General features: G+C 59.6%; 48 protein-coding genes (2 of these 48 cut by a window edge). 24 read left to right on the top strand and 24 right to left on the bottom strand.

The window, feature by feature from the left end:
• The 6 genes from ACM6HV_RS25205 to mreB form a co-directional block, all read right to left on the bottom strand.
• Nucleotides 1-3065 carry the 5' portion of a YhdP family protein gene (locus ACM6HV_RS25205; protein WP_414905562.1) on the bottom strand. Its footprint begins 739 nt before the window's first position, so the window shows 3065 of its 3804 coding nt (coding positions 1-3065); the start codon lies at nucleotides 3063-3065; its stop codon lies beyond the left edge, outside the window.
• Between the two features lie 75 nt (nucleotides 3066-3140).
• A complete protein-coding gene (rng, locus tag ACM6HV_RS25200; protein WP_414905561.1) occupies nucleotides 3141-4598 on the bottom strand; it encodes a ribonuclease G in 1458 nt (485 codons plus the stop codon).
• Between the two features lie 58 nt (nucleotides 4599-4656).
• The gene (locus ACM6HV_RS25195) at nucleotides 4657-5253 is read right to left on the bottom strand and encodes a Maf-like protein (protein ID WP_145597358.1); all 597 of its coding nucleotides are present in this window, start codon (nucleotides 5251-5253) and stop codon (nucleotides 4657-4659) included.
• Nucleotides 5254-5297: 44 nt separating this feature from the next.
• Nucleotides 5298-5789 carry a rod shape-determining protein MreD gene (gene mreD / locus ACM6HV_RS25190; RefSeq protein WP_003221660.1) on the bottom strand — a complete coding sequence of 164 codons (492 nt, stop codon included), beginning with the start codon at nucleotides 5787-5789 and terminating at the stop codon, nucleotides 5298-5300.
• On the bottom strand, nucleotides 5789-6916 hold the full coding sequence (mreC, locus tag ACM6HV_RS25185) for a rod shape-determining protein MreC (RefSeq protein WP_414905625.1): 1128 nt from the start codon (nucleotides 6914-6916) through the stop codon (nucleotides 5789-5791). Before mreC ends, mreD begins: the two co-directional genes overlap by 1 nt.
• A 141-nt stretch (nucleotides 6917-7057) precedes the next feature.
• The gene (gene mreB, locus ACM6HV_RS25180; protein WP_002555108.1) at nucleotides 7058-8095 is read right to left on the bottom strand and encodes a rod shape-determining protein MreB; all 1038 of its coding nucleotides are present in this window, start codon (nucleotides 8093-8095) and stop codon (nucleotides 7058-7060) included.
• A 211-nt stretch (nucleotides 8096-8306) separates the two neighbouring features.
• On the opposite strand from mreB, the gene gatC reads away from it, so the two are divergent.
• The 6 genes from gatC (at nucleotide 8307) to ACM6HV_RS25150 (ending at nucleotide 13569) form a co-directional block, all read left to right on the top strand.
• Complete coding sequence (gene gatC / locus ACM6HV_RS25175; protein ID WP_003221657.1) at nucleotides 8307-8594, top strand: Asp-tRNA(Asn)/Glu-tRNA(Gln) amidotransferase subunit GatC; 288 nt, start codon at nucleotides 8307-8309, stop codon at nucleotides 8592-8594.
• A gap of 16 nt (nucleotides 8595-8610) precedes the next feature.
• Nucleotides 8611-10062 carry an Asp-tRNA(Asn)/Glu-tRNA(Gln) amidotransferase subunit GatA gene (gatA, locus tag ACM6HV_RS25170; RefSeq protein WP_414905560.1) on the top strand — a complete coding sequence of 484 codons (1452 nt, stop codon included), beginning with the start codon at nucleotides 8611-8613 and terminating at the stop codon, nucleotides 10060-10062.
• Nucleotides 10063-10072: 10 nt separating this feature from the next.
• A complete protein-coding gene (gene gatB / locus ACM6HV_RS25165; protein ID WP_103521629.1) occupies nucleotides 10073-11518 on the top strand; it encodes an Asp-tRNA(Asn)/Glu-tRNA(Gln) amidotransferase subunit GatB in 1446 nt (481 codons plus the stop codon).
• A gap of 191 nt (nucleotides 11519-11709) precedes the next feature.
• Nucleotides 11710-12084 (top strand): septal ring lytic transglycosylase RlpA family protein, encoded by a 375-nt coding sequence (locus ACM6HV_RS25160; protein ID WP_329696085.1) that lies wholly within the window; start codon nucleotides 11710-11712, stop codon nucleotides 12082-12084.
• 46 nt (nucleotides 12085-12130) lie between these two features.
• A complete protein-coding gene (locus tag ACM6HV_RS25155) occupies nucleotides 12131-13192 on the top strand; it encodes a calcium/sodium antiporter (RefSeq protein ID WP_145597352.1) in 1062 nt (353 codons plus the stop codon).
• Nucleotides 13189-13569: a carboxymuconolactone decarboxylase family protein gene (locus ACM6HV_RS25150; protein ID WP_003221648.1), complete on the top strand. Its 381-nt coding sequence runs from the start codon at nucleotides 13189-13191 to the stop codon at nucleotides 13567-13569. The genes ACM6HV_RS25155 and ACM6HV_RS25150 overlap by 4 nt, the downstream gene beginning before the upstream one ends.
• Before the next feature lie 109 nt (nucleotides 13570-13678).
• Here ACM6HV_RS25150 and ACM6HV_RS25145 read toward each other — a convergent pair whose 3' ends face one another.
• The 5 genes from ACM6HV_RS25145 to kdgD form a co-directional block, all read right to left on the bottom strand.
• A complete protein-coding gene (locus ACM6HV_RS25145) occupies nucleotides 13679-14620 on the bottom strand; it encodes an AEC family transporter (RefSeq protein WP_414905559.1) in 942 nt (313 codons plus the stop codon).
• A 152-nt stretch (nucleotides 14621-14772) separates the two neighbouring features.
• Entirely contained in the window at nucleotides 14773-16326 is a 1554-nt protein-coding gene (gene garD / locus ACM6HV_RS25140) for a galactarate dehydratase (protein WP_041072809.1), read from the bottom strand.
• Between the two features lie 11 nt (nucleotides 16327-16337).
• A complete protein-coding gene (locus tag ACM6HV_RS25135; protein ID WP_414905558.1) occupies nucleotides 16338-17702 on the bottom strand; it encodes an MFS transporter in 1365 nt (454 codons plus the stop codon).
• Nucleotides 17703-17891: 189 nt separating this feature from the next.
• Nucleotides 17892-19337 carry an aldehyde dehydrogenase family protein gene (locus ACM6HV_RS25130; RefSeq protein ID WP_414905557.1) on the bottom strand — a complete coding sequence of 482 codons (1446 nt, stop codon included), beginning with the start codon at nucleotides 19335-19337 and terminating at the stop codon, nucleotides 17892-17894.
• A 74-nt stretch (nucleotides 19338-19411) separates the two neighbouring features.
• On the bottom strand, nucleotides 19412-20323 hold the full coding sequence (gene kdgD / locus ACM6HV_RS25125; protein WP_145597342.1) for a 5-dehydro-4-deoxyglucarate dehydratase: 912 nt from the start codon (nucleotides 20321-20323) through the stop codon (nucleotides 19412-19414).
• Nucleotides 20324-20560: 237 nt separating this feature from the next.
• Here kdgD and ACM6HV_RS25120 point away from each other — a divergent pair, with 237 nt between their 5' ends.
• The 3 genes from ACM6HV_RS25120 (at nucleotide 20561) to ACM6HV_RS25110 (ending at nucleotide 22643) form a co-directional block, all read left to right on the top strand.
• The gene (locus tag ACM6HV_RS25120) at nucleotides 20561-21874 is read left to right on the top strand and encodes a phospholipase (protein ID WP_414905556.1); all 1314 of its coding nucleotides are present in this window, start codon (nucleotides 20561-20563) and stop codon (nucleotides 21872-21874) included.
• A 3-nt stretch (nucleotides 21875-21877) separates the two neighbouring features.
• Nucleotides 21878-22066: a hypothetical protein gene (locus tag ACM6HV_RS25115; protein ID WP_414905555.1), complete on the top strand. Its 189-nt coding sequence runs from the start codon at nucleotides 21878-21880 to the stop codon at nucleotides 22064-22066.
• 214 nt (nucleotides 22067-22280) lie between these two features.
• Nucleotides 22281-22643 (top strand): hypothetical protein, encoded by a 363-nt coding sequence (locus tag ACM6HV_RS25110; protein WP_414905554.1) that lies wholly within the window; start codon nucleotides 22281-22283, stop codon nucleotides 22641-22643.
• A gap of 7 nt (nucleotides 22644-22650) precedes the next feature.
• Here the strand turns inward: ACM6HV_RS25110 and ACM6HV_RS25105 are convergent, their stop codons facing one another.
• The 4 genes from ACM6HV_RS25105 to ACM6HV_RS25090 form a co-directional block, all read right to left on the bottom strand.
• A complete protein-coding gene (locus ACM6HV_RS25105) occupies nucleotides 22651-23397 on the bottom strand; it encodes a FadR/GntR family transcriptional regulator (protein ID WP_186448505.1) in 747 nt (248 codons plus the stop codon).
• A 179-nt stretch (nucleotides 23398-23576) separates the two neighbouring features.
• Nucleotides 23577-25304, bottom strand: coding sequence for an ABC transporter ATP-binding protein/permease (locus ACM6HV_RS25100; protein ID WP_414905553.1), 1728 nt, complete (start codon nucleotides 25302-25304; stop codon nucleotides 23577-23579).
• 96 nt (nucleotides 25305-25400) lie between these two features.
• On the bottom strand, nucleotides 25401-25961 hold the full coding sequence (locus ACM6HV_RS25095; protein ID WP_003221630.1) for a response regulator transcription factor: 561 nt from the start codon (nucleotides 25959-25961) through the stop codon (nucleotides 25401-25403).
• Nucleotides 25954-27216, bottom strand: coding sequence for an ATP-binding protein (locus tag ACM6HV_RS25090; RefSeq protein WP_131671443.1), 1263 nt, complete (start codon nucleotides 27214-27216; stop codon nucleotides 25954-25956). The genes ACM6HV_RS25095 and ACM6HV_RS25090 overlap by 8 nt, the downstream gene beginning before the upstream one ends.
• A 413-nt stretch (nucleotides 27217-27629) precedes the next feature.
• Here ACM6HV_RS25090 and ACM6HV_RS25085 point away from each other — a divergent pair, with 413 nt between their 5' ends.
• Nucleotides 27630-28349 (top strand): SIMPL domain-containing protein, encoded by a 720-nt coding sequence (locus ACM6HV_RS25085; RefSeq protein ID WP_414905552.1) that lies wholly within the window; start codon nucleotides 27630-27632, stop codon nucleotides 28347-28349.
• A gap of 137 nt (nucleotides 28350-28486) precedes the next feature.
• On the opposite strand, the gene ACM6HV_RS25080 is transcribed toward ACM6HV_RS25085, so the two are convergent.
• Together ACM6HV_RS25080 and ACM6HV_RS25075 are read right to left on the bottom strand one after the other, a co-directional pair.
• The gene (locus ACM6HV_RS25080; protein WP_222016566.1) at nucleotides 28487-28669 is read right to left on the bottom strand and encodes a hypothetical protein; all 183 of its coding nucleotides are present in this window, start codon (nucleotides 28667-28669) and stop codon (nucleotides 28487-28489) included.
• A 120-nt stretch (nucleotides 28670-28789) separates the two neighbouring features.
• Nucleotides 28790-29152 carry a DUF6124 family protein gene (locus ACM6HV_RS25075; RefSeq protein WP_414905551.1) on the bottom strand — a complete coding sequence of 121 codons (363 nt, stop codon included), beginning with the start codon at nucleotides 29150-29152 and terminating at the stop codon, nucleotides 28790-28792.
• A 946-nt stretch (nucleotides 29153-30098) separates the two neighbouring features.
• Here ACM6HV_RS25075 and ACM6HV_RS25070 point away from each other — a divergent pair.
• The 9 genes from ACM6HV_RS25070 to ACM6HV_RS25030 all read left to right on the top strand — a co-directional run bounded on the left by ACM6HV_RS25070 (nucleotide 30099) and on the right by ACM6HV_RS25030 (nucleotide 42727).
• Entirely contained in the window at nucleotides 30099-31700 is a 1602-nt protein-coding gene (locus tag ACM6HV_RS25070) for an ABC transporter substrate-binding protein (protein ID WP_414905550.1), read from the top strand.
• A 260-nt stretch (nucleotides 31701-31960) separates the two neighbouring features.
• Nucleotides 31961-33586 (top strand): ABC transporter substrate-binding protein, encoded by a 1626-nt coding sequence (locus ACM6HV_RS25065; RefSeq protein WP_041072781.1) that lies wholly within the window; start codon nucleotides 31961-31963, stop codon nucleotides 33584-33586.
• Nucleotides 33587-33886: 300 nt separating this feature from the next.
• On the top strand, nucleotides 33887-35485 hold the full coding sequence (locus ACM6HV_RS25060; RefSeq protein WP_108181665.1) for an ABC transporter substrate-binding protein: 1599 nt from the start codon (nucleotides 33887-33889) through the stop codon (nucleotides 35483-35485).
• Between the two features lie 176 nt (nucleotides 35486-35661).
• Nucleotides 35662-37074 (top strand): OprD family porin, encoded by a 1413-nt coding sequence (locus ACM6HV_RS25055; RefSeq protein ID WP_041072777.1) that lies wholly within the window; start codon nucleotides 35662-35664, stop codon nucleotides 37072-37074.
• Between the two features lie 77 nt (nucleotides 37075-37151).
• Nucleotides 37152-38747, top strand: a complete 1596-nt coding sequence (locus ACM6HV_RS25050) for an ABC transporter substrate-binding protein (RefSeq protein WP_414905549.1) — start codon at nucleotides 37152-37154, stop codon at nucleotides 38745-38747.
• A gap of 73 nt (nucleotides 38748-38820) precedes the next feature.
• The gene (locus ACM6HV_RS25045) at nucleotides 38821-39831 is read left to right on the top strand and encodes an ABC transporter permease subunit (RefSeq protein WP_047291242.1); all 1011 of its coding nucleotides are present in this window, start codon (nucleotides 38821-38823) and stop codon (nucleotides 39829-39831) included.
• A gap of 10 nt (nucleotides 39832-39841) precedes the next feature.
• Nucleotides 39842-40768, top strand: a complete 927-nt coding sequence (locus ACM6HV_RS25040; protein WP_041072771.1) for an ABC transporter permease subunit — start codon at nucleotides 39842-39844, stop codon at nucleotides 40766-40768.
• 10 nt (nucleotides 40769-40778) lie between these two features.
• The gene (locus ACM6HV_RS25035; RefSeq protein ID WP_041072769.1) at nucleotides 40779-41747 is read left to right on the top strand and encodes an ABC transporter ATP-binding protein; all 969 of its coding nucleotides are present in this window, start codon (nucleotides 40779-40781) and stop codon (nucleotides 41745-41747) included.
• Nucleotides 41747-42727: a peptide ABC transporter ATP-binding protein gene (locus tag ACM6HV_RS25030; RefSeq protein WP_414905548.1), complete on the top strand. Its 981-nt coding sequence runs from the start codon at nucleotides 41747-41749 to the stop codon at nucleotides 42725-42727. Before ACM6HV_RS25035 ends, ACM6HV_RS25030 begins: the two co-directional genes overlap by 1 nt.
• A 210-nt stretch (nucleotides 42728-42937) precedes the next feature.
• On the opposite strand, the gene ACM6HV_RS25025 is transcribed toward ACM6HV_RS25030, so the two are convergent.
• The 3 genes from ACM6HV_RS25025 to ACM6HV_RS25015 all read right to left on the bottom strand — a co-directional run bounded on the left by ACM6HV_RS25025 (nucleotide 42938) and on the right by ACM6HV_RS25015 (nucleotide 47585).
• Entirely contained in the window at nucleotides 42938-43192 is a 255-nt protein-coding gene (locus tag ACM6HV_RS25025) for a hypothetical protein (protein WP_041072765.1), read from the bottom strand.
• Nucleotides 43193-43349: 157 nt separating this feature from the next.
• Nucleotides 43350-44579: an MFS transporter gene (locus ACM6HV_RS25020; RefSeq protein ID WP_414905547.1), complete on the bottom strand. Its 1230-nt coding sequence runs from the start codon at nucleotides 44577-44579 to the stop codon at nucleotides 43350-43352.
• A 1422-nt stretch (nucleotides 44580-46001) separates the two neighbouring features.
• Nucleotides 46002-47585: a peptide chain release factor 3 gene (locus ACM6HV_RS25015; protein WP_041066884.1), complete on the bottom strand. Its 1584-nt coding sequence runs from the start codon at nucleotides 47583-47585 to the stop codon at nucleotides 46002-46004.
• Between the two features lie 449 nt (nucleotides 47586-48034).
• Between ACM6HV_RS25015 and ACM6HV_RS25010 the strand changes: the two genes are divergently transcribed.
• The 5 genes from ACM6HV_RS25010 (at nucleotide 48035) to ACM6HV_RS24990 (ending at nucleotide 53258) form a co-directional block, all read left to right on the top strand.
• Nucleotides 48035-48724, top strand: a complete 690-nt coding sequence (locus ACM6HV_RS25010; RefSeq protein ID WP_177327464.1) for an ABC transporter permease — start codon at nucleotides 48035-48037, stop codon at nucleotides 48722-48724.
• A 21-nt stretch (nucleotides 48725-48745) separates the two neighbouring features.
• Nucleotides 48746-49639, top strand: coding sequence for a glycine betaine ABC transporter substrate-binding protein (locus ACM6HV_RS25005; RefSeq protein ID WP_041066880.1), 894 nt, complete (start codon nucleotides 48746-48748; stop codon nucleotides 49637-49639).
• 12 nt (nucleotides 49640-49651) lie between these two features.
• On the top strand, nucleotides 49652-50305 hold the full coding sequence (locus tag ACM6HV_RS25000; RefSeq protein ID WP_041066877.1) for an ABC transporter permease: 654 nt from the start codon (nucleotides 49652-49654) through the stop codon (nucleotides 50303-50305).
• Complete coding sequence (locus ACM6HV_RS24995; protein WP_414905546.1) at nucleotides 50302-51459, top strand: betaine/proline/choline family ABC transporter ATP-binding protein; 1158 nt, start codon at nucleotides 50302-50304, stop codon at nucleotides 51457-51459. The genes ACM6HV_RS25000 and ACM6HV_RS24995 overlap by 4 nt, the downstream gene beginning before the upstream one ends.
• A gap of 635 nt (nucleotides 51460-52094) precedes the next feature.
• Nucleotides 52095-53258 carry a type III PLP-dependent enzyme gene (locus ACM6HV_RS24990; RefSeq protein ID WP_047291221.1) on the top strand — a complete coding sequence of 388 codons (1164 nt, stop codon included), beginning with the start codon at nucleotides 52095-52097 and terminating at the stop codon, nucleotides 53256-53258.
• A 44-nt stretch (nucleotides 53259-53302) separates the two neighbouring features.
• Here the strand turns inward: ACM6HV_RS24990 and ACM6HV_RS24985 are convergent, their stop codons facing one another.
• From ACM6HV_RS24985 to ACM6HV_RS24970, 4 genes are all read right to left on the bottom strand, one after another.
• Nucleotides 53303-54181, bottom strand: a complete 879-nt coding sequence (locus tag ACM6HV_RS24985; RefSeq protein WP_414905545.1) for a hypothetical protein — start codon at nucleotides 54179-54181, stop codon at nucleotides 53303-53305.
• Between the two features lie 46 nt (nucleotides 54182-54227).
• On the bottom strand, nucleotides 54228-56447 hold the full coding sequence (locus tag ACM6HV_RS24980; RefSeq protein WP_414905544.1) for an alpha-xenorhabdolysin family binary toxin subunit A: 2220 nt from the start codon (nucleotides 56445-56447) through the stop codon (nucleotides 54228-54230).
• A 232-nt stretch (nucleotides 56448-56679) separates the two neighbouring features.
• Entirely contained in the window at nucleotides 56680-57435 is a 756-nt protein-coding gene (locus ACM6HV_RS24975) for a tetratricopeptide repeat protein (RefSeq protein WP_145597308.1), read from the bottom strand.
• Nucleotides 57432-57671: the 3' portion of a Fe2+-dependent dioxygenase gene (locus tag ACM6HV_RS24970; RefSeq protein WP_145597307.1), read on the bottom strand. Its footprint extends 441 nt past the window's final position; the window shows 240 of its 681 coding nt (coding positions 442-681); its start codon lies off the right edge, out of view; its stop codon occupies nucleotides 57432-57434. The genes ACM6HV_RS24975 and ACM6HV_RS24970 overlap by 4 nt, the downstream gene beginning before the upstream one ends.

Below are 57671 nucleotides of genomic sequence, written 5' to 3'. Positions count from 1 at the left end.
ACCTTGAGCGACCAGCCGCCCACCAGATCCGCGCCGAGAAACAATTGATTGATGGTGATGTCCAGCGCGGGAATCTTCGTCGGGTCGACGGAAACCAGCGGATCAGGCGAGTTCTCGTCGGCCTGCACCGTCGGATCCGGTGCCGGCAGCCGCACGTATTGCAGATTGACCGCGATCGGTGCGCCCTTGGCATCGGGAAGACTGGCCGAGCCTTTGGCCTGCTGGCTGTCGAGTGCCAGATTCCACGCCCACGGTTTGCGATTGACCTGAACTGCCGCCTGATCGAGGGTGGTGCCGAAAGCGGTGAGCTTGCCCACCTTGAAGTCGGCACTGTTGAGTAATTGCTTGGCGCTGCCACCCGGGTCGTTACCGGCGTATTTATTGACCAGGTCCTGCCACGGCGCGACGTCCAGCTCCGACAGCACACCGCGAATGCGCAGGCCTTTGGCGTCCGGCAGGACTGCGTCGCCAGTACCGAGAAACAGCTCGCCACGACCATCGGCGAAATTGCTCGGCGGTGCGGCGAAGGTGAAGCTGGCCAGTTGATCGTAACTGACCCAAAAACGCCGCTCCGGACCTTGCAAGCTCATGCGGAACACCGTGTCACGCCCTTGCTGGGCCGACATGCCGAACGGCGCCGGCAGATCCACCGCGACGCCTTTCATGCTGGAACTGACCGTCAGTTGACTGTCAGTGCCGTCGAGGTTGACCTGCAACTGATAGGGAAGGGTCCCAGACACCGGCAACGGTTGAGTCACGCCCAGCCAGTCAGTGAGTTTCTTGACCTCGACCTGCCCGGAAGCCGAGACCCGCGTCTTGAGCTTGCCCGGGCTGCCATCCGCGAAAATCTGCGCGGTCACCGGCTTGTCAAAAGCCTTGGCGGCGATGTTCTGCCCACTCAACCCCTTGGCGCTGTCGAAACGGAAATCGCCTTTGAGCTGGCTCAGCTCAAGTTTCGGCTCTGCCAGTTTCAAGCGCGCATTGGCAGTCTTGAAGTCGACGAGGATCTTCGGCAAATCGCCCTTTTCCAGCGGGATATCGAGTTTGACCTTGCCCTGCAGATCGCCCTCGCCTTCCCAGCCGGCAAACGTTTCGCCAGTGCCGATCGGTGCAGTCTGGAGAATTTTCAGGCCATCACCCAACCCACCGGCAAACCCGCCGTCGAGGAACAGATGCGTATGCTGCCCCGCCGGGACATGGGGAATGTTGACGAAAACATCGCTGACCTGAGTGTCGAGCAACTGCCCCTTGTCGGCCACGATGCGCACGCCGCTGTCCTCGATGAACACGTCGCCACTGACCTTGCTCACGTGCGGCCAGCCTGGCTGGAACGCCAGCTCGGCGTCATGCACCTTGAAGAACAGGCTGATGCTGCGATCGACATCCTTGGCATTTTTGCTCAGCGAACCCTGATACTGGAAAAAACCCTGGTCCACCGCGCCTTTGAGGATCGCCGTGCGCAGCCACTCGTCGAGGGCCGGACTCAAGACTTCGGGCAGGTATTTGGCGGTGTAGCGACCGTCGCCATCGACCAGCCCGACGCGCAGGTCCATGTAGTCTTCCTGGCTATGGTCGAAGTGCAGGCGGATCAGGAAATCGCCGGCAATCTTGCCCTCCTCGCCCAGCACTTTCAGGTAAGGCGCGATCAGGGTGAAACCTTCTTTATCGAGCTTCCAGGTCAGTCGGGCATTGGCCTGAATGTATTGCCATGGCTTGGCGAAGATCGGGTCGAGGTGCAGGACGAAATCCTTGCTGTCCAGGCGCAGCTCGCCGCCGTCGAGGTTGCCGCTGAGGCTGCCACTGACGTTTCGCGCCGCCGGGGCGCCGTGATAGGCGTCGAACCCGACTTTATCCAGATTGGCCGCGAAGCCGAATTTCGAGCCATCGGTAGCGTTGGGGCGAAAATCCAGCAACACGTTGCGCAACCCGCCGGTCACTTTCAGGTGGTCGACAACCGTGGCGAAGCCTTCAGGCAGCGGCCCCAGTGCATTCAGCAACGGTGTGATCGGCTGCAAATCGAGGCGGTCAGCCTGCAGATGCCACAGCTCGTCGACTGTATCAGTGGCTGCCGTCTGCTTGAGCTGCACGTGGGTTTCCCAGCGGGTTTCGCCAAAACTCATCGCCAGCGAATCAAGCGTAACGGTGGCGCCGTCATCGTCGCGCTGGTAATAGCCATTGAGCGCCAGATTGCTGATCTTGATCGGCTTGCGCTCGGCATAAGCGCCGGTCACCTGCGGTGCGTTCAAACGGACAGCGGCGCTTTGCAGGGCGCCGTCGTTCCAGTTCACCCACAACTCGCCGCCCGCCTTGATCTCGGAAAAATTCCATTGCTGGGTCAAACGCTCGGGCAACCACTTCGACCAGTCGCTTTGCGGCAGGCTGACATAGCCTTCCACCGAGCTGTCCGGCAGTCGGGAGGGGCGAATCCGTGTACGCAGGCTCATCGCCATCGGCTGCCCGTCGGGCAAAGTCAGACGAGCGTCGAGGCGCTGCCGGCTGCTGCCGGTTTTCAGATTGAGGCCGACGTAGGTGAAGGTCATCGGCGCATGGTCCAGCGGCTGCACGGTCACCTGACTGTCGAGCACCGACAATTGCTGAACGATCTGCGAGCGCTTGAACAATTGTTCGGGATCAAGCGGCTGGTCGTTCTGCACCGGCAGGCCTTCCAGCGACCATGTGCCGTCCTGCGCTTCCTTGACGCTGATTTTCAGACCGTTCAATTCCAGATGGGCGATACGCACTTCGCGCGCCAGCAGGCTGCCCCAGAGATCCGGCACCACACGTACCCGGTCCAGACGCAAGGCATTCGCGCCGTCACCGACCATCACGTCATGGGCCAGCAGGATCGGTGCAAATCCGCTCCAGTCACCTTCCAGTTCGCCGATCTGCAACGGCATGCCGAGCGCGGCACTGGCCTTGTCTTCGATGTCGGTGCGGTACTCCGCCACCAGCGGCGTCAATTCCCGACCGAGGCTGACGTACAACGCCAACAACACCAGAACCAACGCGCACAGGCCCAGTCCCCAGCGGGTGAGTGCGGCCAAAATGCGTGTCAGACGCTCCATGTCAGTTGGCTCCCATGGCGAAAAAACTGCGAAAAGCTGAGGCCAGCCGTTGTGGATTAAATGTGCTGCAGGGGATCAGAGCAGCACCACATCATATTGTTCCTGGGAATACATGGTTTCGACCTGAAAGCGTATGGTGCGACCGATGAAACCTTCAAGCTCGGCGACGTTACCGGATTCTTCATCGAGCAGGCGATCCACCACTTTCTGGTTCGCCAACACCCGGTACCCCTCGGCCTGATAGGCGCGGGCCTCGCGCAGAATTTCGCGGAAGATCTCGTAACAGATGGTTTCCGCAGTCTTCAGCTTGCCGCGCCCCTGACAGCTGCTGCACGGCTCGCACAGCACTTGCTCGAGACTTTCGCGGGTACGCTTGCGCGTCATCTGCACCAGGCCCAACTCGGTGATGCCGATGATGTTGGTCTTGGCGTGATCGCGCTCCAGCTGTTTTTCCAGGGTACGCAGCACTTGGCGCTGGTGCTCTTCATCTTCCATGTCGATGAAGTCGATGATAATGATCCCGCCCAGATTGCGCAGGCGCATCTGCCGGGCAATCGCGGTGGCGGCTTCGAGGTTGGTCTTGAAGATGGTTTCTTCAAGGTTGCGATGACCGACGAAGGCCCCGGTGTTGACGTCGATGGTGGTCATGGCTTCCGCCGGATCGACCACCAGATAACCACCGGACTTGAGCGGCACTTTGCGTTCAAGGGCTTTCTGGATTTCGTCTTCGACGCCATACAGGTCGAAAATCGGTCGCTCGCCCGGGTAGTGTTCCAGACGATCGGCGATTTCCGGCATCAGTTCGGCGACAAACTGCGTGGTTTTCTGAAAGGTTTCCCGGGAGTCGATGCGGATTTTCTCGATCTTCGGGCTGACCAGATCGCGCAGGGTACGCAGCGCCAGACCGAGGTCCTCGTAGATCACGCTCGGTGCGCCGATGGTCTGGATCTGCGCGTTGATCTGGTCCCACAGGCGCCGCAGGTAGCGGATGTCCATGAGGATTTCATCGGCGCCGGCGCCTTCGGCGGCGGTACGCAGGATGAAGCCACCGGCCTCCTTGATCCCTTCCTTGGCCACGCAATCGCTGACCACCTGCTTGAGGCGCTCGCGCTCGGCTTCATCTTCGATCTTCAGGGAAATGCCGACATGGGCGGTGCGCGGCATGTACACCAGGTAGCGCGACGGGATCGACAGCTGAGTGGTCAAACGCGCGCCTTTCGAACCGATCGGATCCTTGGTGACTTGCACCACCAGGCTCTGGCCTTCATGCACCAGCGCGCTGATGCTTTCCACCGCCGGGCCCTCGCGCAGGGAAATTTCCGAGGCGTGAATGAATGCCGCACGGTCCAGACCGATATCGACAAATGCCGCCTGCATGCCCGGCAGCACCCTGACGATCTTGCCTTTATAGATGTTGCCGACGATCCCGCGTTTTTGCGTGCGCTCGACGTGGACTTCTTGCAGCACACCGTTTTCGACCACCGCCACGCGCGATTCCATCGGCGTGATGTTGATCAGAATCTCTTCACTCATGGCAGGGTCTCGTTCAGGCATGTTCACGATAATGGCCGCATCTTGATCCATACGACGCTCATTGCGCGTTCAGGTTTTGCCAACAGGGTATGCCGAAATGGCCCAACAGTTCTGCGGTTTCGCAAACCGGCAGCCCGACCACCGCCGAATAGCTGCCATTGAGCCCGGCGACAAACACCGCGCCGAGGCCCTGAATGCCATAACCGCCAGCCTTGTCCCGAGGTTCGCCACTGGCCCAGTAGGCCGCAGCCTCTTCGCGGCTGATCGGGCGGAAGCGCACCAGACTGCGCACCACGCGCGACTCGCAACGCTGGCCTTCCAGCACAGCGATGGCGGTCAGCACTTCATGCTCCTTGCCGGACAACATCATCAGCATGGCGCATGCGTCGGCTTCGTCCACCGGTTTGCCAAGAATTTTACCGTCGAGCACCACGGCAGTGTCCGCCCCCAGTACGCAAAACGCCGCGTCGCAGGCGAGCGCGCGTCGACCGGCCTCGGCCTTGCCACGCGCCAGGCGCTCGACATAGGCCGAAGGCGATTCTTCGGCAAGCGGGGTTTCGTCGATTTCCGCGCTGATGGCGGAGAACGGCACGCCGATCTGCGTGAGCAATTCACGCCGGCGCGGCGAACCAGAGGCGAGGTAAAGCGGCTTCATCAAGACATCTCCCTTGTCGAGGTGCGGGCACATGCCTGACCGAATCAGTTGATTTTGTAGCGCCGGCGCAATCCACGCAAAGCGAAGCTGACCCAGGGCCAGAGCAACGCGCTGGTCAATGCCGGCAGCACCAGTGCCAGCGTTGGCTGGCGGTTGCCGGTCAGCGCGCTGAGCCACAGTTGAACCAGCTGAGCGAGGCCGAAGATCACCAGGATCACCAGGCATTGCTGCCACATCGGGAACATCCGCAGACGCTGCTGCAACGACAGCACCAGGAAGGTGATCAGCGTCAGGATCAACGCGTTCTGCCCAAGCAGCGTGCCGTACAGCACGTCTTCGGCCAGTCCCAGGCAAAACGCGGTAACCATGCCGACCGTTTGCGGCAGGGCCAAAGCCCAGAACGCCAGGAGCAGCGCCAGCCACAGCGGGCGCAGGATCTCCATGAATTGCGGCATCGGCGACACACTGAGCAGCAGGCCGATGAGAAACGTCAGCCAGACCATCCAACCGTTACGCGAAGCGGTAGCCCCGACCATTATTCTTGTCTCCCGGTGTTGGCCGGCGTGGTGACAGGCGGTTTGGCCGCTGGTCGAACCGCCGGCTGGGACGCTGCAGGCCGGCTATTCGCGGGCGTGGCTGCTGATGGTTTGGCAGGCGGTTTGCCGGCGGCCGGGTTGGCCGGCGTGGCAGTGACTGCCGGCGTGGCGGTCGCGGCCGGCGCAGGCACCGCTGCAGGCGGTGTCACGGTTTTCGGCACCGTGGCCGGAATCACCGGTCCACCGCCCTGTGCATCAAGATTTTCCTGAGCCTGCGCCGCATCGTTGGCGCGCTCTTCGGCGGTGCGGTTGTCGCTGAATACCAGCAGCAGATAACGGCTACGGTTCAACGCAGCGGTCGGTACCGCACGGACAATCGCGAAAGGCTGACCGGAGTCGTGGATGACTTCCTTCACCGTTGCCACCGGATAGCCGGCCGGGAAGCGCTGACCGAGGCCGGAGCTGACCAGCAGATCGCCTTCCTTGATGTCAGCGGTGTCGGCGACGTGACGCAGTTCCAGACGTTCCGGGTTGCCGGTGCCGCTGGCAATCGCCCGCAGACCGTTACGGTTCACCTGGACGGGAATGCTGTGCGTGGTGTCGGTCAGCAGCAGCACACGGGAGGTGTACGGCATCAACTCGACCACCTGGCCCATCAGCCCGCGTGCGTCGAGCACCGGCTGCCCCAGCACCACACCATCGCGCTCACCCTTATTGATGATAATGCGATGGGTGAAGGGATTGGGGTCCATGCCGATCAACTCGGCCACTTCGACCTTTTCGTTGACCAGTGCGGAGGAGTTCAGCAACTCGCGTAGCCGAACGTTCTGCTCGGTGAGGGCGGCAAGCTTCTGCATGCGGCCCTGCAACAGCAGGTTTTCGGTCTTGAGTTTTTCGTTTTCAGCGACCAGCTCGGTGCGGCTACCGAACTGACTGGCGATGCCTTCCCACAGCCGTCCGGGCAGGTCGGTGATCCAGTAGGCGTCCATCAACACCAGCGACGCTTGTTTGCGCGCGGGTTTGAGCAGGTCGAAGCGGGCATCGACCACCATCAGCGCGACCGACAGCACGGCCAGCACCAACAGGCGCACACCCAACGAAGGGCCCTTGGCGAAAAGCGGTTTAATAAGCCGCTCCTCCCAGGCAAATGTTCTGTTTATTCATACGGCATCAAACCGGCCTGGATGAAGACTGACAGAAGATAAACGCCAACAGGCAGCACTGCAAAGTGCTGCCTGTGCGCTCACCCACGTATTGCAAGCCAGCGCTTATTCGCTGGAGAGCAGGTCCATGGTGTGTTTGTCCATCATTTCCAATGCACGGCCACCGCCGCGAGCAACGCAGGTCAGTGGGTCTTCGGCAACGATCACCGGCAGACCGGTTTCCTGGGCCAGCAACTTGTCGAGGTCACGCAGCAGCGCGCCACCACCGGTCAGCACCAGACCACGCTCGGCGATGTCGGAAGCCAGTTCCGGCGGCGATTGCTCCAGGGCGCTTTTCACGGCCTGAACGATGGTTGCCAGGGACTCTTGCAGAGCTTCCAGCACTTCATTGGAGTTCAGGGTGAATGCGCGTGGAACGCCTTCGGCCAGGTTGCGACCGCGAACGTCGACTTCGCGAACTTCGCCGCCCGGGTAGGCCGTACCGATTTCCTGCTTGATGCGCTCGGCAGTCGATTCACCGATCAGGCTGCCGTAGTTGCGGCGCACGTAGGTAATGATCGCTTCGTCGAAGCGGTCGCCGCCCACGCGGACGGATTCGGCATAGACCACACCGTTCAGGGAGATCAGCGCGATTTCGGTGGTACCACCGCCGATATCGACGACCATCGAGCCACGGGCTTCTTCAACCGGCAGGCCGGCACCGATCGCAGCGGCCATCGGCTCTTCGATCAGGAACACTTCACGGGCACCGGCACCAAGGGCCGATTCACGGATGGCACGACGCTCAACCTGGGTGGATTTGCATGGAACGCAGATCAGCACACGAGGGCTGGGCTGCAGAAAGCTGTTTTCGTGAACCTTGTTGATAAAGTATTGCAGCATCTTTTCGCAGACGCTGAAGTCGGCAATCACGCCGTCCTTCATCGGACGAATGGCAGCAATGTTGCCCGGCGTACGGCCGAGCATGCGCTTGGCTTCGGTGCCGACAGCGACGACACTTTTCTGGTTACCGTGTGTCCGAATGGCCACAACCGATGGCTCATTCAGGACGATACCGCGCTCGCGCACGTAAATAAGGGTGTTGGCAGTGCCCAGGTCAATGGAAAGATCGCTGGAAAACATGCCACGCAGTTTCTTGAACATGGGAAAGGGACCCTAGGCAACGCGTGGGTAAAAAAGTGCGGCAAACTCTAACAACGACAGGGATTTTGGGCAAGGCGCCAATATGTTAAATTGGCCGCTTTTCTGTGCACCAAGCCCCACAATCGCGGCCTTATGACCGTAGAAGTGCGGTAGTGTTCCGACAATCTAACACACGGACGCCGTCCGTTCTGTTTTCCACTGGAGAATCCCGATGGCGCTAGAACGCTCCGACGTGGAAAAAATCGCACATCTGGCCTGCCTTGGCCTGAATGATGCCGATCTTCCGCACATTACTTCCGCCCTCAACAGCATTCTCGGGCTGGTCGACGAAATGCAGGCCGTCGATACCGACGGTATCGAGCCTTTGGCCCACCCGCTGGAAGCCAGTCAGCGCCTGCGCGCCGACGTCGTGACCGAGACCAATCACCGCGAGGCCTATCAGTCCATCGCACCAGCGGTCGAAAACGGCCTGTATCTGGTTCCGAAAGTCATCGACTAAAGGGAAAGAGCCTGCAATGCATCAAATGACTCTGGCCGAGATCGCCCGCGGTCTCGCCGATAAAAAGTTTTCCTCCGAAGAGCTGACCAAAGTCCTGCTGGCGCGTATTACCCAGCTCGATCCGCAGCTCAACAGTTTCATCAGCCTCACCGAAGAGCTGGCACTCGAGCAGGCGAAAGCCGCCGACGCGCGCCGGGCCAACGGTGAGAACGGCGCCCTGCTCGGTGCGCCGATCGCCCACAAGGACCTGTTCTGCACCCAGGGCATCCGCACCAGTTGCGGCTCGAAGATGCTCGACAACTTTAAAGCGCCATACGACGCCACCGTGGTTGCGAAACTGGCGGCTGCCGGCGCCGTGACGCTGGGCAAGACCAACATGGACGAATTCGCCATGGGTTCGGCCAACGAGTCGAGCTGGTACGGCGCGGTGAAAAACCCGTGGAACCTGGAACACGTACCGGGCGGTTCGTCCGGTGGTTCGGCCGCGGCGGTTGCCGCGCGCCTGTTGCCGGCGGCCACGGCCACCGACACCGGTGGTTCGATCCGTCAGCCCGCCGCGTTCACCAACCTCACCGGTCTGAAACCGACCTACGGTCGCGTATCGCGCTGGGGCATGATCGCTTATGCCTCAAGTCTCGATCAGGGCGGCCCGCTGGCGCGCACCGCCGAAGACTGCGCGATTTTGTTGCAAGGTATGGCCGGGTTCGATCAGAACGATTCGACCAGCATCGATGAGCCGGTTCCGGATTACTCCGCGAGTCTCAACACTTCGCTGCAAGGCCTGCGCATCGGCGTGCCGAAGGAATACTTCAGCGCCGGTCTCGACCCGCGCATCGCCGAACTGATCCAGAACAGTATCAAAGAGCTGCAGAAGCTCGGCGCCGTGATCAAGGAAATCAGCCTGCCGAACATGCAGCACGCGATTCCTGCGTACTACGTGATCGCCCCGGCCGAAGCCTCTTCGAACCTGTCGCGTTTCGACGGCGTGCGCTTCGGCCATCGCTGCGAGAACCCGGAAAACCTGATCGACCTGTACAAGCGCTCGCGTGGCGAAGGCTTCGGGCCTGAAGTGCAGCGCCGGATCATGGTCGGCGCCTACGCGCTGTCCGCCGGTTACTACGACGCCTACTACCTGAAAGCGCAGAAGATCCGTCGCCTGGTGAAAAACGACTTCATGGCGGCCTTCAATGAAGTCGACATCATCCTCGGCCCGACCACGCCGAACCCGGCCTGGAAGCTCGGCGCAAAGAACAGCGATCCGGTCGCTGCCTATCTGGAAGACGTCTACACCATCACCGCCAACCTCGCGGGCCTGCCGGGCCTGTCGATGCCGGCCGGTTTTGTCGACGGTCTGCCGGTGGGCGTGCAGTTGCTCGCGCCGTATTTCCAGGAAGGCCGTTTGCTCAACGTTGCGCACCAGTATCAGCTCAACACTGACTGGCACACCCGCACCCCAACCGGCTTCTGAGGAGACACACATGCAATGGGAAGTCGTGATCGGGCTGGAGATTCACACTCAGCTCACTACCCGGTCGAAAATCTTTTCCGGTAGTTCCACCCAGTTCGGCTCCGAGCCGAACACCCAGGCCAGCCTGATCGACCTGGGCATGCCCGGCGTATTGCCGGTACTGAACCAGGAAGCGGTACGCATGGCGGTGATGTTCGGTCTGGCGATTGACGCCGAGATCGGTCAGCACAACGTGTTCGCGCGTAAAAACTACTTCTATCCGGACCTGCCGAAGGGCTACCAGATCAGCCAGATGGAATTGCCGATTGTCGGCAAGGGCCACCTGGACATCGCCCTGGAAGACGGCACGGTCAAACGTGTCGGCATCACCCGCGCGCACCTGGAAGAAGACGCTGGCAAGAGCCTGCACGAAGAATTCAACGGTGCCACCGGCATCGACCTGAACCGTGCCGGCACGCCGCTGCTGGAAATCGTTTCCGAGCCGGACATGCGCAGCGCCAAGGAAGCCGTGGCTTACGTCAAGGCGATCCACGCGTTGGTGCGTTACCTGGGCATCTGTGACGGCAACATGGCCGAAGGCTCGCTGCGTTGCGACTGCAACGTCTCGGTCCGCCCGAAAGGCCAGGTCGAATTCGGCACCCGCTGCGAGATCAAGAACGTCAACTCGTTCCGCTTCATCGAGAAGGCGATCAACTCCGAGATCCAGCGGCAGATCGAGCTGATCGAAGACGGCGGCAAAGTGATCCAGCAGACCCGTCTGTACGATCCGAACAAGGACGAGACCCGTCCGATGCGCTCCAAAGAGGAAGCCAACGACTACCGTTACTTCCCCGATCCGGACCTGCTGCCGGTGGTCATCGAAGAGTCGTTCCTCGGCGAGGTGCGCGCCACTCTGCCGGAACTGCCACCGCAAAAGCGCGAGCGTTTCCAGAGCCAGTTCGGTCTGTCGGCCTACGACGCCAACGTGCTGGCCACCAGCCGTGAGCAAGCGGACTACTTCGAGAAAGTCGCGGCCATCGGCGGCGACGCCAAACTGGCGGCGAACTGGGTGATGGTCGAGTTGGGCAGCCTGCTCAACAAGCAAGGCCTGGACATCGAGGACTCGCCGGTCTCCGCCGAGCTGTTGGGCGGCATGCTGCAGCGCATCAAGGACAACACCATCTCCGGCAAGATCGCCAAAGTGGTGTTCGAAGCGATGGCCAACGGCGAAGGCACGGCGGACGAGATCATCGACAAGCGCGGCCTCAAGCAAGTAACCGACACCGGCGCGATCTCGGCGGTACTGGACGAAATGCTCGCGGCCAATGCCGAGCAGGTCGAACAATACCGCGCGGCAGACGAAGCCAAACGCGGCAAGATGTTCGGCTTCTTCGTCGGTCAGGCCATGAAGGCTTCGAAAGGCAAGGCCAACCCGCAGCAAGTGAACGAACTGCTGAAAAGCAAGCTCGAAGGCTGACCACAATGGAGCCAGCATTTGTTACTGGCTCTGATCCCCTGTGGCGAGGGAGCTTGCTCCCGCTGGTCTGCGCAGCAGACCCAAGTCGGCAATCGCACTCTTTCGGAAAGAATGCGGTTGCTGGTTTTGCGACCGCTTCGCGGCCGAACGGGAGCAAGCTCCCTCGCCACAATTATTCTGGGAGCTTTCGAATGAAACGCCTGCTCGGCGCCTGCGCCCTGCTCTCCTTGCTCGCCGGTTGCGCCAGCAACGACATCATCGACCCGCACGGTTACGACCAGACTGGCGTCGCTTCCTATTACGGTGCCAGGCACCACGGTAAACGCACCGCCAGCGGCGAAGCGTTCAACCAGCATTCCCTGACCGCCGCCCATCGCCAACTGCCGTTCGGCACGCGGGTGAAGGTCACCAACCTGAAAAACGACAAATCCTGCGTTGTGCGCATCAACGATCGCGGCCCGCACACCCGTGGCCGCTTGATCGATGTCTCCCGTGAAGCGGCCGAACGCCTCGGCATGCTCGGCAGCGGCACGGCACGCGTGCGCATACAGGCCCTCGACGACTGATGGAGCGCTGACCATTTTTGCTCTGGCCGATTTACCGCTGATCAACGTGATCGAGTTGCTCAGCGGCCTGATCCTGTTGATCCTCGGCGCCGAACTGATGGTGCGCGCCGCGGTGCGTCTGGCCGCGCGCCTGCATGTACGACCACTGATCATCGGCCTGACCATCGTTGCCCTCGGCAGCAGCGCCCCGCAAATGGCGGTCAGCCTGCAAGCGACCCTGACGCACAACCCCGACATCGCCGTCGGCAGCGTGATCGGCAGCAGCATCTTCAACATCCTCGTGACCCTCGGTCTGTCGGCGCTGATCATTCCGCTGCGGGTCTCGCGGCAACTGGTGCGCCTAGATATTCCGCTGATGATCGGCGCCAGCGTGCTGGTGTTTGTCCTCGCCTGGAACGAACAGATCGGTCGCTTCGACGGCGTGCTGCTGCTCGCGGCACTGGCGTTGTACCTCAGTTTGTTGCTGCGCCAGTCGCGGCACTCGGCGCGCCCGCATTCGCAATTGCCGCAAGCCCCGCAGGTGCCGTGGTTCAGCAGTCTGTTGATGATCGTTGTCGGTCTGGCGCTGCTGGTGTTCGCCGGGCATTTGCTGCTCGGCGCAGCGGTGGCGGTGGCGACGGATCTGGGCTTCTCCGAACGAGTAATCGGCCTGACCGTGGTCGCGGTCGGCACCTCGCTGCCGGAACTCGCCACCTCGCTGATCGCCGCACTGCGCGGGCAGCGCGACATTGCGGTGGGTAACGTGATCGGCGCCAACCTGTTCAACCTGCTCGGGGTGCTCGGGGTAACCGCGTTGATTGCGCCGACACCGTTGTCGGTCTCGCCCAATGCGCTGGATTTCGACTTGCCGGTGATGCTCGGCGTCGCCGCGCTGTGCCTGCCGGTGTTCTATTCCGGCTATCGCGTGACCCGCGCTGAAGGTTTGTTGTTGCTCGGTTTGTACGCGGTTTACGGGCTGCACGTGGTGTCGTTCACCACCGGCATGCCACTGGCCGGCAAACTGGAAAAGCTGATGCTGTTTTACGTGCTGCCAACGCTGCTGGCGTTTCTGTTGTTCACGTCCGTACGCGCCTGGCGCCGCCAACACCACAAGAGGGATGTGCCATGACCGATTCGCAGAAAACCGGGGTTGAAATCCGCCGTCAGGTAATGGGCGATGCGTTCGTTGATCGCGCGCTGGGCAACGCCACTGAATTCACTCAGCCGTTGCAGGATTTCGTCAACGAACACGCCTGGGGCGGCGTGTGGAATCGCGAAGGTCTGCCACTCAAGACCCGCAGCCTGATCACCCTCGCCGCGCTGACCGCGTTGAAGTGCCCGCAGGAATTGAAAGGCCACGTACGGGGTGCGCTGAACAATGGCTGCACGGTCGAGGAGATTCGTGAGGCGCTGCTGCATTGCGCGGTGTATGCCGGCGTACCGGCGGCGATCGATGCGTTTCGCGCGGCGCAGGAAGTGATCGACAGTTACCAGAAACCCGAGTGATCGAACTGACGCCTTCGCGAGCAGGCTCGCTCCCACATCAGGAATGCAGTTCCCTGTGGGAGCGAGCCTGCTCGCGAAGAGGCCTTTTCAGCCACTGATGATCTGTCTGTCAGATCCACCCACCCCACTGCAACAGAAAGATCCCGATATTGGTGGTCACCGCTGCCATCAACGTGGTCAGCACGATGATCGCCGCCGCCAGCTCATGATTGCCCTGCGCCGCCCGGGCCATGACGAAACTGGCGGCGGCGGTCGGGCTGCCGAAGTACAGAAACAGAATCCCCAGCTCCGCCCCGCGAAAGCCCCACAGCCATGCGCCGAACGTCGCCAGCACCGGCAAACCGATCATCTTCACCAGACTCGAACTGAGCGCCATGCTCCCGCTCTTGCGCAGCGCCGCCAGTGATAGCGTGCCACCGATGCAGATCAGCGCCAGTGGCAAGGTGGTTTGCGCCAGATACTGGCCGGAGGTTTCCAGCCAGCCTGGCAGGCTGATCTGGAAATACGCGAACGGTGCGGCGGCAATCACGCTGATGATCAGCGGATTGCTGAACACGCTTTTGCAGATACTCCACGGATCGGACTTGATCACCGGGCTGTACACCGCCAGCACGATGGTCGACAGCGTGTTGTAGAACAGGATCACCAGCGCCGCGAGAATTGCCCCGAGGGAAATCCCGTAGTCGCCGTACATGCTCGCCGCCAGCGCCAGACCAATCACCCCGTTGTTGCCGCGAAACGCACCTTGGGTGTAGATGCCGCGATCTTCACGCGGGCACTTGATGATCGCCCAACCCCAGGCCAGGGCAAAACTCACCAGCGTGGCGACTGCAAAATAGATCAACAGCGCCGGTTGCAGCGCGGCGTGCAGATCCGCATGCAGAATCCCGAGAAACAGCAGTGCCGGCATGCTGACGTTGAACACCAGCGCTGAGGCGGTGTGGATGAAGTTGTCGTTGATCCAGTCGATGCGCTTGAGCAACACCCCGAGGAACAGCATGGCGAACACCGGCGCGGTGATGTTCAGGGTTTCGAGGAAAATTGCCAGCATGCCGGGGGAGCCTTTGGGTGAGCGTCGTCAGGGGCTAATGATAAGCCACTGAGTTGCCATTGAAGATCAAAAGATCGCAGCCTGCGGCAGCTCCTACAGTGGAATTCGCGTTTCCCTGTAGGAGCTGCCGCAGGCTGCGATCTTTTTTGGACTCAGGTAATCGGCGCCGGATTGAACAGGGTGATGTCGTTATGCAGCTTGTGCTTCTCCGCCCACGTCTGCTGCTTGCCGCTCGCCACATCCAGGTAATAGTGGAACAACTCCCAGCCCAACGCCTCGATGGACGCACGACCGGTAGCAATCCGCCCGGCATCGATATCGATCAGATCCGGCCAGCGTTGCGCCAGCTCGGTCCGGGTCGAGACCTTGACCACCGGCGCCATGGCCAAGCCATACGGCGTGCCCCGCCCGGTGGTGAACACATGCAGGTTCATCCCCGCGGCCAACTGCAGGGTGCCGCAGACAAAATCACTGGCCGGGGTCGCGCAGAAGATCAAACCCTTCTGCTTGAACCGCTCGCCCGGGCCGAGCACGCCGTTGATCGCGCTGCTGCCGGATTTGACGATCGAGCCCAGCGACTTCTCGACAATGTTCGACAACCCGCCCTTCTTGTTGCCCGGCGTGGTATTGGCGCTGCGATCCGCTTCGCCCTTGGCCAGATAGCGGTCGTACCAGTCCATCTCGCGCACCAGCTCCTGCGCCACGGTCTTGGTTTCGGCACGGGATGTCAGCAGATAGATCGCATCGCGCACTTCGGTGACCTCGGAAAACATCACCGTCGCCCCGGCGCGCAGCAGCAAGTCCGAGGCGTAACCCAGCGCCGGGTTGGCGGTGATGCCGGAGAACGCATCGCTGCCGCCGCACTGCATGCCGAGGATCAGCTCGGAGGCCGGCACGGTTTCGCGGCGACGCTGGTCAAGCTTCTGCAAACGGACTTCGGCCAGCGCCATGATCTGCTCGATCATCTCGGTGAAACCGTGACTGGAATCCTGCAGGCGATATAGCCACGGCTCGCTGAGATCGACCGAGGCATCGTCCTCGTGCATCACCTGCCCGGCCTGCAATTTCTCGCAGCCCAGGCTGATCACCAGTGCTTCGCCACCCAGGTTCGGGTTGCGTGCCAGATTGCGCACGGTGCGGATCGGGATGTACGCATCGGTGGCGGTGATCGCCACGCCGCAGCCGTAACTGTGGGTCAGCGCCACCACGTCATCAACGTGCGGATACTTCGGCAGCAGCTCGTCCTTGATGCGCTTTACCGCGTGGTCGAGCACGCCGGTGACGCACTGCACCGTGGTAGTGATCCCGAGAATGTTGCGTGTGCCGACGGTGCCGTCGGCGTTGCGATAACCCTCGAACGTGAAGCCTTCCAGCGGCGACTGCGCGGCCGGCACTTCGGTGGACAGCGGCAGGCTGTCCAGCGGCGGCGCGGTCGGCATGCGCAGTTGATCTTCCTTGACCCAGCTGCCCCGCGGGATCGGCTGCAACGCGTAGCCGATGGTCTGACCGTAGCGAATCACCTGGCCGCCCTCGGGAATGTCCTCAAGAGTCACCTTGTGGCTCTGCGGCACAAAGTCCACGGTCACCAGACCGTCCGGGAACTCGGTACCGGCCGGCACGCCCTGGTCGTTGACCACAATCACTACGTTGTCCCGCTCGTGCAGGCGGATGTAGCGCGGCGAGTCGGAATGTTCAATCAACTGCATGACGCCGCTCCTCAGGAATGCGCTTGAGACAATTTGCCGGTGATTTCAGAACCACCGTTAGTTGGCGGCTCTTTGAGCACCACACGTTTGATCGGGCCGACGATCACCAGGTAGCTGAACACCGCCACCAGTGCGTTGGCACCGACGAACACCAGCGCCCATTTGAACGAACCGGTGGAACTGATGATGTAGCCGATCACGATCGGCGTGGTAATCGAAGCGAGGTTGCCGAAGGTGTTGAACAACCCGCCACTCAGGCCAGCGATCTGTTTTGGCGAAGTGTCGGACACCACCGCCCACCCCAGCGCGCCCACGCCTTTGCCGAAGAAGGCCAGGGCCATGAAGCCGACCACCATCCATTCCACGTCAACATAGTTGCAGGCCACGATGCTGCTCGATACCAGCAAGCCGGCGATGATCGGCGCCTTGCGGGCGAAGGTCAGCGAATGCCCTTTGCGCAGCAGGTAATCGGAAATCACCCCGCCAAGCACGCCACCGATGAAACCGCAGATCGCCGGCAACGAGGCAATGAAACCAGCCTTGAGGATGGTCATGCCGCGCTCCTGCACCAGGTACACCGGGAACCAGGTCAGGAAGAAATAAGTGATGCCGTTGATGCAGTACTGGCCCAGATACACGCCAAGCATCATGCGGTTGGTCAGCAACTGACGGATGTAATCCCACTTCGGCCCGTCGGTTTTTTTGCCTTGCTTGACGTCCATGTCGACCATGCCGCCATTGTCGGCGATGAACTGCACTTCGGCTTCGTTGGCCAGCGGATGCTGACGCGGGCTGTGGATAACCTTGAGCCAGACCAGCGAGAAGATGATGCCGAGGATACCCATGACAATAAACACGTGCTCCCAGCCGAAGCGATACACGATCCAGCCCATCAGCGGCGCGAACAGCACAGTGGCGAAATATTGCGCCGAGTTGAAGATCGCCGAGGCCGTACCGCGTTCAGCGGTCGGGAACCAGGCCGCGACAATCCGTGCGTTACCGGGAAAGGATGGCGCCTCCGCCAGACCGACCAGAAAGCGCAGCATGAACAGCGCAACGATCGCCGTGGACATGCCGAATTCACCGACAAAGCCTTGCAGCACGGTGAACAGCGACCAGGTGAAAATGCTCAGGGCGTAGACTTTTTTCGAGCCGAAGCGATCGAGCAGCCAGCCACCGGGAATCTGTCCGGCGACGTAGGCCCACCCGAAAGCGGAGAAGATATAACCGAGGGTGACCGCGTCGATGCCGAGGTCTTTTTGCAGGCTGGAACCGGCGATGGCGATGGTCGCGCGGTCGGCGTAGTTGATCGTGGTCACCAGGAACAGCATGAACAGGATCAAATAGCGGACGTGAGTCGGCTTGGACGATTGCATGTAGATGTACTCCCACTGATTATTTTTATGCGCGGGTGAATCTGTATGTATTCCCTGTAGGAGCTGCCGCAGGCTGCGATCTTTTGATCTTCGGCGTCGTCAGTGACGCCAGAGAATCAAGATCAAAAGATCGCAGCCTTCGGCAGCTCCTACAGGGGGGCGGTGTCGGGGTCGACACCGCGTGCTCCTTCAAGAACCGATGTAGGCGGTTTTCACCACGGTGTAGAACTCTTGCGCATAGCGGCCTTGCTCACGTGAGCCATAGGATGAACCCTTACGGCCCCCGAACGGAACGTGGTAATCGACACCGGCGGTCGGCAGGTTGACCATCACCATCCCGGCCTGCGAATGGCGCTTGAAGTGGTTGGCGTACTTCAGCGACGTGGTGGCGATGCCGGCGGACAAACCGAACTCGGTGTCGTTGGCCATCGCCAGCGCCGCCTCGTAATCGGCCACGCGAACGACGTTGGCCACCGGGCCGAAAATCTCTTCACGGCTGATGCGCATCGACGCTTCGCTGTCGGCAAACAGTGTTGGCGCGAGGAAGTAGCCTTCGGTGTCGCAGGTCACCAGACCACCGCCGCTGACCAGACGTGCACCTTCGGACTGGCCGATGTCGATGTACTTCATGTCCTGTTCCAGCTGCGCCTGGGAAACCACCGGACCGATGTCGGTGCCGGATTTCAGCGCGTGGCCGACCTTGATCGACTGCATGCGCTCGGCCATGGCTTCAACGAACTTGTCATGAATCCCGGCAGTGACGATCAAACGACTCGACGCCGTGCAACGCTGGCCGGTGGAGTAGAACGCGCTCTGCACCGACAGCTCGACCGCCTGCTTGAGGTCGGCGTCGTCGAGAATGATCTGCGGGTTCTTGCCGCCCATTTCCAGCTGCACCTTGGCCTGGCGCGACACGCAATTAACGGCGATCTGCCGACCCACGCCGACCGAACCGGTGAAACTGATGCCATCAACTTTCGGGCTGTTGACCAGCGCTTCGCCGACCACCCGACCGCTGCCCATCACCAGGTTGAACACGCCGGCCGGGAAGCCTGCGCGGGAGATGATTTCCGCCAACGCCCAGGCACAGCCGGGCACCAGATCGGCAGGTTTGAGCACCACGCAGTTGCCGTAGGCCAGGGCCGGGGCGATTTTCCATGCCGGAATGGCAATCGGGAAGTTCCACGGGGTGATCAGACCGACCACGCCGAGGGCTTCGCGGGTGACTTCGACGTTGACGCCTGGGCGTACCGACGGCACATAGTCGCCGGACAGACGCAGGCATTCACCGGCGAAGAACTTGAAGATGTTGCCGGCGCGGGTCACTTCGCCGATGGCTTCGGGCAGGGTCTTGCCCTCTTCCCGGGCCAGCAGGGTGCCGAGTTCTTCGCGACGGGCGAGGATCTCCGTGCCGACTTTATCCAGCGCATCGTGACGGGCCTGAATGCCCGAAACCGACCAGGTCGGGAACGCAGCGCGGGCCGCATCGATGGCGGCGTGAACCTGAGTCAGGTCAGCCTTGGCGTAATCGCCGATGGTGTCGCTCAACTCGGACGGGTTGATGTTCGCCGAGTAGTCGGCACCGGCGACCCATTCACCGTTGATGTAGTTGTCGTAGCGTTTTGCAGTTGTCACAGGGCAGCCCTCAAATCTCAAAGCCTTTACGCAAAAAGCCGCTGATTACTCAGCGGCCGCGTTTTTGTCGGGTGTTACTGCGCACCTTGCTTGTCGATCAGCGCAGCCAGCATTTCGAATTCTTCGCCGGTCAGGTCAGTCAGCGGCGCCCGCACCGGGCCTGCGTCATAGCCGGCGATTTTCGCGCCTGCCTTGACGATGCTCACGGCGTAGCCGGCCTTGCGGTTGCGGATGTCGAGGTACGGCAGGAAGAAGTCGTCGATGATCTTGGCGACGGTGGCGTGATCGTCGCGGGCAATCGCGTGGTAGAAGTCCATCGCGGTTTTCGGGATGAAGTTGAACACCGCCGAGGAATAGACAGGCACGCCCAGTGCCTTGTAGGCAGCGGCGTAGACTTCCGCGGTCGGCAGGCCGCCGAGGTAGCTGAAGCGATCACCGAGGCGGCGACGGATCGACACCATCAACTCGATATCGCCCAGTCCGTCCTTGTAACCGATCAGGTTCGGGCAACGCTCGGCCAGACGTTCCAGCAGTGGCGCAGTCAGGCGGCAGACGTTGCGGTTGTAGACCACCACGCCGATGTTCACCGATTTGCACACCGCTTCAACGTGGGCGGCGACGCCGTCCTGACTGGCTTCGGTCAGATAGTGCGGCAGCAGCAACAGGCCTTTGGCACCCAGGCGCTCGGCTTCCTGGGCGTACTCGATGGCCTGACGGGTCGAACCGCCGACACCGGCCAGAATCGGCACGCTGCTGGCGCAGGTGTCGACGGCAGTCTTGATGATTTCCGAGTATTCGCTGGCGGCCAGGGAGAAGAACTCACCGGTGCCGCCGGCGGCGAACAAGGCTGAAGCGCCATACGGAGCCAGCCATTCCAGACGCTTGATGTAGCCGGCGCGGTTGAAATCGCCCTGAGCATTGAAATCAGTGACCGGGAACGACAGCAGACCGGCGGAGAGGATGGACTTCAGTTCTTGTGGATTCATTATTCGAACACCCTGGGTAGCAACGTTTTTTGTGAGTTTTATGATTCAGCCAATGCCGAAGTTGTAGGTCATCGTACAACTTAAAAGACAACCGTCAACTGCATTTCATCGTTGCCCTGCATTTTTTGTCGGACAAGATTCCTTCTTGACGTAGGAAAAATCTGGTCTAGGCTCGACTTAACTGTATATCCATACAGTTAAAAATAAATCCACCGACGACATATCAAGGAGCCAGAAATGTCCGGACTGCATGCAAAACCACAGGAACGACCCAACCCGGTCGTCGCTCGATTCGATGATCTTTTCACTGTAAAAGGCATCCACTTCAACGCCGACAATCCGCATCTGCTGCTGCACATCGCCGACGCCCACAGCGATGTCGCACCGGCCACCGCCCTCCCCGGCAACGCCTTGAACATTCGACCGCCACTGCGCTTCGAAGGCGCTGAACACACGGCCATCGGCGATAACACCCTGCTGCGCTTCAGTGAAAACGCCGAGCCGATTCGCGCGCAAAACAAGCCCTTGCACTTGCCCAATGGCCTTGCGCTGACCTACGGCCAGGTGGTGGCGCTGGCTGGAGATTTCTACGGCGTGGTCGATCGACCGATCAACGAAGGCGCGACCCCGGCTGATCGCCTGAACCGCTTCCACGCTGCATTTGATTCTCTCGCCGTACTGCCGGCCTCACGCGCCGAGGCCACGCAGATTCTCGCGGTCATGCAAAAGGAGATCGACGCGGTCAAACAGGCGATCAAGGACGGCAAAGCACCACATGAAGCCTACGACGCGCTCGGAGATACGTTGTCCGAAGAGTGGAACAAGCTCACCAGCGGCGGCAGTTTCGTCTCCGCGCTGTTCCCGCTTGGGCGTTATCTGAAACTGGCGGCGAACAACGCCGACCACTTCGGCGAATGGGCCAGACTGGCCTACATCGCCGGCCACACCGCCGCCCTGCAAACCGCAGTCGCAGCCCGCGCCAATCACGATGAGCAGCAACTGGAACGGGCCTACGCGATGAACGCGTTTGCCGACCACTTCCTCACGGACCTGTTCTCTGCCGGCCACTTGCGTGTGCCACGCAAAGAGATGGCGGCGGTGGTCACGCCGAGCGACCTCGGCTCGCTGGTCACCCGTTTCATGCACGACGAGGACAGCAAATTCGGCCTCAAGGTGCGCAACGCCCATGGCGATCAATGGCGCGCCTACGGCGACAAACGTTACTTCGAGGCCAGCGATGCGGACAACCGCATCCAGGTCAACCTGGCGGTGCAGGCCTCGGCGGATGAAGTCTTCGCCGCTTACCTCAGCGGCAACGTGCCCGCCCCTTCGACGTTTGCCGCGCTGCAACGCCTGCCGGATCTGACGGCGGTGCTGAATCTTTCGAATAACTTCGCACCACTGTTCCGCGTCGAGGGCGGCAAGGTGCTGCGGCGCAAAGACGTGAACAACCTCAACGACACCGCCACCGTCGACAACTGGTGGGGCTGGAGCACCTACCTGCTGCTCAAGGACTACCACCCGACGGGCAACGTCAATCAAGGAGAATGAGCAATGACGATCACATTGAAACTGGAACTGACGTCGGGGCAGTCGCTGCAAGGTGCACCGCTGGAGTTGCTGGCAGATGGCAAGCCGATTGCGCGGGGGATTGTGGATGAGGACGGTTTGGTAGCGTTTACTGCCAAGCCGAGGCAAGCGCAACTGGCAGTGAGGGTGGATCGCTCGATATTGCCGCGCTGAATTCACGGGCCCCTTCGCGAGCAAGCCCGCTCCCACATTGGAATGCATTTCAAGTGTGGGAACGGGCTTGCTCGCGAAAGCGCTTTGTCGTTGCATGAATCAGCGGCTTACCGTTCGTCGAGACCGGTATTTCTTACAGGTGCTTTGCTTTCGTGATCAAGACATTAATCAGGTCGTGCCGATATCGGCTTGGACGACCAAAAGGATCTTGAACATGAAAGACAAAAGCTTCGCTGTAACAATGCTGCCGGCTCCTTCGCTTAAAGAAGCGATCAATGGGGTGCTCTACGTTCATAACCTGATTGATCAGGCCCATGGGGAAGTGCCCGTGCTTCCAAACGCAGTCCCTGGGGACACGATCAAACTGACAGTGAGTAACTCGGACGGCTTCCTGGAATGGGAAACAAAGATCGTACTGACTGCTATCACCATCGGAAAGCCGATTGTATTGCCAATCCCGAAAACGACGTTTGAAAGAATGCTCAATGCTGAAACGAACGCCGTATTGCAGTACTCCCTCGAAAGTGCGGGCAATCAAAAGCTTTCAATGCAACTGTTAATCGAGCTTAAGGACTGATTCAACCTCACCCCTGCGCCTGCGCCTCTTCATGGGCCTGGCGCAGTCTTTCGCGGCTGTTGGTCAAATGCAGGCGCATCGCCGCCCGCGCGGCATCGGCATCCTGGCGGGCAATCGCTTCGTAGATTTCCTCGTGCTCACGGCTCAGGCGATTCATGTAGTGCTGCTGGTCATCATGCGCCAGACGTGCCGAGTTCAACCGCGTACGCGGAATGATACTGGTGCCCAGGTGGGTCATGATGTCAGTGAAGTAGCGGTTGCCGGTGGACAGGGCGATTTCCAGGTGGAAGGCGAAGTCCGACGCTACCGCATCGCTGGCGTGGGCCACGCTGTCGTTCAGCGCATCGAGGGCGGCGCGCATGGTTGCCAATTGCTCGGGGCTGCGACGTTGCGCGGCAAGCCCGGCAGATTCGACTTCAAGGCTGATGCGCAATTCGAGAATCGCCAGCACATCACGCAGGGTGACCACCGTGGCCGGATCGATACGGAAACCGCTCGGGCTTGGCGTGTCGAGCACAAAAGTGCCAATGCCGTGGCGGGTTTCAACTTGACCGGCCGCCTGCAAACGGGAAATGGCCTCGCGCACTACGGTGCGGCTGACGCCATGGGCTTCCATGATCGCCGACTCGGTAGGCAGTTTGTCACCGCGCTTGAGCAGGCCATCGCGGATCTGCTCGCTCAGCACCGTCACCAGCTCCTGGGCCAGGCTGCGGCGTTTGCGCGGGAGGCGTGGGGTGTCGATCGGGTTTTCCATGGTCAACGTCTGGTCTCGAAAATTCGGCTTGGTAAGCATCATAGCGCACGCGGGTTGTACGATCACTGTCGAGTCGAAACACCGCCCTTGTAGGAGCTGTCGCAGGCTGCAATCTTTTGATCTTGAAAAACAACATCAAAAGATCGCAGCCTGCGGCAGCTCCTACAGGGGTGTGGGGGTCAAGCGGTCACGGCCTGTTCCACCAGATGCCCGCTGTCGATCCGAACATGCCGTGGGTGGAAGCGCTTGAGGCTGCTGCGGTGGCCGACGCTGACGATGCTCAGGCCCGGCAACTGATCAATCAGCGCCTGATACAGCGTCGCTTCATCCTCTTCATCCATCGCCGACGTCGCCTCGTCCATGTACAGCCATTGCGGTGCATAGAGCATCGCGCGGGCGAAGGCCAGGCGTTGCTGCTCACCCGGCGACAGCATGCGCTGCCAGTGATTGGCTTCGTCCAGACGCACGACCAGATGCGGCAGACGGCAAGTCTCCAGCACCTGCGCGTAACGCTCTGGCGCGTAGGTGTCGCCCGGTTGTGGATAACTCAAGGCTTCGCGCAGGGTTCCGATCGGCAGATACGGCTTCTGCGGCAGGAACAGATAACGCGCCGCCGGCAGGCGAATAGCGCCGTGGCCCGCAGGCCACAAGTGCCCCATCGCCCGCAGCAACGTCGACTTGCCGCTGCCGGATCGGCCGCTGAGCATCACCCGCTCGCCCGGCTCCACCGTCATGTCGGCATTGGTCAGCAGGTGACGACCATCAGCCAGATCCAGGCCGAGGTTGTGCACTTGCAATTCACTGCCCTGATTCTGCACATCGATGGCCGGAGCGCGCTGTTCGTTATCGGTCATGGCCTGACGGAAGCTCAGCAGACGATCACAAGTAGCACGCCACGCGGCGAGTTCCGAATACGCACTGATGAACCAACTGAAGTTCTCCTGCACATTGCCGAATGCCGAGTTGATCTGCATCAGCTCGCCCAGTTCGATCTTGCCCGAGAGGTAGCGCGGCGCAGCCACGATAAAAGGGAAAATGATCGCGATCTGGCCATAACCGGAGGTGAAGAACGTCAGGCGCTTGGACACGCGCATGATGTCCCAGAAGTTGTGCCAGACCAGGCCAAAACGGCTGCTCAAGCGGCGATTCTCGTTCGGTTCGCCGTTGTACAAGGCAATGCTTTCGGCGTTCTCACGCACGCGAACCATGGAGAACCGCAGGTCGGCTTCGAAGCGTTGTTGTTGGTTGTTCAGGCCAATCAGGCGCTTGCCGATCAGGTGCGTCAGCCAGCTGCCGACCGCTGCGTAAATCAGTGCACACCAGAACATGTAACCGGGAATCTCGATGCCGAACACCTCGATGCTGCCCGATACGCCCCACAAAATGATCGAGAACGACACCAGGCTGACCACCGTGCGCACCAGCCCAAGCCCGAGGCTCAGGGTGTTGGCGGTGAAGGTATTGAGGTCTTCGGAAATCCGTTGGTCCGGGTTATCGGTGTAACCGCCCTGCTCCAGCTGATAGTAGTTTTTGTTGCTCAGCCAGCGCTTGAAGTGGTTCTCGGTGAGCCACGCCCGCCATCGGATGGTCAGCATCTGCGTCAGGTACAGGCGATACACCGCCCCGAGAATCGCCACCGTGGCGATGCCGCAGAAATACAGGATCAGTTGCCAGAACGCGGCCTCATCCTTCTTCTGCAGGGCGTTGTAGAAATCCTTGTACCAACTGTTGATCCACACCGAGATCGCCACGCTGAACAGCGACAGCGCAATCACGGCGATCAGCAACGTCCAGGCCTTGCCCTTCTCTTCGCTGCGCCAGTAAGGCGTGGTCATCGCCCACACTTTGCGAAAAAACTGCCCGCGCACAGCATCGTTGACCGCGGAATATTCAGCGTTCTGATTCATGGAAAAGGCTCGATAAAGAAAAGAACAGACACGCACCGATCATAGTTGATCGGTGCGCGTTATCGCGAGGGCTGGCGATGGCCGTTCAGCGCAGGTTCAGCGACGAACCGGGCGCTTCTGCAGTTTGCGCTGCAGGGTGCGGCGGTGCATGCCCAGGGCGCGGGCAGTGGCGGAGATGTTGCCTTCGTGCTCGGTCAGCACGCGCTGGATGTGCTCCCATTGCAGACGGTCCACCGACATCGGGTTTTCCGGCACCAGGCTGTCGAGGTCGGCGTGTTCGGAGAGCAGCGCAGCCAGCACGTCGTCGGCGTCGGCCGGTTTGCACAGGTAGTTGCAGGCGCCACGTTTGATCGCTTCGACCGCTGTGGCAATGCTCGAATAACCGGTGAGGATCACCACGCGCATTTCCGGGTCCAGTTCCAGCAGCTTGGGCAGCAGCACCAGGCCGGAGTCGCCGTCCATTTTCAGGTCCAACGCGGCGTAGTCCGGCAGGTCGGCCTGGGCGATGGTCAGGCCTTCTTCGGCGGAGCCTGCGGTACTCACACGAAAGCCGCGGCGGGCCATGGCACGGGCCATTACTCGGGTGAAGGTCGCGTCGTCGTCGACCAGCAGCAAATGCGGCAGTTCTTCGCCTTCGACTTGGATTTCGTCACTCATGTTGGTCTCCTCGGGCGCCGTGGGGCAGGCGCAGCTCGGTGAGCGTGCCGCCTTCCTCATGACTATAGAGTTTCACTGAGCCGCCGGCGCGTGTCACGCTGGCCTTGCTCAAAAACAGGCCCAGGCCGAAACCTTTGCCCTTGGTGGTAAAAAACGGTTTGCCGATCTGCTCGGCGATGGCCAGCGGCACACCGGCGCCGTGGTCACGAATGCTGATGGTCACGGTTTCCGTATCCCAGTCCAGCGTCACCTGGAGATTTTCCGGGCAGGCGTCGGCGGCATTGTTCAGCAGATTGAGCAGCGCCTGGGTCAGATCAGGCGGCGGTGCCATGCGCGGCACGGTGCCCTGGCCGAGACGCTGGAAGCGATAACTGGCCTCCGGACGCATCAGGTGCCAACGGTTCAGCGCTTCGTCGAGCCATTGGGTGACGTCCTGCATCTCCACCGCCATACGCCGGTTGGCCTCGGCGGCGCGCACCAGTTGCTGCAAGGTTTCTTTGCACAGTTTGACCTGATCCTGCAGCACCTTCAGATCGTCCTGCAACATCGCGTCGGGGTGGTCCTGCTGCATCTCCTTGAGCAACACGCTCATGGTTGCCAGCGGCGTGCCGAGTTCATGCGCGGCGCCAGCGGCCTGGGTGGCGACGGCCAGCAATTGCTGATCGCGCAGGCCTTCTTCGCGGCGAATCGCGCGCAATTCTTCCTGACGGCGCAGCTCTTCGGCCATGCGCGCAGCGAAAAACGTGATCACCGCAGCCGCCAGCGCGAAGCTCAGCCACATGCCGTAGATCTGCAGGTTCTCGCGGGCCACCGGCAGGGTTTCCAGCGGGTAGAACCGCGTGAGCATCACGGTGTACAGCGCCAGCGCAATACCCGACAGAATCACCGAATAACGCCACGGCAGCGTCACCGCCGCGATGGTCAGTGGCACCAGATAGTAGGAAACGAACGGGTTGGTCGAACCGCCGGAGAAATACAGCAACGCACTGTGGATCACCAGATCGCAGGCCAGTTGCAGCGCATATTCGAGTTCGGTCACCGGCCACGACGTACGCAGTCGCACGGCGGTGAACACGCAGAGCAGAATCGAGCAGCCAAGGGTCATCGCCAGTTGCACCCACGGCAACGGCAACAATTGCAGCCAGTAGGCCAGGCCGACGGAACCGGCCTGCGCGGCGAGCACCAGGGTGCGGATGAACGTCAGCCGCCAGAGGTTCTGGCGAGTGGCGGAAGTCAGTTGTACGGGGGCGAGCATGAGCTCTCCTGATGAGCGCTCCAGGCGGATCGCACGGAGTATAACCAAGCCGCGCCTTTGAGAGGCGAAAGTGCGGCAAATGACCACATGGCGCTGGCGGAAAACTGGTCTACCCCGCATGGCTGCCCGAGATCAGTGTGGTGAGGGGATTTATCCCCGATGGGTGGCGAAGCCGCCCCAAACCCTGCAATCCGCTTTTCACGGGCAGACCGCATCCGCTGAATTGCGACTGCTTCGCAGCCGATCGGGGCGGTGCGACGTTTCGCTAAATCCCCTCGCCACAAAAACACTTCCAGGCCAATCCGGCGCATCTGTATAGAAGTTGTAACTGGGCGAACCCAGGCATAAAAGCTAGAGTCTGATGGTTTCACGCAGGGACGAACCAACACCTGCGCATTATTCAAGGAGCCTTCATGCACACCTTTCGCCGCAGCGCCGCCCTTCTCGCCCTGACCGTCGGCAGCATCGCCAGCCTTCCGGCGCTGGCCGCCGATGAGCTGCACTACAACCAGATCTCCCTGCGCGCCGAAGTCAGCCAGGAAGTGGCCCGCGACCTGATGATCGTGACGCTCTACACCGAAGCGCAAAACACCGACCCGGCCAAACTCGCCGCCGACGTCAGCACCACCATGAACAAGGCGCTGGCCCAGGCCAAGCAAGTCAAAGACATCACCCTGCGCCAGGGCAGCCGCAACAGCTACCCGATCTACGACACCAAGGGCCAGAAAATCACCGGCTGGCGTGAACGCGCCGAACTGCGCCTGGAAAGCGCCGACTTCGCCGCCCTGTCCAAACTCACTGGCGAACTGCTGACCGACCTGAAAATGGGCGGCATGGACTTCGCCATCGCCGAGCCGACCCGCAAGGCCAGCGAAGACCAACTGCTCAAAGAAGCCGTCAGCGCCTTCAAGGCCCGCGCGCAACTGGCCACCGACGCACTGGGCGGCAAGGGCTACAAAATCGTCAACCTGAACCTCAACAGCAACGGCTACCCACAACCGTACATGCGCGCCCCGATGATGATGAAAGCCGCCGGCATGGCGGATTCGGCACCGGTCACACCGGAAGTCGAAGCCGGCACCAGCCAGGTCAGCCTGACGGCGGATGGCTCGATTGAAGTGCTGATGCAGTGAATTGATGCTTGCTGAATGAAAAACCGGCGATCAGAGAATGATTGCCGGTTTTTTTGTGCCCGGTTTTGTAGTGAATGAACTGCCATTGCAGGCATACCGCTTCTTTCTACAAATCAGCCGCAACCTTGAACGGAAGATCAATGGTTGTATTCGCCTGCATTAATCAAATTTATCGCGTGCGTCCACGCGTCAGTCTCCGTTCCAAACTCCTGATCATCAATTGGCTGTCCCGCCAGATAAACCTGCCAGAAAGACCCTCGATTTCCCTTGGCGACCAACCTGGCTTCATAGCCGCGTCTTTTTGCATCCGTGATGTCCATGGCTTCACCTCAATCAGTTTTTGCTTGGATACAACTCGCTTGGCAAGACTAGCCAGACGAGTCGCTTGCAATCATGTTCATCCCATTCGCGAGCTATATCTACTGTCAGACCTGACAGGTCTATGACTGCGGATCAACCCGATCCAGCGCCCGATTCACCGCCAGCTCAGCGAGCATGATGATCTGCTGAATCGCCAACGCCGTATTGCGCTGCGGGCGACTGAGCTGATCGGCGAAATCGCTGGCCATGGTGTTGGCCGAGGCCAGGGACTCACAGGCGTGGGCCAACAGACTTTCCGTGTCGATGCCCGGATGGACGAGGAACATCGAGCTGGGTGGGCGCGGTTTTGTGGCTTCGGGGCTGAGGTAGAAATCGAGGGCACGCTTGATCGCTTCGCGGTTTTTTGCGAGGTCTTCGGCGTGAAGGGCTTCGGCGAGTGGAGTTGTGGGTTCGAGCGGTGGATCTGGGACTGGCTTAGTCATTGGATAACCCTATTTTGCAAATGAACGCCAGCACTTGCCGTTTCTCACGCGGCGAAGTGGGTGGCAGCTATGTGCGGGGTGAGAAACCGGAAAAATAGGAAACCGGCCAGACCGAAGTCTGCCCGCACACAGCCGCCATGACGCAATTGCAGGCAACAGATAAGCCGCCTGCAATTATGCGGACACATGGACTGAATCACTAATTTTTCCAGGCTCTCACACCCGATCGCTGAGTTTTCAGCGACAGCTCAAGGCTAGAGAGCTCGCGTCCGAGGGACAACCTGAAAACCTTGTGGGAAGGTTCTGTTTATCCAACACACTTTTAAACACAATCTCACTCCCTGTGGGAGCTGCCGAAGGCTGCGATCTTTTGACTTTGGCTCTCACAACTCAAAAGCAAGATCAAAAGATCGCAGCCTTCGGCAGCTCCTACAGGAGAACTCAGAGTATTCAATAAAATTCAGGTCGGCTGTCAGGCCGCCATCTCTGGCAAGTCGCCGCAACCGCTTTTCACCACTCAACACGATGAGCGTTAGCTCGAGTACCGCTTTTGATCTGAGGGCCCGTCGGCAGGCTGAGTGGAGGGGTTTATCCGGGGGTGGGAGCGCAGCGACCGTTTGGCGCAGCCAAACACAGCGAGAGGAGGTGCAGCGAAGCAAACCGTAGGCGCTGCCCCCGGATGAATCCCGGAGCGAAGGAACCCGAGCCTGAGCGAGGGCCGAACGTCAGGGTAAAGCCCTTTGGTTACTTTGGGGCGTTTGCCAAAGTGACCCGCCGTCAGGGCGGAACCCTAAGCAGCCGTTACCGCAGCAACGGATATGTACCCGACAAAAGCCGCCACATATACCGAGACAGACATCTCAACAGGAAAAACGATATTTCCGAACACACCCAAATCCCCGCTACCCTGAAAAACACAACCACCTCCAATCGACCCGGGGACTCCATGGAAAGATTCACCCTGAAACCACTACTAATCACCCTCGCACTAACCGCCATAGCCCCAATCGCAAACGCAGCAACAACCTTGGTCTACTGCTCCGAAGCCAGCCCCGCCGGCTTCGACCCCAGCCAATACACCAGCGGCACCGACTTCGACGCCTCCGCCGAAACCGTCTTCAACCGCCTCACCCAATTCCAGCGCGGCGGCACCGACATCGAACCCGGCCTGGCGACAAAATGGGACGTCTCCAGCGACGGCCTGCAATACACCTTCCACCTGCGCCAAGGCGTGAAATTCCACACAACGGAATACTTCACCCCGACGCGCGACTTCAACGCCGACGACGTGCTGTTCACCTTCCAGCGCCTGCTCGACCCGGACAACGCCTTCCGCAAGGCCTACCCCGCCGAGTCCCCGTACTTCACCGACATGGGCCTGAACACCACGATCAAATCAGTGGAAAAACTCGACGACAACACCGTGCGCTTCAACCTGAACAACGTCGACGCGGCGTTCGTGCAAAACCTCGCCATGAGCTTCGCCTCGGTGCAATCGGCCGAATACGCCGCCCAACTGTTAAAGGAGGGCAAAGCCGCCGACCTCAATCAGAAACCGGTGGGCACCGGCCCGTTCGTGTTCAAGCGTTACCAGAAAGACGCGCAGATCCGCTACGCCGCGAACAAGGACTACTGGAAACCCGAGGACGTGAAGATCGACAACCTGGTGTTCTCGATCACCCCGGACGCTGCCGTCCGCCTGCAGAAACTCAAGACCGGCGAATGTCAGGTCAGCGGCTATCCACGCCCGGCCGACATCGAAGTGATGGAACAAGACCCGAATCTGCGCGTATTGAAGCAGGCCGGTTTCAACCTCGGTTTCCTCGCCTACAACACCACGCATCCGCCGCTGGACCAGCTCAAGGTCCGTCAGGCGCTGGACATGGCCATCGACAAACCGGCGATCATCAAAGCCGTCTACCAGAGTGCCGGGCAACTGGCGCAGAACGCCTTGCCACCGGCGCAATGGTCGTATGACCCGAACATCAAGGACGCGCCGTACGACCCGGTGAAAGCCAAGGCGCTACTCAAGGAAGCCGGGGTTGCACCGGGTACCACCATCAATCTCTGGGCGATGACCGTGCAGCGCGCCTCCAACCCGAATGCGCGGATGTCGGCGCAGATGATCCAGCAGGATTGGGACAAGATCGGGATCAAGGCCAACATCGTCAGCTACGAATGGGGCGAATACATCAAGCGCGCGAAAAATGGCGAACACGACGCGATGATCTATGGTTGGACAGGTGACAACGGCGACCCGGACAACTGGCTCGGCGTGCTCTACAGCTGCGCGGCAGTCAAGGGCAGCAACTACGCCAAGTGGTGCGATCCGGCCTACGACAAATTGATTCAGCAGGCCAAGGTGTCCACGGATAAAGCGCAACGGGTAAAACTGTATCAACAGGCGCAACTGATCCTTAAACAGCAGGTGCCGATCACGCCCATTGCCAACTCCACGGTGTTCCAGCCGCTGCGCAAGGAAGTGAGCGACTTCAAGATCAGTCCGTTTGGCCTTACACCCTTCTACGGCGTGGGTATAAATAAGTAACACCGAGCCCCAAGGCGGCGCGCACAACGTGACCAACGCACCGTTTTGGGGCCTCGTTTGCACCGTAAAAAACGGCCGCAAACGGTCAAATGCGTCAACTCTTATACAAATGCGACATTAAGGTACGTTCGTGCCACGCTTTGAGGCCGGCAGTCGCTCTGGATCTTGCATTGGGTATGGCCCCTGCATAAGTATCCGCAGGCACGACTCACGAGGTCGTACCTCAATATTAAAAAATGACAACAAATCATGAGGCCAACATGCTTAAACACGCGGTCATTCCGTTTTTAGTCGGCGCAGGCTTGTTAGCCTCCGCACCTTTCGCATCCGCTGCGACTAACCTGGTGTTCTGCTCCGAAGGGAGCCCGGCCGGTTTTGATCCAGGCCAGTACACCACCGGAACCGACTTCGACGCCTCAGCCGAAACCATGTTCAACCGTCTGAGCCAGTTCGAGCGTGGCGGCACCGCCGTTATCCCGGGCCTGGCCACCAGCTGGGACATTTCCCCGGACGGCCTGAATTACACCTTCCACCTGCGTGAAGGCGTCAAGTTCCACACCACCCCGTATTTCAAGCCGACTCGTGAGTTCAACGCCGACGACGTGCTGTTCACCTTCAATCGCATGATTAACAAGGATGACCCGTTCCGTAAGGCCTACCCGACCGAATTCCCGTACTTCACCGACATGGGGATGGACACCAACATCACCAAGATCGATAAAGTCGACGACCACACCGTCAAGTTCACGCTGAAAGAAGTCGATGCCGCGTTCATCCAGAACATGGCCATGAGCTTCGCCTCGATCCAGTCCGCCGAGTACGCTGCCCAGCTGCTCAAGGAAGGCAAGGCTGCCGACATCAACCAGAAGCCGATCGGCACTGGTCCGTTCGTGTTCAAGAGCTACCAGAAAGACTCGAACATCCGTTACACCGGCAACAAGGACTACTGGAAGCCTGAGGACGTGAAGATCGACAACCTGATCTTCGCTATCACCACCGACCCGTCGGTGCGCATCCAGAAGCTGAAAAAGAACGAATGCCAGGTCACCCTGTTCCCGCGTCCGGCGGATCTCGCGGCGCTCAAGGCCGACAAGACCCTGAAGATGCCTGACCAGGCCGGTTTCAACCTGGGCTACATCGCCTACAACGTGATGGACAAGGTCAAGGGCAGCAACGAGCCTAACCCGCTGGCCGACCTGCGCGTGCGCCAGGCGCTGGACATGGCGGTGAACAAGCCGCAGATCATCGATTCGGTTTACCAGGGCGCCGGTCAGCTGGCCGTCAACGCCATGCCGCCGACCCAGTGGTCCTACGACACCACCATCAAGGACGCCAAGTACGATCCTGAGAAAGCCAAACAGCTGCTCAAGGAAGCCGGCGTCAAGGAAGGGACCGAAATCGTTCTGTGGGCGATGCCGGTACAGCGCCCGTACAACCCGAACGCCAAGCTGATGGCTGAAATGCTCCAGTCCGACTGGAAGAAGATCGGCCTGAACGTGAAGATCACCAGCTACGAATGGGGCGAGTACATCAAGCGCTCCAAAGGTGGCGAGAACCAGGCCATGCTGATTGGCTGGAGCGGTGACAATGGTGATCCCGACAACTGGCTGAACGTGCTGTTCGGCTGCGACTCGCTCAACGGCAACAACTTCTCCAAGTGGTGCGACAAGAAGTACGACGGTCTCGTCAAAGATGCCAAGCGCACCACCGATCAGGCCAAGCGCACCGAACTGTACAAACAGGCGCAACACGTCCTCAAAGATGCTGTTCCCTACACACCTATCGCTCACTCGACGGTGTTCCAACCCATGCGCGCCAACGTGCAGGACTTCAAGATCAGCCCATTCGGCTTGAATTCCTTCTACGGCGTCAGCGTCAGCAATTAAGCCATCGCAGCGGCGACGTTCATGACGTCGCCGCTGCTTTAGCTGCCGGAAGTCAGGAATTTGCCTACAGCCAATTCCGTTGCGGATGACTGCAACGGCAGGGGATGTGTCGACTTTTCCTACGAGCATTCAGGCAATTACGCATTTACTGCCAGACCCACGGCCCCTACCGTCGGGTTCTGACCAGTTTCTGCGTGGGCCATCGGCTTGCTGTACGTACTGGATTGAGCTCAATGCCACCTCAACTTCCCTGGACGGGATCGCGGTGCATTGAACAACACGACAAAAAGAGGGAGCGTCATGCGCCATACCTTGGTTTTTTCCGCATTGCTGGGCGCCGGCCTGTTGGCCGCCACGTCCGCCAGTTTTGCCGCCAGCAAGAGCCTGGTGTTCTGCTCCGAAGGCAGCCCGGCGGGTTTTGATACCGCGCAATACACGACGGCGACCGATAACGACGCCGCCGAGCCGCTGTACAACCGTCTGGTCGAGTTCGAAAAAGGCGCGACCAACGTCGTACCGGGACTGGCAACCCAGTGGGATATTTCCGAGGATGGTCTCAAGTACACCTTTCACCTGCGTGAAGGTGTGAAATTTCATACAACGCCGTACTTCAAACCGACGCGCGATTTCAACGCCGACGACGTGCTGTTCACGTTTAACCGCATGCTCGATCCCGCGCAGCCATTCCGTAAGGCTTATCCAACCGAATTCCCGTATTTCAACGGGATGAGCCTGAACAAGAACATCGCCAAGGTCGAAAAGACCGGGCCGCTGACCGTGGAGTTCACGCTCAACAGCGTCGACGCCGCGTTCATCCAGAACATTGCCATGAGCTTCGCCGCCATCCTGTCCGCCGAATACGCCGACAAGCTGCTGGCTGAAGGCAAACCAAGCGACATCAACCAGAAACCGGTCGGGACCGGGCCGTTCGTGTTCAAGAGCTATCAGAAGGACTCGAACATCCGTTATACCGGCAACGAACATTACTGGGACCCGAGCCGGGTCAAGCTGAAGAATCTGATCTTCGCGATCAACACCGACGCTTCGGTGCGCGTGCAGAAGCTCAAGGCCGGCGAATGCCAGATCACTCTGCATCCGCGCCCTGCCGACGTGGAGGCGCTGAAGGCCGACCCGAAACTGCAGCTGATTTCCAAGCCTGGCTTCAACCTCGGTTACATTGCCTACAACGTCCGTCACAAGCCCTTCGACCAGCTCGAAGTGCGTCAGGCGCTGGACATGGCCGTGAATAAACAAGGGATTCTCAACGCTGTTTATCAAGGCGCCGGACAACTGGCGGTCAACGGCATGCCGCCGACCCAGTGGTCCTACGACGACAGCATCAAGGATGCCGCCTACAACCCGGAAAAAGCCAAAGAGCTGCTCAAGGCCGCCGGCGTCAAGGAAGGCACCGAGATCACGCTGTGGGCGATGCCGGTCCAGCGTCCGTACAACCCGAACGCCAAACTGATGGCCGAAATGCTCCAGGCTGACTGGGCGAAAATCGGTCTGAAAGTGAAGATCGTCAGCTACGAATGGGGCGAGTACATCAAGCGCACCAAGAATGGCGAGCACGACATCAGCCTGATTGGCTGGACCGGCGACAACGGGGATCCGGACAACTGGCTGGGCACCCTGTACAGCTGCGATGCCATCGGCGGCAACAACTACTCCATGTGGTGCGATCCGGCTTACGACAAGCTGATCAAAGAGGCCAAGGTCGTCACCGACCGTGACCAGCGCACCACGCTCTACAAACAGGCGCAGCAGTTGCTCAAGCAGCAAGTGCCGATCACGCCTGTCGCCCACTCGACGGTCAACCAGCCGTTGAGCGCCCGGGTTGAAGGCTTCAAGGTCAGCCCCTTCGGTCGCAATGTGTTCTCGGGCGTCAGTATCGATTAACCCAACCGATTAGCCGCAATGCTGAGGGGGCTGTCTATCCCCCTCACGCAAGCGCTTTGCCGAAATTCGCCGATCCGGCCTTTTGCAAACGTTTGCGATGTGTGAAATGAGTTCTAAACCAATAACCGGCCCACCCAAAAAAGCCGGCATAAAAAGAAAGTAAAGGAGCTTCACCCATGAAACTGAGCAGCACCGCGATACTGGCCCTGGCCATCAGCAGCATCACCGCCACGGCCTATGCCGAGGAACAGAGCCAGGCGTTCACCCCGGTGACCGTCAACGAGAAAAGCGCCCAGGCTGATGCCACCGGCTTCCTCGAAGGTTCCACCATCAGCGGCACGACCCGTAACTGGTACGCCAACGAGCAACTCAAGCGCGGCGGCAAGTTCACTTATCGCAAGGACGGCGTTGCCACCCCGACTGATCGTCGTATCAACTGGGTGCAGGGCACCATCGTCAACTTCACTTCCGGTTTCACTCAGGGCACCGTGGGTGTCAGCACTGAAGTCGCTGCTTACAACGCTGTAGCGCTGGAGCGTAATCGCAAGGACCTGGCCTCCAACAACGGTGGCGCACCGGGTTCGCGTCCAGGCGCGGGCAACAACCGTACGCTGACCAAAGAAGGCGGCGACGCTGAAGGCCAGTGGAGCAAACTGGGTCTGGCCAACGTCAAGTTCCGCGTGTCGAACACCACCCTGACCGCCGGTCGCCAGAACTTCAGCACCCCGATCGTCGACACCATCGGCAACCGTGCGCTGCCTTCGAGCTTTGAAGGTGTGAGCCTGCACAGCGAAGAACTGAACAACCTGTCGTTCGACGCCGGCAGCTTCGACCGCGTATCGCCACGTACCGAAGAAAGCTTGTCGAAATTCCGTTCCGAGTACACCAACAACAACGCCGAAACCGATCGCGTCAGCATCGTCGGCCTGAACTATCAGCCGCTGAAAAGCCTGAAGACCAGCCTGTACGCCTCCAAGGTTGAAGACTTCTGGAACCAGTACTACTTCGGCGCCACCCACGAACTGGGTGACAGCAATGTCGTCAGCCTGACCACCGGCCTGAACTACTACAAGACCGTCGATACCGGCAAAAAAGAGATGGGCGAAATCGACAACGACACCTACTCGCTCTCGTTCGGCCTGACTCACCAGGCTCATAGCCTGACCTTCTCGTACCAGGAAATTAACGGTAACGAGTACTTCGACTACCTGCACGAAACCAACGGCATCTACCTGGCCAACTCCCTGCTGTCCGACTTCAACGGCCCGAACGAGAAATCCTTCCAGGTCGCCTATGGTCTGAACATGGCCGAATATGGCGTGCCAGGCCTGAAGTTCAACATCTACCAGGCTCGCGGCTGGGGTATCGACGGTACTCACTACACCGGCACAGCCTATGACGTACGCAACATGGACGGCGAGCACCACTACGAATACGGCATCGGTGCAACCTACGCCGTACAGAGCGGCCCGCTCAAGGCGACCACCATCCGTGGCACCTACACCGCTCACCGCGCCAGCGAAAACCAGGCTGACGGCAGCATCAACGAGTTCCGTCTCGTGACCACCATCCCGTTCAACATCCTGTAAAAACGCCGACCGACGGCTGACTCATGACGAGTCGGCCGTTCGGTTTTTTGTCTTCAACCGATTGCAGAGGGTTATCGATGAAAATGCTTCCCCTACGTGCGGCCGTCACGGCTGTGTTGTTGAGCGCCGCCATCGGCGTCTCGGCCAAACCCTTGGTGGTCTGCACCGAAGCCAGCCCGGAAGGCTTCGATATGGTCCAGTACACAACTGCAGTCACTGCCGATGCGGTGGCCGAAACGATCTTCAACCGTCTGGCGGACTTCAAGCCCGGCACCACCGAAGTGATTCCGGCACTGGCCGAATCCTGGGACATCAGTGAAGACGGCCTGACGTACACGTTCCACCTGCGCAAAGGCGTCAAGTTTCACACCACCGAATACTTCAAGCCGACCCGCGACATGAACGCCGACGACGTGGTCTGGAGCTTCCAGCGTCAGCTGGACCCGAATCACCCGTGGCACAAACTGTCGAGCGTGGGCTTCCCGTACTTTGAAAGCATGGGCTTCAAGGAACTGCTCAAAAGCGTCGAAAAAGTCGACGACAACACGGTCAAGTTCACCCTGACCCGCCGCGAAGCGCCGTTCCTGGCCGACATCGCCATGGCGTTTTCCTCGATTTACCCGGCCGAATACGCCGACCAGTTGCTCAAGTCCGGCAAGACCGCCGACCTCAACAACAAGCCTGTGGGCACCGGCCCGTTCATCTTCCAGCGTTACGCCAAGGATGCGCAGGTGCGCTTCAAGGCCAACCCGGACTACTTCCGTGGCAAGCCACCGGCCGATGCGTTGATCCTGGCAATCGCCACCGACAACAACGTGCGCCTGCAGAAGCTCAAGGCCAACGAGTGCCAGATCGCACTGTATCCGAAGCCGGATGACATCCCGAGCATCAAGAAAGACAGCAACCTGAAGGTCGATGAACTGGACGCGATGACCGTCTCGTACATCGCCATGAACACTCAGCACAAATACATGAGCGACGTGCGGGTCCGCAAAGCGATCGACATGGCTTTCGACAAGGAAGCCTACGTCAACGCCCTGTTCGGCAAAGGCAACGCGACCGTAGCGGTCAACCCCTACCCGCCGACACTGCTGGGCTACAACCACGACCTGAAGAACCCGCCACGTGACCTCGACAAGGCCCGCGCCCTGCTCAAGGACGCCGGGGTCCCGGAAGGCACCGTGTTTACTCTGTTTACCCGTAACGGCGGCGGCCCGACCAACCCCAATCCGATGCTCGGCGCACAGATGATGCAGGCCGACCTGGCGAAAGTCGGGATCAAGGTCGACATCCGTGTGATGGAATGGGGCGAGATGCTCAAGCGCGCCAAGGCCGGCGAACACGATATGGTGTCGGCCGGATGGGCGGGCGACAACGGCGACCCGGATAACTTCCTGACGCCTATGCTCAGTTGCGAAGCGGCCAAGAACGGCGAAAACTACGCGCGCTGGTGCAACGAGAAATTCCAGGCACTGCTCGACGAAGCACGGGCTAAAGTAGATCCGGCCGAACGCGCCAAGCTCTACGAACAGGCTCAGGTGCTGTTTAATCAGGACCAACCGTGGATCAGCATGGCCCACACCCGTATGTTTACCGCAATGCGCAATAACGTAGAGGGTTACCACATCAGCCCTCTGACCACGAATAACTTCGCCACCACCCAGGTGAAGTAGATAAGAAACTCCCGGCCTCCCTGACCCCAGGGTCGCCGGGCACGCCTAACCGGCTGATGAGGTACCACACAAGATGTTTAGTTTTATTGCCCGCCGACTGGGGTTGTTGATCCCCACGTTTTTCGGCATCACCCTGCTGACTTTCGCGTTGATTCGCATGATTCCCGGCGACCCCGTGGAAGTGATGATGGGCGAACGTCGGGTCGACCCCGAAATGCACGCTCAGGCAATGGAACGCCTTGGTCTGAACAAACCGCTGTATGCCCAGTACCTGGACTACATCGGCAAACTGGCCCACGGCGATCTCGGCGAATCCCTGCGTACGCGTGAGAGCGTATGGACCGAGTTCACCTCCCTCTTCCCGGCGACCCTGGAACTGTCCATGGCCGCCCTGCTGTTCGCCGGTATTCTCGGTCTTCTGGCCGGGGTGATCGCGGCCCTCAAACGAGGATCCCTGTTCGACCATGGGGTGATGGGCATCTCCCTGGCGGGGTATTCGATGCCGATCTTCTGGTGGGGCCTGATCCTGATCATGTTCTTCTCGGTGAGCCTGGGCTGGACCCCGGTGTCCGGGCGGATCGACCTGCTCTACGACATCGAGCCGCGCACCGGCTTCATGCTGATCGACACGCTGCTGGCCGATGACACGGGCGCGTTCTTCGATGCCCTGCATCACCTGATCCTGCCGGCCATCGTGCTCGGCACCATTCCACTGGCGGTGATCGCGCGGATGACCCGTTCGTCGATGCTCGAAGTGCTGCGCGAAGACTACATCCGCACCGCCAAGGCCAAAGGCCTGTCGCCGTCGCGCGTGGTGTTCGTGCACGGCCTGCGTAACGCGCTGATTCCGGTTCTGACCGTGGTCGGCCTGCAAGTCGGTACCCTGCTGGCCGGCGCGGTCCTGACCGAAACCATTTTCTCCTGGCCCGGCATCGGTAAATGGCTGATCGAAGCCATCGGCGCCCGGGACTACCCGGTGGTGCAAAACGGCATCCTGTTAATCGCCTGCCTGGTGATTCTGGTCAACTTCGTAGTGGACATCCTCTACGGCTTTGCCAACCCACGCATCCGTCATCAGCGCTGAGGTCCATACCATGAGCACTCCAACATCCTCAGTAGCCACTTCCGCTCCAAGCGCGGATCAAAGCCTGCTGTATCCGTCACCGTACAAAGAATTCTGGCAAGCCTTCGCGAAGAACAAGGGCGCGGTTGCCGGCCTGCTGTTCATGCTGCTGGTGATTTTCTGCGCGATCTTCGCGCCGTGGGTCGCCCCGCATAACCCGAGCGAGCAATACCGTGACTTCCTGCTGACGCCACCGGCGTGGCTCGAAGGCGGGCAAATGCAGTTCCTGCTCGGCACCGATGAACTGGGCCGCGACTTGCTGTCGCGGCTGATCCAGGGTTCGCGCCTGTCGCTGCTGATCGGTCTGTCGTCGGTGGTGATGTCGTTGATCCCGGGGATCCTGCTGGGTCTGTTCGCCGGTTTCTTCCCGAAGATGATCGGCCCGACCATCATGCGTCTGATGGACATCATGCTGGCCCTGCCGTCCCTGCTGCTGGCTGTGGCGATTGTCGCCATCCTCGGCCCTGGCCTGATCAACACCGTGATCGCCATCGCCGTGGTTTCGCTGCCGTCCTACGTGCGTCTGACCCGTGCCGCCGTGATGGGCGAACTGAACCGCGACTACGTCACCGCCGCGCGCCTGGCCGGTGCCGGTCTGCCGCGCCTGATGTTCATCACCGTGCTGCCCAACTGCATGGCGCCGCTGATCGTGCAGGCCACCCTGAGTTTCTCTTCGGCGATTCTCGACGCGGCGGCGCTGGGCTTCCTCGGCCTTGGCGTACAACCGCCAACCCCTGAGTGGGGCACCATGCTGGCCTCGGCCCGCGACTACATCGAACGTGCCTGGTGGGTCGTGAGCCTGCCTGGTTTGACCATTTTGCTCAGCGTGCTGGCAATCAACCTGATGGGCGACGGTCTGCGCGACGCGCTGGACCCGAAACTCAAGAACGCCGCCTGAGGAGATTCCCATGTCACTGCTAGAAATCAAGAATCTCAACGTCCGCTTCGGCGACAAGAACGCGACGCCCGTGGTCGATGGCCTCGACCTGAAAGTCGACAAGGGCGAAGTCCTGGCCATCGTTGGTGAGTCGGGGTCGGGTAAATCCGTGACCATGATGGCGCTGATGGGGCTGATCGAGCATCCCGGCATCGTCACGGCCGACTCGCTCAGCTTCGACGGCAAAGACATGCTCAAGCTGAGCAATCGTCAGCGTCGGCAAATCGTCGGCAAAGACCTGTCGATGGTGTTCCAGGATCCGATGACCGCGCTCAACCCGAGCTACACCGTCGGCTTCCAGATCGAAGAAGTGCTGCGCCTGCACCTGAAAATGTCCGGCAAGCAAGCGCGCAAACGCGCCATCGAACTGCTGGAAAAAGTGGAAATCCCGGGCGCCGCCAGCCGTATGGACGCCTACCCGCACCAACTGTCCGGCGGCATGAGCCAGCGTGTGGCAATTGCCATGGCGATTGCCGGCGAGCCGAAACTGCTGATCGCCGACGAACCGACCACGGCGCTGGACGTGACGATTCAGGCGCAGATCATGGATCTGCTGCTGGCGTTGCAGAAAGAACAGAACATGGGCCTGGTGCTGATCACTCACGACCTTGCGGTCGTGGCCGAAACCGCCCAGCGCGTCTGTGTGATGTACGCAGGCCAAGCGGTAGAAGTCGGTCAGGTGCCGCAACTGTTCGACATCCCGGCACACCCTTACAGCGAAGCCCTGCTCAAGGCGATTCCCGAGCACAGTCTGGGCGCCGAGCGCCTGTCGACCCTGCCGGGCATCGTACCAGGCCGCTACGACCGTCCGCAGGGTTGCCTGCTGTCGCCGCGCTGCCCGTACGTGCAGGACAGCTGCCGCGTGCAACGTCCAGCCCTTGATCCGAAAGCCAACAGCCTCGCCCGTTGCTTCTACCCGCTGAACCAGGAGGTGGCGTAATGGCCGTCGTACTTACCGCCCGCGACCTGACCCGTCACTACGAAGTCTCCCGTGGCCTGTTCAAGGGCCACGCGACCGTGCGCGCCCTCAACGGCGTGTCGTTCGAACTGGAAGCCGGCAAGACCCTCGCTGTCGTAGGCGAATCGGGTTGCGGCAAATCCACCCTCGCCCGCGCCCTGACCCTGATTGAAGAGCCGTCTTCCGGCTCGCTGAAAATCGCCGGGCAAGAAGTCGCCGGCGCCGACAAGGCCCAGCGCAAACAACTGCGCAAAGACGTGCAGATGGTGTTTCAGAGCCCGTACGCGTCGTTGAACCCGCGGCAGAAAATCGGTGATCAATTGGCCGAGCCACTGCTGATCAACACCAACCTGAGTGCAACCGAGCGTCGCGAGAAAGTCCAGGCGATGATGAAGCAGGTCGGCTTGCGTCCCGAGCACTACCAGCGTTATCCGCACATGTTCTCCGGCGGTCAGCGTCAGCGTATTGCCCTGGCGCGGGCGATGATGCTGCAACCGAAAGTGCTGGTGGCGGACGAACCGACCTCGGCGCTGGACGTATCGATTCAGGCGCAGGTGCTGAACCTGTTCATGGACTTGCAGCAGGAATTCAACACCGCTTACGTGTTCATCTCGCACAACCTGGCGGTGGTGCGGCATGTCGCCGACTCGGTGCTGGTGATGTACCTCGGCCGTCCGGTGGAAATGGGGCCGAAAGAGGACATCTACACCCGACCTCTGCACCCTTACACTCAGGCCTTGTTGTCGGCGACACCCACGATCCACCCGGATCCGGACAAGCCGAAAATCAAGATTGTCGGCGAACTGCCCAACCCGCTGAACCCGCCACCGGGCTGTGCGTTCCACAAGCGCTGCCCGTACGCGACCGAGCGTTGCAGCAGCGAAGAGCCGGCCCTGCGCCCGCTCGACAACCGGCAGGTGGCTTGCCACTACGCCGAGCAGTTCCTTGATGGCGCCGCGTAGGCAAAACCGGAGACCGCCACTCAACCTGTAGGAGCTGTCGAGTGAAACGAGGCTGCGATCTGTTGATTTTCAGCATCAAGATCAAAAGATCGCAGCGTGCGGCAGCTCCTGCAGGAATCGTGTTTATCCGGAAATAATGTGTTTACCCAAACCTCTTCTCCCCCGATTGCGCATCAGTCGGGGAAGAAGGGGTTTTCTTTTGCCGGCGCTTTACGACTGGCTGTCGCCTTCGTCATCGTCAGTGTCCGGCTCGTCAGTGGTCGAGTCGTCATCATCCTTGCTGCCGCCCTGGTCCTGATCGCCCGGTTCGGATTCCGACTTGGCCAGCATGATCACACCGGCTTGCCCGTGGGCTGCGTTAAACCCCTGTGATGGTGTGGCAGAACTTGCCCACGCCGCCGTAGTGCCAAGCGTCAACATCACCAAAACCTTAAGCAACAGCACAATGCGTTGAAAAATGCTCATAGCCATTTCCATCCTTTCGTGGTTGAAGCCTGGGGTGCCGATCCGGCGCTGAATGAAATCTAGTTCCGATCAGCCGGGTTCACCAGATAGGACGCTAACGAGCCCGCGGAAATGCCCCGGCAGGGAAGATCACTTGTGAATAACCTCTATAACCGAATCAGCTAAGTGAGGTAGCGCGTGGACTGGCGTCTTGCGCCTTGGCTTGGGTCGAAGAGCGTGTTGCGATGTAGATCAGAGGCAAGGTCAACAAGGCCAGTGTCGCGCTCGCAAGCCATACGCTGTGCCCTCCGAAGTGCCCATACAGCTGACCACTCAACACCGGCGACAACAATGCACTGGCGCTCCAGCTCATGAAAAACAGACCGAAATACTGGCCGCTTTTGCCGCCCTGCGCGTGCCGCATGACCAGCACATTCAGCGGCGGCATGAAAAAAGCTTCACCCAAGGTCCAGATCACCGTCGACAGACACACGTAAAGCAAGCCGGAGCCAAACGGCAACATTCCCAACCCGACCGCCAACAACACACAACCCGCGAGCAATTGCCGACGCAAGCCCCAGCGCTCGCCCCAGTGCGTGAGCGGGATCTGCAGCGCCACCACCAGCATCGCGTTAAGCCCGAACTGCCAGCCGATGGCCTCAGTGCTCAAGTGGTAGTAGTCGCGCAGATAGTTTCCCAGCGTGCTGTAAACCGTGTCGAAGGCCATCCCCAGCAACACGGCCGCACCGAGCAGCCAGAGGAACGCCGCGTCGCGCAACGGTGTGCCAGTGCCTGCCTCGGTCACTTCATCGGGCTTGAGTACCGCGCGGCGCCAAGTGGTGCGCACAAACCACAGCAGCGCGAGCAGCGTCATCGCCGCACTGACAAAAAACACCCAACGGAAATCCGTCTGCGCCAACACCCCGCCGGCCACCCCGGCAGCCGCCATGCCAAGGTTTCGCGCCACCCGGCTCAAGGCTTGGGCACGGGAGCGCTGCACAGGCTCGCAATACTCCATGATCAGCCGCTGATGCAGCGTTCGAATCGCCCCGTCGAGGGTGCCGCTGAGCAACAGCAAACCGGCCAGCAGCGGCACCTGCGTCACCAGCCCCAGCAGAATCAACACAAACACAGAAACAAAGAACAACGCCGCCGTCAGCCGCGCCGTACGCACATGGTCACTGAGCAAACCACCCAGCATCGAACCGACCAACAACCCGGCGCCGTAAGCCGACAACAGCCAGCCCACCGTCTCGATCGCCAGCCCCAGCTCCTGACGCAGATACAGCGCCATGAACAACTTGACCATGCTGCTCAGACGATTGATGAACAGCAACGCCGCAAGCACCCAGGCCATCAGACTGAAATAGCCGTTGGGGCGTAGCAGATGGATGAGGTTGCGCGTCATTCCATTGACCTCTCAAAGCGACTGGCGTGGACCTGAAACACTAACGCCCAGCATTCCCATTGTCGCGCTCAAGAACATCGATATCTCAAAATACAGAGTCGCCCTACAACCCTGTGGGAGCTGTCGTAGGCAGCGATCTTTTGACTTCGAGCTTCAAGTCCAAAAGATCACAGCCTTCGGTCGCTCAGTTCGATTAGAAAATGGTCGGCTCGCAGGCCGCCATCGCTGGCAAGCCAGCTCCCACAATGGACTGGGTATTCATTTGGAGAACGGTTGGCTGGCAGGGCGCCTTCGCGAGCAAGCTCGCTCCCACAGGGAAATTGAGTGATTTCAGTGGGCGATTCGTCGGCTGACAGGCAGCCATCGCTGGCAAGCTCCCACAATGGATTGGGGTATCCATTTGAGAACGGTTGGCTGGCAGGGCGCCTTCGCGAGCAGGCTCGCTCCCACAGGGAAATTGAGTGACTTCAGTGGGAGATTGGTCGGCTCGCAGGCCGCCATCGCTGGCAAGCCAGCTCCCACGATGGATTGGGGTATTCATTTGGAGAACGGCTGGCTGTCAGGGCGCCTTCGCGAGCAGGCTCGCTCCCACAGGGAAATTGAGTGACTTCAGTGGGCGATTGGTCGGCTGACAGGCCGCCATCGCTGGCAAGCCAGCTTCCACAATGGATTGGGGTATTCATTTGGAGAACGGCTGGCTGTCAGGGCGCCTTCGCAAGCAGGCTCGCTCCCACAGGGAAATTGAGTGACTTCAGTGGGAGATTGGTCGGCTGGCAGGCCGCCATCGCTGGCAAGCCAGCTCCCACGATGGATTGGGGTATTCATTTGGAGAACGGTTGGCTGGCCGGGCGCCTTCGCGAGCAGGCTCGCTCCCACAGGGAAATTGAGTGACTTCAGTGGGAGATTGGTCGGCTGACAGGCCGCCATCGCTGGCAAGCCAGCTCCCACACAAGAGCAAGAGCAGAACGCGCACCGCTCTCGCTCCTCACCACTCAACACGATGAGCGTTAGCTCGAGTACCGCTTTTGATCTTGATCCACGGGCGACATCGGAAGGCTGAGTGGAGGGATTGATCCGGGGGTGGGAGCGCAGCGACCGTTTGGCGAAGCCAAACACAGCGAGAGGAGGTGCAGCGAAGCAAACCGTAGGCGCTGCGCCCGGATCAATCCCGCAACGAAGGGACCCCGAGCCCCAGCGAGCGGGCCGAACGCAGGAGCAAGCCTTTTTTTGCTTACTTTTTTGAGGCGTTTGTCAAAAAAGTGAGTCGCCGTCAGGGCGAAACCCTAAGCCGCCATCACCTAAAAAACGGATATACACCCAAAACCACCCAAAGCCTGGTCGGCCCAAAGGCCGCCAAGACAAAGCAAAAAAAAGCCCCCAAGGCCTACACCTCAGGGGCTTTCGAACAAACCAGCTCAGCGCTTAATGATGCTCACGCGTCGCACGGAATTTGACATCCGGCCACCGCTCTTCCATCAACGCCAGGTTAACCCGCGTCGGTGCGAGATAGGTCAGGTGCCCACCGCCATCCAGCGCGAGGTTCTCCACCGCCTTGTTGGAAAACTCCTCAAGCTTCTTCTTGTCGCTGCATTCAATCCAGCGCGCGGAATACACAGTGATCGGCTCGTAAGAGCACTCAACCTTGTATTCCTCCTTCAAACGACTGGCGACCACATCAAACTGCAGCACACCGACGGCGCCAAGAATGATGTCGTTACTGCGCTCCGGGAAGAACACCTGAGTCGCGCCCTCTTCAGCCAGCTGTTGCAGACCCTGACGCAATTGCTTGGACTTCAGCGGATCACGCAGACGCACACGACGGAACAGCTCCGGGGCAAAGTGCGGGATACCAGTGAACCCGAGGACTTCACCTTCGCTGAAGGTGTCGCCGATCTGGATCGTGCCGTGGTTATGCAGACCGATAATGTCGCCGGCGTACGCCTCTTCCAGCTGTTCACGCTCGGAAGAGAAGAACGTCAGGGCGTCGCCGATGCGTACGTCCTTGCCGGTACGCACGTGGCGCATCTTCATGCCTTTCTCGTACTTGCCGGAGCAGATACGCATGAAAGCGATACGGTCGCGGTGTTTCGGGTCCATGTTCGCCTGGATCTTGAAGATGAAGCCCGAGAACTTCTCTTCCACCGGCTCGACGGTGCGCTCGTTGGCCACGCGAGGCAAAGGACGCGGCGCCCAGTCCACAACGGCGTCGAGCACGTGGTCGACCCCGAAGTTGCCCAGTGCGGTACCGAAGAACACCGGAGTCAGTTGACCGTCGAGGAACTCCTGCTGGTTGAACTCATGGCAGGCGCCCTGCACCAGTTCCAGCTGTTCGAGGAAGCGCTCGTACTCGTCGCCCAAGTGCGCGCGCGCCTCGTCGGAGTCGAGTTTCTCGATGATCTTGGTTTCGGTGCGTTCGTGACCGTGACCGGCGGTGTAGACAATGATGTAGTCGTCGGCCAGGTGGTACACGCCCTTGAAGTCGCGGTAGCAACCTATCGGCCAGGTGATCGGCGCTGCCTTGATCTTCAGAACGGCTTCGATTTCGTCGAGCAGTTCGATCGGGTCGCGGATGTCACGGTCGAGTTTGTTGATGAAGCTGACGATCGGCGTGTCACGCAGACGGCAAACGTCCATCAGGGCGATAGTCCGTGGCTCGACACCTTTACCGCCGTCGAGCACCATCAGTGCCGAGTCGACCGCCGTCAGGGTGCGGTAGGTGTCTTCGGAGAAGTCTTCGTGGCCCGGGGTGTCGAGCAGGTTGATCATGTGTTCGCGATACGGGAACTGCATGACCGACGTGGTAATGGAAATACCCCGCTGCTTCTCCATCTCCATCCAGTCGGATGTCGCATGGCGGTCGGATTTACGGGATTTCACCGTACCGGCCACTGCAATCGCCTTGCCCATCAACAGGAGCTTTTCGGTGATCGTGGTTTTACCGGCATCGGGGTGGGAAATAATGGCGAAAGTGCGGCGTTTCGCGACTTCGGCGGCCTGGTTGGTCATAGGAAATCGCCTGGCGGTGATTCAAAAAAGGGCGGCGAGTATAGCTTAAAAAGTAACCGCCGAACCACCGTCCCTCGGCCGCGCAAAACCCTGTAGGAGCTGCCGCAGGCTGCGATCTTTTGATCTTGCTCTCAAGAACAAAATCAAAAGATCGCAGCCTGCGGCAGCTCCTACAGGTGGCCAAACAGTGTCTGACGTGGGAACCTTTTAAAGCACGGAGACGTCCATCCCCTGTTACGACATTTCGTCAGGGGCTGAAAAATCAGCAAGTTAGCCTGACGAGGCTGCGCTCATGGCTCGCTTTCAGATCGCTTTGCCGGTCCTGAAAAACGGCTACTTTTCGCGAACGCTGACTTCGGCAGCCAGGAATGGCCTTGCCACACGGAGCTGCGTTCGCCGACTACAAAAAAAGGAGTCCGCCTGTGGCTATCCGCTATGGCAAAGGGCTGATGGGAGGTGCGGTGGTGATCGCGCTCCTGGCCCTGCTGGTCCACTGGATCGGCATCAACACGATCGAACACTACCGCGACGATTTGTTGTTTTACCTGCAAGCTCATCTGATTCTCGTCCTCGCTTCAATGCTGGCCGCCCTGGTCGTGGGCATCCCCGCCGGTATCTTTCTCAGCCGCCCGACCATGGTCGGCCGCGCTGAACGCTTCATGCAGATCTTCAATATCGGCAACACCGTGCCACCGCTGGCCGTACTGGCGATTGCCCTGGGGATTCTCGGCATCGGCAGTGGTCCGGCGATCTTCGCTTTGTTCCTCGCTTCTCTGTTGCCAATTGTGCGCAACACCTACGAAGGCCTGAAAAACGTTCAGGGCTCGCTTAAGGAAGCCGCCGTCGGCATCGGCATGACCCCGCGCCAGGTGCTGTGGAAAGTCGAATTGCCCAACGCCGTGCCGATCATCATCGGTGGCGTGCGCGTGGCGCTGGCAATCAACGTCGGCACCGCGCCGCTGGCCTTCCTGATCGGCGCCAACAGCCTCGGCAGCCTGATCTTCCCTGGCATCGCCCTGAACAATCAGCCGCAACTGCTGCTCGGCGCCGCGTGCACCGCGCTGCTGGCCCTGCTGCTCGATGGCGTCGTCACCCTCGCCAGCCGTCTCTGGCTGGAACGCGGTCTGCGCCCGTCTTAAGGCTTTTGCGAAGGAATAGTTATGAAACGATTTAGCTTGATCTTGAGCTGCCTCCTGCTGTTTGCAGGATTGGCCCAAGCCGCCGAAAAACCGGTTATTCGCCTCGGCGCCCGGGTGTTCACCGAGCAGACCCTGCTCGCGGAAATCACCGCGCAATACCTGCGCAGCAAAGGCTACGACGCGCAGATCACCGGCGGTCTGGGCAGCAATCTCGCCCGCAGCGCCCACGAAAGCGGACAGCTGGACATGCTCTGGGAATACACCGGCGTTTCACTGGTGGCCTACAACCACGTCACCGAGAAACTCGACAGCGAACAGTCCTACGCCCGGGTCAAAGAACTCGACGCGAAAAAAGGCCTGGTCTGGCTGACCCCGTCGAAATTCAGCAACACCTACGCCCTCGCCCTGCCGAAAAAAGTCGCCGAGGAGTATCCGCAGATCAACACCATCAGCGACCTGAACAAGGTGCTGCGCGATGAAGCCAAGACCAATCACCTGGTGGCGCTGGACACCGAGTTCGCCAACCGCTCCGACGGTCTGGACGGCATGGTCAAGCTCTACGACATGAACCTGACCCGCAAGAACATCCGGCAGATGGACGCGGGGCTGGTCTATACCGCGCTGCGTAATGGCCAGGTGTTTGCCGGCCTGGTCTACACCACCGACGGCCGCCTGAATGCGTTCGGCCTGAAACTGCTGGAAGACGACAAGCACTACTTCCCCGACTACACCGCTGCGCCGGTGGTGCGCCAGGCCTACCTCGATGCGCACCCGCAATTGGCCGAGCAACTCAAGCCGCTGGCGCAACTGTTTGATGACGAAACCATGCGCCAGCTCAACGCGCGGGTCGACGTCGATCACGAAAGCCCATCGAAAGTGGCCGCCGATTTCCTGCGCCAGCATCCACTCAACTAAGGAGGAAAAGTCATGGAATTTCTGAACGCCTTTTCCCACCTCGACTGGCAGCAGGTGATGCACCTGACCTGGCAGCACATCACCCTGGTCGGCATCGCGGTGACATTGGCGATTCTCATCGGCGTGCCGCTGGGCATTCTGATGACGCGCTTCCCGACACTTGCAGGTCCCTTGCAAGCCAGCGCCACAGTGTTGCTGACCGTGCCGTCGATTGCGCTGTTCGGCCTGCTGCTGCCGTTCTATTCCAAGTTCGGCCAGGGCCTGGGGCCGATGCCGGCGATCACCGCGGTGTTCCTCTATTCGCTGCTGCCGATCATGCGCAACACCTACCTCGCCCTGACCGGCGTAGAGCCGGGTATCCGTGAAGCCGCGCGCGGCATCGGCATGACCTTCGGCCAGCGCCTGCGCATGGTCGAGCTGCCGATTGCGGTGCCGGTGATTCTCGCTGGCGTGCGCACTGCGGTGGTGATGAACATCGGCGTGATGACCATCGCCGCGACCATCGGCGCCGGTGGCCTCGGTGTGCTGATCCTCGCCTCCATCAGCCGCAGCGACATGTCGATGCTGATCGTCGGCGCGCTGCTGGTCAGTCTTCTGGCGATCTTCGCCGACCTTCTCCTGCAGTGGTTGCAACGTACGCTGACTCCAAAAGGACTCCTCAAATGATCGAACTTCAAAACCTCAGCAAGACCTTCCAGAGCAACGGCAAAGATGTCAAAGCCGTGGACTCGGTAAGCCTGACCGTCAATGAAGGCGAAATCTGTGTGTTCCTCGGGCCATCGGGTTGCGGCAAAAGCACCACGCTGAAAATGATCAACCGCCTGATCAAACCGACTTCGGGCAAGATCCTGATCAACGGCGAAGACACCACCGACCTCGACGAAGTGAACTTGCGCCGCAACATCGGCTACGTGATCCAGCAGATCGGCCTGTTCCCCAACATGACCATCGAAGAGAACATCGTCGTGGTGCCGAAACTGCTCGGCTGGGACAAACAGAAATGCCACGACCGCGCCCGCGAATTGATGAGCATGATCAAGCTCGAGCCCAAGCAGTATCTGCATCGCTATCCGCGTGAACTGTCCGGCGGCCAGCAACAGCGCATCGGCGTGATCCGCGCACTGGCGGCGGATGCGCCGTTGTTGCTGATGGACGAGCCGTTCGGCGCGGTCGACCCGATCAACCGTGAGATGATCCAGAACGAGTTCTTCGAGATGCAACGCGCGCTGAACAAGACCGTGATCATGGTCAGCCACGACATCGACGAAGCGATCAAGCTCGGCGACAAGATCGCGATCTTCCGCGCCGGCAAACTGCTGCAGATCGATCACCCGGACACCCTGCTCGCGCACCCGGCGGACGACTTTGTCAGCAACTTCGTCGGCCAGGACAGCACCCTCAAACGCCTGCTGCTGGTGAAGGCCGAAGACGCCGCCGACAACGCGCCATCGGTCAGCCCGGAGACTCCGGTGGCCGATGCGCTGGAGTTGATGGACGAGCATGACCGCCGCTATGTGGTGGTCACCTGTGCCGAGAACAAGGCGCTGGGTTATGTGCGACGCCGCGACCTGCATCGCCAGACCGGCACCTGCGCGCAGTATCTGCGTGAGTTCAACGCCACTGCAGCGTACGACGAGCACCTGCGCATCCTGCTGTCGCGCATGTACGAGTTCAATCGTTCGTGGCTGCCGGTAATGGATGCCGAACGAGTGTTCCTCGGCGAGGTGACGCAGGAGTCGATTGCGGCGTACCTGAGCTCGGGACGTTCGCGGGGCATGAAGACCAATATCGTTTCGCCGGCTGAGGCTGTAATCGCGTAAAAACTCCAAATCTGTGGGAGCGAGCCTGCTCGCGAATGCGCAATAACGGTCAACAATGATGTTGGCTGTAAAAATGTTTTCGCGAGCAGGCTCGCTCCCACAGGATTCGCGCAATCTTCGGAGCATTTACAGGGCGGAAAAGAATCTCAACAGTAATGTTCGTTGGACCTGGGCAAAGTCACCTGTTCAAACAAGCAAAATCCCCCTCACGCCTACCTCTCGCCGCCAACGTCGCCGATGTTGCGCCTAACGCACTTACCCTCAACTTCGCCGACAAAAGCGGCGAACGTGCAGGTATTTTTAACACTTGAAAAATCGCAGGGAACATCTGTCCGTCATCTCGGTCGGCTACAAAGAGTGATATCCGCGACGTACGTCAGAAGCGTGCAAAAACGCGACATTTTTAGTTGATCTCAGGCCCCTCACGCCCTAAAGTTCGCGCCGAACGTCCATGCTGGAAACGATCCATCCGGCTCAAGTACTGACGACGAGACAGCAAGGCCAAGGGCAGTTACGCCCGTGGCCTTTTTGCTTTCGGCGACATGCCTTGGGAAGTAGGCGAACCAAAGTGGGGATACGGAGGACGTTCATTTACACCCATGTTTTTACCCGTTTGCCCATAGGAGCACTCCAGCATGTCGATCCAGGTCGAAGACTATTTCGCGCGCGAAACCTTTCAGAAAATGAAGGCGTTCGCCGACAAACAGGAAACCCCGTTCGTGGTGATCGACACCGCGATGATCGCCCAGGCCTACGATGACCTGCGCGCCGGTTTCGAATTCGCCAAGGTCTACTACGCGGTCAAGGCCAACCCGGCTGTCGAGATCATCGACCTGCTCAAAGAGAAAGGCTCGAGCTTTGATATCGCCTCCATCTATGAGCTGGACAAAGTCCTGAGCCGTGGCGTCAGCCCGGATCAGATCAGCTACGGCAACACCATCAAGAAGTCCAAGGACATCCGCTACTTCTTCGAGAAGGGCGTGCGTCTGTACGCCACCGACTCCGAAGCCGACCTGCGCAACATCGCCAAAGCCGCGCCGGGTTCGAAAGTCTATGTGCGCATCCTCACCGAAGGCTCGACCACTGCCGACTGGCCGCTGTCGCGCAAGTTCGGCTGCCAGACCGACATGGCCATGGACCTGCTGATCCTCGCCCGCGACCTCGGTCTGGTGCCTTACGGCATTTCGTTCCACGTCGGTTCGCAGCAGCGCGACATCAGCGTCTGGGACGCGGCGATCGCCAAGGTCAAAGTGATCTTCGAGCGCCTGAAAGAAGAAGACGGTATCCACCTGAAGCTGATCAACATGGGCGGTGGCTTCCCGGCCAACTACATCACCCGCACCAACAGCCTGGAAACCTACGCCGAAGAGATCATCCGTTTCCTGAAAGAAGATTTCGGTGATGACCTGCCGGAAATCATTCTGGAACCGGGCCGTTCGCTGATCGCCAACGCCGGCATTCTGGTCAGCGAAGTGGTATTGGTCGCACGCAAATCGCGCACCGCCGTCGAGCGTTGGGTCTACACCGATGTGGGCAAGTTCTCCGGCCTGATCGAAACCATGGACGAAGCCATCAAGTTCCCGATCTGGACCGAGAAGAAAGGCGAGATGGAAGAAGTGGTCATCGCCGGACCGACCTGCGACAGCGCCGACATCATGTACGAGAACTACAAGTACGGTCTGCCGCTGAACCTGGCGATCGGTGATCGTCTGTACTGGCTGTCGACCGGTGCCTACACCACCAGTTACAGCGCCGTCGAATTCAATGGCTTCCCGCCGCTGAAATCGTTCTACGTGTAAGTGATGCTTTAACCGAAAGGCCCATGCTTGTGCATGGGCCTTTTTTATTTGCGCAGCCAGGTCTCGAGGTGATCGATCATCGCCATGAACTCGTCGGCGCCCTCCCTCGTGGCGGCCAACTGAAAATTCAACTCTCCGAGCTTCGATGCGCGCTCCGCTTTCAATAACTCACGGAACGCCGTATCGATACGCAGACACGTTTCCTCAAGAAAGAAGCTCATTTGCGAAATCACGGAAGCCGATGCGTTAAACAACGCAGCGATATCGGTTTTGTATTCTGCGGCCCTGACTTTTGGATCTGCTGAAGAATAAGTCACGTCCCAAACCGGCGTCGTGCGCGCTTCGCGAAATAACTCATCGATCACTGTCGGCTGTGTATGGCACTTGCACGATTGATGTTCCATCGCCTTGAAAAACACCGACTTGAGGCCGAACGACTCGGTATGCACCTCAGCGCTGGTGTATTTCAGTTGGCGCACTTGCGCACTCAAAGCGTTGAACCGAAGCGCCAATTCGTGAACCAGGTCCGACACATCCGTTGCAGGAAACAACTTCCAGGTCGGCGACCTGGACAAGCTGTACAACTTGAAATCCACCTCGCTGAGGGGCTGGTTCCTGGAAGTATTTCTGGCGATTTCCAGCGTTTCAGTGGTGAATCTGGCAAGGTCCGCCACGTACGTTGTGCACAGGCGCCGAGTGTCTGCACTACGCTCCCAGAACTCCTGCAGGTAGCGCGCATTGAAACTGGCGTTGATCAAACGCGAATCGCTGACCAGAACCGTCAGTTGATGACCGCTGGCCCTGCGGCGCTCAAAGACCCAGGGAATGTTGTTGAAGGTGGAATGAAGAGAACCAAGAAAGTAAGTGTAGCGGTCCAACGTCCGCCGCTGTGCTGCTTGAAACTCATGGGCAAGTGTATTCATGACCGTTTATAAGGCGGTGAACGCACCGTTCACCGCCTTGCCCCCCTTACTGCTGAATGGTTTTCAGAAACTGCCGGAGCTCGGAAATCGCGGCGATTGTGGCAACCGTGCGTTGCTCGACCGCCTGCGACTTGTCTTGTTTGAAGTCGTCTGCGAAGGACTTGAACCGGGTCACCAGATTCGAGAACTCATTCACGTAGCTCCAACGCTCCTCGTCCAACTGGTCGAGCACTTGCACCAGCAGAATCTTTCCATCAATCAGCTCAATGTCCTTGGTGTGCTTCTTCAACTGCGCCCTCAGATCACCTGCCTTCTCCTTGAGCTGGTTATAAGCCGCCAGCATGTTCAGATAGGAAATGGCCTCCCCGATACCCGAGATCATTTTTTTCAGAGTATCAATGGCGAACAGTGCAACCTGAACCTGCGGTGGTGCCAGACCCAGCGCTTTCAGGTTATCCAGCGTTAACCGGGCTTCCTGTCCGATCTTTTCCACCCCGGCCTTGGCGATCAGGTCAATCGCTTCGGATACCGATTTCATCTGTGTTTCCAGATCGACGAGTTTCTCTTCGGATTTGACTTTCAGCGTTGCGCTGAAGGCCCGATCCTGCTGCAGCGTGCCGATCCATTGCGCCGAAGCCGACCGGTCATAGGCGGTACTCAAACCGTTGTGCGTCACCTGTAAATCGTCCGCGTACTCGCAGACTTTCCTTGATACGTCTTTGAGTCTGCTTTCCATCTCCATATGAATTTCATCCGCATCTTCCGGGTATTCGAGAAGATCCTTCTGAGAAGCCCTGAGTTTATTCTGTGTGCTATCCAGATAAATCCAGGTTTTCTGGGCCTGATTACGAAGTTCAAAAGTAGCTTCCTGGATAACCGCCGTCAGGTCACTCATTGTGCGAACGGTGTTCGGAAGGTAGTTGAACTGTTCCCCCAGCATTCGCGCAGTGGTATCGCTTGCCTGAACAGACGCCGCGTGATTGCGCAAAGCGGCGATATCGAACTCCGAATGGGTTGGAACATTGTGTTGGGAAAACATCAGTACCTTACTCCTGAACATCATAGAACTGCTTGCGTACTCTTTATCTGCCGCAGCGAAGACGCCCAACAGCTGATCGGAATTCGTCTTGATCTGTTGCCATGGGTCAATGATCGCGAGAATCTGGTTCTTGAATTTTCTCAGGGAAGTTGCTTCGTGAATCAGATCAACTTCTTTTACAGATGCATTGATATATGTACTTAGCGCACTCCATACCAGCATCAGGTTTTGCGTAGCGACTTCGGCCTCTATCGCTACATAACTCAGATTCTGCAAATCGTCGCGCACTTTGTTCAGGGAACTCAGCGTCTGGTTTTTGCTGGCCATCAGCTGGTTGGAAGCCTGTTGCTCCGCCTTCAGCCTGTTTCGTTCCTTGCGGATCTTTTCAGCTTTGACGCCCTGATAGATACCGAGAATCAGACCACCGATATTCAGTGTCGCTGCCGCGGCAATCGCTTCCTGAACCAGTTGATCATATTGCTTGTTCAGTACATCGATTTCTTTCGAGCGCTGGTCGATCTCGCCCTGAAGAGCCTGAATGTCTGCCTGATAGGTATTGCGAGACACGAACTCCAGTCGCAGCTTGATCTCCGGCAGCACAGACTCGCGCATATCGGTGCCAAAGCTGTCGAGTTCGGATCTCACCTCCTCGGCCTTCGCATGGCACTGCATGACTTTGGCCATCATGCTTTTGAGATACTCCTTGATTTCCGGAACATCACCGGAAGGCAACTCCAGATCGGGGAGATTTGGAATCCTGCGCTTGAGCTCCAGATACTCTTGAGGCGTCTTGATATCGTATTCGTCCAGATATCTGGACGCTTTCAGGTCTTCGTAAATCTCTACAATGCCTTCACCTGTGCGAATGATGCTGCCGGCAAAAATCTTCAGGTCGGTCCCGGTCAGCATGATTTTTTCACGCAGCGGGGACCAGCGTTTCGCATGGTCGTAAGTGCGGGTAAATGTCCGTAGAAAGTCCACCGCCTTGAGACCAACACCCCCCACATCCCCGGCACCGTAGTTCAGATAGCTCCTGACATCCTCGATCCGAACCGGAAGCGACAGCCCGAGAACTTCATACTTGCGCAGGCTGATAATCTGCTCTTTGGTTAATTGAATACCGGTTTCCCGATTGTATTCTTCACCTTCGCCCAGCGAAGCATCTACAAACATTCGAGGTGCCTTTGCGGCAGCCTCGACGATCTTGCTGTCCATTTTGAATTCCATAAGAGACTCCTTGTCGCCTTCGGATATTTAATTAGCGTTATTTTGAAATACGACTTCATCAAATGGCTTACCCCACTCAATCGCCGTCACCGCAAAACAACACTAAGACAACAAGACGACAACCAACAAGCTCTTAAATATTAGTATTCAAGACAAATAAACATTCACTACGATGTTTAATCGATAGCAGCAAGATCAAATACATGACACCAGGCAGTTGCAAAACAAGTAATCAACGATTATCCAGTTCCGCCAAACGCAAACTATATGCATCGGCCATCGCACGCACTTCCGGATGCTGTGCATTCAACAAGGAAACACTGGCGACTCGCAGAAAATTCGCATTGCCCGCGTCCAGCGCCTTGCGCAACCACCCAAGGGCCTCCTCGATCCGGCCTTCATCGGCAAGCATTGCAGCGTGACTGAACTGCCCGCGAAAATCACCGCCCTCGGCGGCAAGGCGATACCAGTGGCGCGCCGTCGGCACATCTTGCGGGCAGTGGTGTCCGTCCTCCAGATACCGGCCCAGCAGATTCATCGATTTGGCATGCCCAGATTCGGCAGCCTGACGATAAAACGCCAGGGCTTGCGCGTGATTCTCCGCCGTCCCACGCCCGGTAGCGTGCAGATTGGCCAGGTTGTACATCGCCCAGTCCAACCCGTTTTGCGCAGCGATCCGATAATGCTGCGCGGCAATCGCGGCATTCGCGACGCATCCCCAGCCATGCTCATGACAACGGCCCAGCATGTTGCGCGCCATCAAGTGCCCTTGCCCGGCGGCGATGGCGAACCAGCGCAGTGCCAACGTTTGATCCTGAGCAATGCCACGGCCATCGAGCAGGATCTGCCCGAGCAACGCCTGCGCTTCAACAATGCCCTGGCCGGCGGCGAGCAGAATCGCCTGCGCCGCACGCGCCGGACTTTCTTCGAGCATCGCGCTGAGCTGCGCAACGTCGAGCACTTCCTCGCGCCGCAGTTGAAAACTCATACGTCAACCCAGCGCCGCAGCAGGTTGTGATAAGTGCCGGTCAGGCGAATCAGCGACGGGTGATCAGGCATGTCCTGAGTGAGCTGCTGGATCGCCCCGTCCATCTCGAACAGCAAGGCGCGCTGGCTGTCTTCGCGCACCAGACTCTGCGTCCAGAAGAACGACGCATAACGCGCGCCACGGGTGACGGCGTTGACCTTGTGCAGGCTGGTGCCGGGGTACAACACCATGTCGCC

Origin of the sequence: Pseudomonas sp. IT-P260 (assembly GCF_949768395.1) — a bacterium.
GTDB classification, from domain to species: domain Bacteria; phylum Pseudomonadota; class Gammaproteobacteria; order Pseudomonadales; family Pseudomonadaceae; genus Aquipseudomonas; species Aquipseudomonas parakoreensis.
The sequence above is the reverse complement of the archived record's forward strand: the minus strand, read 5'-3'. Positions and strand labels throughout refer to the sequence as shown.

What these genes read in the sequence shown, in the direction of transcription:
- ACM6HV_RS25070 (WP_414905550.1), top strand. Translation starts at nt 30,099, where the DNA reads ATGGAAAGATTCACCCTGAAACCACTACTAATCACCCTCGCACTAACC.
- ACM6HV_RS25085 (WP_414905552.1), top strand. Translation starts at nt 27,630, where the DNA reads ATGCACACCTTTCGCCGCAGCGCCGCCCTTCTCGCCCTGACCGTCGGC.
- ACM6HV_RS25135 (WP_414905558.1), bottom strand. Translation starts at nt 17,702, where the DNA reads ATGCAATCGTCCAAGCCGACTCACGTCCGCTATTTGATCCTGTTCATG.
- ACM6HV_RS25005 (WP_041066880.1), top strand. Translation starts at nt 48,746, where the DNA reads ATGAAACGATTTAGCTTGATCTTGAGCTGCCTCCTGCTGTTTGCAGGA.
- ACM6HV_RS25055 (WP_041072777.1), top strand. Translation starts at nt 35,662, where the DNA reads ATGAAACTGAGCAGCACCGCGATACTGGCCCTGGCCATCAGCAGCATC.
- ACM6HV_RS25075 (WP_414905551.1), bottom strand. Translation starts at nt 29,152, where the DNA reads ATGACTAAGCCAGTCCCAGATCCACCGCTCGAACCCACAACTCCACTC.
- ACM6HV_RS25035 (WP_041072769.1), top strand. Translation starts at nt 40,779, where the DNA reads ATGTCACTGCTAGAAATCAAGAATCTCAACGTCCGCTTCGGCGACAAG.
- ACM6HV_RS24985 (WP_414905545.1), bottom strand. Translation starts at nt 54,181, where the DNA reads ATGAATACACTTGCCCATGAGTTTCAAGCAGCACAGCGGCGGACGTTG.
- ACM6HV_RS25105 (WP_186448505.1), bottom strand. Translation starts at nt 23,397, where the DNA reads ATGGAAAACCCGATCGACACCCCACGCCTCCCGCGCAAACGCCGCAGC.
- ACM6HV_RS24980 (WP_414905544.1), bottom strand. Translation starts at nt 56,447, where the DNA reads ATGGAATTCAAAATGGACAGCAAGATCGTCGAGGCTGCCGCAAAGGCA.
- gatB (WP_103521629.1), top strand. Translation starts at nt 10,073, where the DNA reads ATGCAATGGGAAGTCGTGATCGGGCTGGAGATTCACACTCAGCTCACT.
- ACM6HV_RS25160 (WP_329696085.1), top strand. Translation starts at nt 11,710, where the DNA reads ATGAAACGCCTGCTCGGCGCCTGCGCCCTGCTCTCCTTGCTCGCCGGT.
- ACM6HV_RS25150 (WP_003221648.1), top strand. Translation starts at nt 13,189, where the DNA reads ATGACCGATTCGCAGAAAACCGGGGTTGAAATCCGCCGTCAGGTAATG.
- ACM6HV_RS25000 (WP_041066877.1), top strand. Translation starts at nt 49,652, where the DNA reads ATGGAATTTCTGAACGCCTTTTCCCACCTCGACTGGCAGCAGGTGATG.
- ACM6HV_RS25025 (WP_041072765.1), bottom strand. Translation starts at nt 43,192, where the DNA reads ATGAGCATTTTTCAACGCATTGTGCTGTTGCTTAAGGTTTTGGTGATG.
- ACM6HV_RS25100 (WP_414905553.1), bottom strand. Translation starts at nt 25,304, where the DNA reads ATGAATCAGAACGCTGAATATTCCGCGGTCAACGATGCTGTGCGCGGG.
- ACM6HV_RS25195 (WP_145597358.1), bottom strand. Translation starts at nt 5,253, where the DNA reads ATGAAGCCGCTTTACCTCGCCTCTGGTTCGCCGCGCCGGCGTGAATTG.
- ACM6HV_RS25015 (WP_041066884.1), bottom strand. Translation starts at nt 47,585, where the DNA reads ATGACCAACCAGGCCGCCGAAGTCGCGAAACGCCGCACTTTCGCCATT.
- ACM6HV_RS24990 (WP_047291221.1), top strand. Translation starts at nt 52,095, where the DNA reads ATGTCGATCCAGGTCGAAGACTATTTCGCGCGCGAAACCTTTCAGAAA.
- gatA (WP_414905560.1), top strand. Translation starts at nt 8,611, where the DNA reads ATGCATCAAATGACTCTGGCCGAGATCGCCCGCGGTCTCGCCGATAAA.
- gatC (WP_003221657.1), top strand. Translation starts at nt 8,307, where the DNA reads ATGGCGCTAGAACGCTCCGACGTGGAAAAAATCGCACATCTGGCCTGC.
- mreB (WP_002555108.1), bottom strand. Translation starts at nt 8,095, where the DNA reads ATGTTCAAGAAACTGCGTGGCATGTTTTCCAGCGATCTTTCCATTGAC.
- ACM6HV_RS25090 (WP_131671443.1), bottom strand. Translation starts at nt 27,216, where the DNA reads ATGCTCGCCCCCGTACAACTGACTTCCGCCACTCGCCAGAACCTCTGG.
- rng (WP_414905561.1), bottom strand. Translation starts at nt 4,598, where the DNA reads ATGAGTGAAGAGATTCTGATCAACATCACGCCGATGGAATCGCGCGTG.
- ACM6HV_RS25010 (WP_177327464.1), top strand. Translation starts at nt 48,035, where the DNA reads ATGGGAGGTGCGGTGGTGATCGCGCTCCTGGCCCTGCTGGTCCACTGG.
- mreD (WP_003221660.1), bottom strand. Translation starts at nt 5,789, where the DNA reads ATGGTCGGGGCTACCGCTTCGCGTAACGGTTGGATGGTCTGGCTGACG.
- ACM6HV_RS24995 (WP_414905546.1), top strand. Translation starts at nt 50,302, where the DNA reads ATGATCGAACTTCAAAACCTCAGCAAGACCTTCCAGAGCAACGGCAAA.
- ACM6HV_RS24975 (WP_145597308.1), bottom strand. Translation starts at nt 57,435, where the DNA reads ATGAGTTTTCAACTGCGGCGCGAGGAAGTGCTCGACGTTGCGCAGCTC.
- ACM6HV_RS25060 (WP_108181665.1), top strand. Translation starts at nt 33,887, where the DNA reads ATGCGCCATACCTTGGTTTTTTCCGCATTGCTGGGCGCCGGCCTGTTG.
- ACM6HV_RS25095 (WP_003221630.1), bottom strand. Translation starts at nt 25,961, where the DNA reads ATGAGTGACGAAATCCAAGTCGAAGGCGAAGAACTGCCGCATTTGCTG.
- ACM6HV_RS25040 (WP_041072771.1), top strand. Translation starts at nt 39,842, where the DNA reads ATGAGCACTCCAACATCCTCAGTAGCCACTTCCGCTCCAAGCGCGGAT.
- ACM6HV_RS25050 (WP_414905549.1), top strand. Translation starts at nt 37,152, where the DNA reads ATGAAAATGCTTCCCCTACGTGCGGCCGTCACGGCTGTGTTGTTGAGC.
- garD (WP_041072809.1), bottom strand. Translation starts at nt 16,326, where the DNA reads ATGCAGTTGATTGAACATTCCGACTCGCCGCGCTACATCCGCCTGCAC.
- ACM6HV_RS25120 (WP_414905556.1), top strand. Translation starts at nt 20,561, where the DNA reads ATGTCCGGACTGCATGCAAAACCACAGGAACGACCCAACCCGGTCGTC.
- ACM6HV_RS25145 (WP_414905559.1), bottom strand. Translation starts at nt 14,620, where the DNA reads ATGCTGGCAATTTTCCTCGAAACCCTGAACATCACCGCGCCGGTGTTC.
- ACM6HV_RS25065 (WP_041072781.1), top strand. Translation starts at nt 31,961, where the DNA reads ATGCTTAAACACGCGGTCATTCCGTTTTTAGTCGGCGCAGGCTTGTTA.
- ACM6HV_RS25030 (WP_414905548.1), top strand. Translation starts at nt 41,747, where the DNA reads ATGGCCGTCGTACTTACCGCCCGCGACCTGACCCGTCACTACGAAGTC.
- ACM6HV_RS25020 (WP_414905547.1), bottom strand. Translation starts at nt 44,579, where the DNA reads ATGACGCGCAACCTCATCCATCTGCTACGCCCCAACGGCTATTTCAGT.
- ACM6HV_RS25045 (WP_047291242.1), top strand. Translation starts at nt 38,821, where the DNA reads ATGTTTAGTTTTATTGCCCGCCGACTGGGGTTGTTGATCCCCACGTTT.
- ACM6HV_RS25080 (WP_222016566.1), bottom strand. Translation starts at nt 28,669, where the DNA reads ATGGACATCACGGATGCAAAAAGACGCGGCTATGAAGCCAGGTTGGTC.
- kdgD (WP_145597342.1), bottom strand. Translation starts at nt 20,323, where the DNA reads ATGAATCCACAAGAACTGAAGTCCATCCTCTCCGCCGGTCTGCTGTCG.
- ACM6HV_RS25115 (WP_414905555.1), top strand. Translation starts at nt 21,878, where the DNA reads ATGACGATCACATTGAAACTGGAACTGACGTCGGGGCAGTCGCTGCAA.
- ACM6HV_RS25110 (WP_414905554.1), top strand. Translation starts at nt 22,281, where the DNA reads ATGAAAGACAAAAGCTTCGCTGTAACAATGCTGCCGGCTCCTTCGCTT.